Source organism: uncultured Zhongshania sp. (assembly GCF_963975605.1).
GTDB classification, from domain to species: domain Bacteria; phylum Pseudomonadota; class Gammaproteobacteria; order Pseudomonadales; family Spongiibacteraceae; genus Spongiibacter; species Spongiibacter aquimaris.
Genome location: NZ_CAXBHN010000004.1, coordinates 115,344 through 173,014, shown reverse-complemented (window position 1 = coordinate 173,014; position 57,671 = coordinate 115,344). Strand labels below are relative to the sequence as shown.

Genomic DNA, 57,671 nt, shown 5'->3' with positions numbered 1-57,671 from the left:
TTGCCGGCGCCGGATTTCCCGAGTTGCAGCGCGATCAAGAAGCGTTGGCGACATTGGCGTGGTTGCCGCGTAAAACCATCGATCAAGGTGGTTTACTCAAATATGTGCACGGTAAGGAATATCACGCGTTTAACCCCGACGTCGTAATGACGCTGCAAGAAGCGGTAAAAAGTGGTGATTACGCACAGTGGAAAAAATACGCGGAACTGGTTAACAACCGTCCGGTTGCGACTATTCGCGATTTGCTTGGCTTTAAAGATGATATTAAGCCAATACCGCTTGATGAAGTTGAGCCAATAGAAAGCTTGTTGCGTCGCTTTGACTCCGCGGGTATGTCATTGGGTGCCTTAAGCCCAGAGGCTCACGAGGCCTTGGCGACTGCCATGAACCGCTTGGGCGGTCGCTCAAACTCCGGTGAGGGCGGTGAAGACCCTGCTCGCTATGGCACTGAGCGGGTGTCAAAAATTAAGCAGGTTGCGTCGGGCCGTTTCGGGGTGACGCCACACTACTTGGTTAACGCCGAAGTACTGCAAATAAAAGTAGCGCAGGGCGCTAAGCCCGGTGAAGGCGGGCAGTTGCCCGGCGGTAAAGTGAATGCCTTGATCGCCAGATTGCGCTACTCGGTGCCTGGTGTGACCTTGATTTCGCCGCCGCCGCATCACGATATTTATTCGATTGAAGATTTAGCCCAGCTAATTTTCGATCTTAAGCAAGTTAATCCTTCAGCGCTGGTTTCGGTGAAACTGGTATCTGAGCCTGGTGTCGGTACTATCGCCGCTGGTGTGGCCAAGGCGTACGCAGACCTAATTACGATTTCTGGTTATGACGGTGGCACCGCTGCGAGCCCCATTACCTCGATTCGCTATGCCGGTTCACCGTGGGAGCTGGGGCTGTCTGAAGCGCAACAAACCCTGCGCGGCAACGGTTTGCGTGGCAAAGTGCGCGTACAAACAGACGGCGGTTTAAAAACCGGTCTAGATGTAGTGAAAGCGGCAATGTTGGGTGCTGAGAGTTTTGGTTTCGGTACAACACCAATGGTGGCGCTGGGCTGTAAATACCTGCGTATTTGTCATCTCAATAACTGTGCGACTGGTGTTGCGACCCAGGACGAGCGTCTGCGCGATGAGCATTTCATTGGCACCGTTGAAATGGTGATGAACTTCTTCACCTTTATCGCAACGGAAACCCGCGAGTGGATGGCGAGTATCGGCATTCGCACGATGGAAGAGCTCATTGGCCGCACTGATTTGCTCAAGCAGAAGGTTGGCGAAACCGAGAAGCAAGAACTGCTGGATTTATCGCCTATTCTATTTAAAGACCCAGCCGCAAAAGATCAGCCTGAATTTTGTCAGGTTGAGCTAAACGCCCCCTTTGATAAGGGCGAGAAAGCGGAGGCGATGGTCGCTGCGGCACTGCCCGCCATCGAGGCGATGTCTGGCGTGGATCTTGAGTTTGCGGTAACCAACTGTGACCGTTCCATTGGCGCTCGCTTGTCCGGTGAAATAGCTAAGCGCCATGGCAATCTTGGTATGGAAGGCGCACCGGTTACGCTTCGTATGAAGGGTACCGCAGGTCAGAGTTTCGGTGTCTGGAATGCTGGCGGCCTAAATATGTACCTTGAAGGCGATGCCAATGACTACGTCGGTAAGGGCATGGCCGGTGGTAAGTTAGTTATTTACCCGCCTAAGGGTAGTGTGTTTAACAGCCAGGATACCGCGATTATCGGCAATACCTGTCTTTACGGTGCCACCGGCGGCAAGCTATTTGCTGCAGGCATTGCAGGTGAGCGCTTTGGGGTTCGTAATTCCGGTGCTCACGCGGTTGTGGAAGGCGCGGGTGACCATTGCTGCGAATATATGACCGGCGGTATTGTCACTGTTTTGGGGCCTACTGGGGTCAATTTTGGTGCAGGTATGACCGGTGGTTTCGCCTATGTCTTAGATGAGGCAAATCGCTTCGTTGACCGGTATAACAGCGAGCTAGTCGAAATTTGCCGTATTAACTCCGAGTCAATGGAAGCATACCGAGCGCATTTGCGCGGCAACATCGTTGAATACGTTGCTGAAACAGGCTCCGCATGGGGGCAGCATATCCTCGACAATTTTGACGACTACATCGGTAAATTCTGGATGATCAAGCCGAAGGCGGCGAGCCTCAGCCGCTTGCTTGACTCCACCAGAAGACGTCCGGAATAAGCCCGCCGAGTAGCAATGAGGTAATTTGAAAATGGCAGAGCGTTTACAGAATTCATTCCAGTTTCTCGATGTGGGTCGTCAGGATCCAGGCAAGAAAGATCTTGTTCAGCGTCGTACCGCCTTCGTAGAAATTTACGAGCCGTATAAAGAAGAGGAAGTGAAGCACCAGTCACACCGCTGCTTGGGTTGTGGTAACCCTTATTGCGAGTGGAAATGTCCGGTGCACAACTACATTCCTAATTGGTTAAAGCTGGTTAGCGAGGGGAATTTGTTTGAGGCTGCTGAGCTTAGCCATCAAACTAATAGCCTGCCAGAAGTCTGTGGCCGAGTGTGTCCGCAGGATCGTTTGTGTGAAGGTGCATGCACCCTAAACGACGGTTTCGGCGCGGTAACCATCGGTTCTACAGAAAAGTATATTACTGATACAGCGTTAGCTATGGGCTGGCGCCCAGATATGTCTAAGCGGGTGTGGACAGATAAAAAAGTCGCGGTGATTGGTTCTGGGCCCGCCGGTATAGGCTGTGCCGACGTACTTGTGCGTGCTGGTGTTAAGCCGGTGGTATTTGACCGCTACCCAGAGATCGGTGGTTTGCTGACTTTCGGTATCCCCGAGTTCAAATTAGAAAAGTCGGTTATTCAGCGCCGCCGTAAAGTGCTGGAAGAGATGGGTGTTGAATTCCGTTGCAATGTTGATGTTGGCGTAGATATCACCATGGATTCATTGCTTGAGGAATACGATGCTGTATTTCTTGGTATGGGTACCTACAAATACATGAAGGGCGGATTCCCCGGCGAAGATCTACCGGGAGTCTACGATGCCTTGCCGTTCTTGGTTTCAAATGTAAACCGGAACATGGGCTGGGAAGAAAATGCCGCAGACTTTATAGACGTGAAAGGCAAGCGCGTTGTTGTGTTGGGCGGTGGCGATACCGCGATGGACTGCAACCGTACCTCTATTCGTCAAGGCGCAGAGAGCGTTGTGTGCGCTTATCGCCGCGACCAAGAAAACATGCCTGGCTCACGCAAAGAAGTACAAAACGCGGGTGAAGAAGGCGTCCAGTTTTTCTTCAATCGTCAGCCGATTGCCATTGTTGGCGATGGCAAGGTTGAAGGTATAAAAGTGGTGACAACACAGCTAGGCGATCCCGATGAAAATGGCCGTCGTCGCCCTGAGCCAATAGAAGGTAGTGAAGAAGTTATTCCCGCTGATGTTGTCCTAGTCGCATTTGGTTTTCAGCCTAATCCACCATCGTGGTTGAGTGACGCGGGTGTTGATATCAATAGCTGGGGCGGCATTGTTGCACCGGAAGAGCAGAGCTATAAATTCCAGACCAGCAATGCCAAAGTGTTTGCCGGTGGCGATATGGTGCGCGGCTCGGACTTGGTTGTTACCGCTGTATGGGAAGGTCGTCAGGCCGCCGAAGGGATTTTGGATTACTTACAAGTCTGATGTTGGAGGTCGGAGGTCGGACGCAAGACGCGTCAGGCATCTGACTTCAGGCGTCCGACTTAAGGCTTATTATGACTGAACTAAAAAACGATACCTTCCTTCGCGCGCTGCAACGACAGCCTGTCGATTACACCCCTGTGTGGATGATGCGCCAAGCGGGTCGTTACCTGCCTGAGTATCGTGCAACACGGGCGGTCGCGGGCGATTTTATGTCGCTTTGTATGAACCCTGAATTGGCTTGCGAGGTAACACTCCAACCACTGGCGCGTTATCCGCTAGACGCGGCTATATTATTTTCCGATATTTTAACAATTCCCGACGCCATGGGTTTGGGCTTGTATTTTGAAACCGGCGAAGGTCCGCGCTTTAAGAAAACCGTGCGCACCATGGCCGACGTCGAGGCATTGCCGATAGTCGATGGCGAAAAGCACCTGACATATGTCTGCGATGCGGTGCGTACAATCCGTCGTGAGTTAAATGGCCGGGTGCCACTTATTGGCTTTTCTGGCAGCCCGTGGACATTGGCGACTTATATGGTTGAAGGCGGTGGTTCCAAGGATCACGCCCGCGCTAAAGCCTTGGCGTTTGACCAGCCTGAGCTAATGCATGCCTTGCTAGATAAACTGGCGCAGAGCGTGACGGCGTATTTAAACGATCAGATTCGCGCTGGCGCGCAAGCTGTACAGATTTTTGATACCTGGGGCGGCGCATTAAGTCACAACGCTTACCAAGAATTTAGTTTGCGTTATATGAAGCGGATTATTGACGGTTTAATTAAGGAGAACGATGGCCGTGTTGTACCGGTTATTTTGTTCACTAAAAACGGCGGTCAGTGGTTAGAGCTAATGGCTGATGCTGGCGCCAGTGCACTAGGTTTAGATTGGACAACTGACATTGGTTTGGCGAAGGCGCGGGTCGGTGACCGAGTGGCGCTCCAAGGTAATATGGATCCCTCGATGTTGCGGACTTCTCCCAAGCGAATTCGCGAGGAAGTGGCGACTATTTTAGCGCGTTTTGGCAGTGGTCCAGGTCATATTTTTAACCTTGGTCATGGGATTACGCCAGAAGTAGACCCCGCGCATGCGGGTGCGTTTATAGAGTGCGTGCGTGAGCTATCTGCCCAGTACCATCAGAACTAATCTAACGCCGCTAAATCAAACTCAGCATCTAAAAAAAATAGCCCAGCGTTTTAACGCTGGGCTATTTTTTAACTGCGAGATTTCTCCCGCACCCTAAAAGTGTTCTCTATGGCATGACTTCAATAAAGTTGCGCCACTTGTTTTGCAGTCCGATAAACCAATTTGGGGAGCCGTTCCCCGTTCCAGAAAACTCCAGTTCTGGGTAGTACGCAGTGACGCGATTAAGAATGCCGTGGTCTTTTTCATCGATATCGATCAATAGTAAATGGCGTCCAGATGACAGCGCTTGATCAAAGCGTTTGAAATCATGATGGGGCTCTTGAATACCAAAGAGACCACCTTCCCAAGTAAAAAAGCCGAGCATGACAATGGATAGAAAAATAAACGGTACCCAGCCAACGCTTGTCGTCGCGCCGGAGTAATGGCCTACGGCAAGGACTAAAGCAGCGGCGGCTAAGCCAATTAGGGCTCCGCGCTCCATGGCCTGCACAACATCTTTACGTAAAACAGCCTCAACGCTGTTTAATTTGCGATTGCTGACCCCGGAGTCATCACGGCTCAGTATATGAATTTGTGGTTTAGAAATGCCGTTGCTGGCGAGGTCGTTTTCTACGGCGGTGAGCTTGTCGAGGCTATCCGTCAAAAAATAATAGCGTTTCATATTATGCTCCTAGCTGTGTCCGACGTTGCTAGTCTTGCTGATATGATTCAACGATGTGCAGCAAGCTAGTTCACTTACCCAGTGTAGCAGCCTAAGTTACTGCTGCCATGACCTCTTTGAGGCTGTATTATTGTATTTATTCCTAAGCAGCGTAGCTGTAATACCATAATCCTATAATGGTGTGGTCGAGATCCTGCTTCTCGAGGCGCCATGTAATGAGTACTGAAATGACAGTAGATAGTGACGTAGTCGAGCGAGAAGTGCGGCAGTGGTTGACCGAGGCCGTGGTGGGATTGGGTTTGTGCCCCTTTGCAGCTAAACCGCTGCAGGAAAAACGAGTCGCTATTGAGGTTAGTCGTGCCGCTACTGCGGAAGATTTAGTGAATGATTTACATCGGGCGCTGTGCCGGATTGAAGAGACCGCAGTGAGTGTTTTGGAAACCAGCTTACTCGTCGTGCCCGATATGCTGCAGGATTTTTACGATTACAATGATTTTCTAGATATAGCTGACGCAGTATTGCAGGAGGGCGATTGGGAGGGAGAAATTCAAATAGCGAGTTTCCATCCCGGCTATCAGTTTGGTGGCACTGAAAAAGCTGACCCTGAGAATTTCACCAACCGGTCACCTTATCCTATATTTCACCTACTTCGCGAAGATAGTCTTGAACACGCGATTGCTGCGCACTCAGACCCAGATGGCATCCCCGATAGAAACATCGCGCTGCTGCGTGAGATGGACGCAGCAGCGCTTAAATTACTTTTCCCCTACTGCTTTAAGTAGGGCGTAAAAAGTCTGCGTCGCTACCATTAGGCTGGCGGGAACTGACTCCAGATTTCTGTCACCGCACGTTCGATGGTGTTTGCGTTTACTTTAGGGTCGCGATCGTTTAGCTCGACAACCAGGGAGCCACGCCAAGTTAATTTGTTATCGGCGGGGTTTAGCAAGTCGATAATGATTTGAATATTTCGATTAATTTTATCTTTGCCCAGCGGCACGCCAACTGAGGTGCCGATCCCGAAATTGCCACCGAAACTACCAAACCCAAGTCCTAAGCGCGGGCTTCTGTCGATGGTTTCGGCAGCCTCAGCTACATAGTAACGCACCAGAAAATTTGCATTGGCAGGGGTGTCGGCTAGCTTGTATAAGCCGGCTTTTAGTTGGCGCTGAAGTGACTCTTTCACGTTATCGACAACGAAGGGTGATACGGTCTTATCTGCGCCACTGGTGTCTGCAATGATGTAGCGCTCATAGCGGCTGAAGTCGGCGCGGGGGTTGTAGTCCGTCACGACGTCGGTGCTGCTGCAACCGCTTAGCGCGAGTAGCAAAAGTGGGGCGAATAATGCGAGTAATCTCATGGTGGTTACCTTTTTTGTCGTTATAACCAATGTGGCCGAAATTGTTTGCCTAAGTCTGCACATGTCTTATTACGTGGACAGCTTAGCAAGTGATCATTAACAAAGCCCAATGCTTGTAAATTCGCGTAACAGATGGTGCTGCCAAAAAATTTAAAGCCGCGCTTTTTGAGATCTTTGCTGATTTGGTCAGATTCTTTGCTCGTCGCAGGAACTTCCGCCATGCTTTTCCATTTGTTTTGTATCGGCTTATCGTTAAAGTACGACCACATATAGCGGGCAAAGCTCCCGAACTCCTGTTGTATGGCTAAAAAATGACGCGCATTCGTGATGGTGCTCTCAATTTTCAGCCGGTTTCTGACAATGTCAGGATTGGCTTTTAAAATCTCGACCATCTGATCGTCAAAGGTGGCGACTTTGGTGGGGTTAAAATTGGCGAAGGCTTTGCGGTAGCCCTCGCGTTTTTTTAAAATCGTCAGCCAGCTTAAGCCGGCTTGCGCTGACTCAAGCACCAAGAACTCAAAGTGAATCCGGTCGTCATCGCTTGGCACCCCCCACTCTTCGTCATGGTACTTAACGTATTCTGGTGTGGCGGTGCACCATGGGCAAGTTTCCTTCACTGTGTACACTCCCATATAAAAATCTGGCAGACTTCATCGTCCATCAATTTGCAGGCTATGCCATAATAGCCGCACAATAGCAGATTAACGCGGGGAATTTTATGACAAAGTTAAAGCCGGTATTGGCAATAGTTCTAGCAGGTTTACTGGCATCTTGCGCTGAGTCGCCGACGGGACGGCGTCAGGTATTGCTATTTTCAGACGGAGAAATGTCGCAAATGGGCGGCACCGCGTTTGAAGAAATGAAAAAGAAAATGACCATCAATAGAGACGGTGCGACTAACAAGTACGTCAGTTGTATTGCTGATGCGATTACCGCGTCTCTGCCCGCTGAGTGGCGCGGAAGCTGGGAAGTAGTCGTCTTTGAAGAAAAGTCGGCTAACGCGTTTGCACTGCCAGGTAAGAAAATTGGTGTGCACACCGGCATATTCCAAGTAGCTAAAAATGCTGATCAGTTAGCTACGGTAATGGGCCACGAAGTGGGGCATGTGTTGGCGCATCACAGTGCTGAGCGTATGTCTGTTCAGAGTGTCGCTGGTACCGGTAGTCAGCTCATTGGCGTTCTGCTGGGCGAGGGGGCAGGAAAAGAAACTGTGATGGGTTTGCTCGGACTGGGCACGCAATACGGTTTAGTTCTTCCCTACGGGCGGGCGCAAGAGTCTGAGGCCGATATTGTCGGTTTAGACCTAATGGCCAAGTCGGGATTCAATCCACAAGCTAGCGTTGCCCTGTGGCAGAATATGAGTGCCGTGAGCGGGGGGCAGCCGCCTGAGTTTATGTCTACTCACCCATCTCACACATCGCGCATCAAGGATTTACAAAAGCAAATGGTGACGGCGACGCCGCTCTATGAAAAGGCTAAGGCAAACGGCATTAGGCCCGCTTGTAAGCGTTAAGTAGATTTGCAGTTAGACGATTTGCAGCAGCGACAATTCTGTTGGCACTGCTGCAAATGGCTCTGGTTTTTCGTAATTACTCGTCACAACAAGCGCGATGATTCATAGAAAGTGCCGGCGAAGGGCAATCGGGTTTGCCGATGACTTTTGCGGGTACGCCGGCTACGACGGTATGCGGGGGAACATCTCGTAACACCACACTGCCAGCCACGACCTGTGCGCCTTCTCCGATATGGATATTGCCAAGAATTTTCGCTCCCGCACTGAGCAACACGCCATCGGCTACTTTTGGGTGGCGATCACCTTCCTCTTTGCCCGTTCCCCCCAGTGTAACCGACTGCATGATTGACACATTGTTGCCGACCACGGCGGTTTCACCAATGACAATACCGGTTGCGTGATCCATTAAGATACCGCGTCCGATTTTTGCCGCTGGATGAATATCAACGCCGAACTCGCAGGAAATTCGGTTCTGGAAGAACAGTGCCAATGAGGTTCTGCCCTGATTCCAAAGCCAGTGGGCAATGCGATAGGACTGTAGCGCATGGAAGCCTTTAAAATACAGAAATGGCACAGACAGGCCTGAGCATGCAGAGTCGCGTTCAAATACTGCGCATATATCGGCGCGAATTGCGCGGCCAATATTGGGATCGGCGGCAAAGGCCTTTTCTATCACTTCACGTACCAATAGCGCAGAGGCAGCAGGGCTATTTAATATATGCGCAAGGTGGAAACTCAGCGCGGTTTCAAGGCTGTCGTGATTGAGAATGGTGGCGTGCAGAAAGCTCGCTAGAACGGGCTCGCGCTCAACCTCGCAGGCAGTTTCCTTGCGGATAGTCTGCCATACAGGATCTGGGTGAGGCGCTGTGTTGGTCGCGGGTTTGTTCATTGCTATTACAGTATTGGTGAATGTGACCCTAGTATAACGCCGCCGGCGGCTCAGATAACAGTGGGGTGCTAAACCAGGCTATATCAATGAGGTAATCGTGCAGCTGCAGTCCCACAAAGGCTGGCCGGCAAGATGGTATTTGCGTTCAAACGCGGTGATTGTTGCAGCGGGGTGGTAGGCGGTGGCTTTTGCTGCATTGCCGGTCATGGAGAGCGCCGCTGCAAACTCATCAACGTATAACTTCCAATTACTTCTCAGTGTAATGTTGCCACCAAGTTTTATCAGTGCGGGGAAAACTGCTGAGCCGTGCACGCGATATTGTAACTGCGCGCTTTTGGGCCAGGGGTTGGGGTACAGTAAAAAGTGTCTCTGTAGCTGCCAATTGGCATCCACTGCCAGGCGCCAGAAATCATCGACATCCGCACGGACGAGGAGATAGTTTTCCAGACCTTCGTGTTGATCTATCTGATGACGCTGCAGTCGTGCCGCCGATTTGTCGACGCCGATCACAAGTGAGTCTGGATATTGGCGGGCAATTTGGCGACTGCTTTCACCTGTACCGCAAAAAGAGTCGAGAATTAGCGGTCGGCTTCTGCCATCGAGCCATGCATTCGCGCGATTGAATGCATCTACATTATGTTGAGCATAGGGCTTCTTAAATAGGTGGTGTAGGTGTTTCGTCACCGTCGACGCCAAGTTCGGGTGAATACCGCGCTGATTACTTGTCACTTCTCTCGGGGGCGTATTGTCGCTGCGTTTTTTCATGAATTGGTAATATTGTATCGATTGCTCTGCGGGGCTGCCCTTGCGACACTAGCGCACCACAATAATGATGGCGAGCTAATGCGGCAGGACAGACGACCCTATTGGGTGAAGAAAATATATTTGCGCTTTCGCAGCTGGTATACCCAGCATTTTTTGAAGCCAGCTTGTGATTATCTTGGCGATTATCCCACTTTTATGAAGCCATGGTATATCTCCATTTCGGGACCGAATATCGAGATTGGTCGCTGCGCGACAATAGTTGGTGAACCTGACGGCCGAGTAAAAATTGGGGTGTGGGGCGCAGACGAGACAAGTGGCCGGATTAAAATTGGTGACTACGCCATGATTAGTCCGGGCACTCGTATTTCGGCCGCCAATGAAATTACTATTGGTGACAGTGTCATGATGGCAAACGGTGTCTATATTACCGATAGCGATTGGCATGAGCTGTATGATCGCGGTCGTCGCAGTGACAAAGTGACGCCGGTGCATATTGCTAACAATGTTTGGCTTGGTGATCACAGTACTGTTTTGAAGGGCGTTTCAATCGGTGAAAACAGTGTGGTAGCGGCGGGTGCGGTCGTCAGTAAAGATGTGCCGGCCAACGTCATTGTGGCTGGCAATCCCGCTGTTGTTGTGAAAGCCCTTGATCCAGAAATCGAAATGAAAACCCGCGCTGATTTTTTTGCTGATCCAGCAGGACTTGAGGTGTTTTTTGATGGCGTAGATAAAATGGTCTTACAAGAAAACGGGGTTTTAAATTGGTTGCGTACTCTAATCAAACCCAATAGCACTGATTAATCTATCGTTATAGAGAGATCACAAAATAGTTCGGCGTTTTTTTATTGGGTGCGACGATCGATTACGTATTAATAATTAGAAAAAATTATTTTAATAACATAAACCGAGGGGATGAAAAATGAGTATCGCATTTTGGTGTATTTTTGTTGCGGGTCTTATGCCAGGGCTTACCGCCTTGATTGCAAAATTAGGAAAAACGGAAATTGGTCAGTTCGACAATAATCATCCGCGGGAGTGGATGGCAAAACTAGATGGTCGACGCGCCCGTGCGGTGGCCGCGATGCAAAACGGTTTTGAAGGATTTCCCTTGTTTGCGGCGGCGGTTATTATCGCGCAATTTGGCGGTGCGGCTCAGGACAGTGTGAATCTGCTAGCGATGTCCTATATAGGTATTCGCGTCATTTTTACTATCTGCTACCTGCAAAATTGGGCGACCCTGCGCAGTTTAGTATGGTTTGCCGGTATTGGCGTGATTTTGACGCTATTTTGTATCACGCCGGCAGTGACCGCTTAGTGTGTTTTGCCGGCGCACGCTAGTGCGCCGGTATCAATGTTTGCGATTGGGATACAGCGGCGTGTCGCTAAATTCTAACATCGCGGGTTGCCCTTCCGAACCAATTATTACTTTCTTGCCATCCTGAGTAAATGTACCGGACTCAGCCTGACGCAGGCGATTATTAATTCGCGCATACGGGTTTTTATTTAGCGCGTCCAGCCAACTTTGATTTCGTTCCCGTTTGAAAAAATACGTGTTTCGCAAGGTGACTATCATGGCGATATCACCGCTGGGATTAATTTCCATCGCCGTTGGCGAGCCACCGCTAATACCGCCTTGGCGCTGCGCTTTGTGTTTTTCGATGCTTGGGATACTGCGTATCTCGCCAAGATAATTAAGGGGTATGAGCTTTCCTGATATCGCGTCTAATGAAAAGCGATACAGGCGCGGGTGCGCGTCGCGTTTGGTTAGAATGTAAACAAACCGCTCGGTGGCATCGACGGCCATTGCTTCGGCGTCGTGGGGGCCGTCTTCGTAGATCAGCGAATAACGACGTTTAATATTCGCGTGAATGATGGGTTTGCGCAGGTCTTTGGGTTCACTTACTAAATACACGTCAGCGAAGGGGCGAAGCATCATATTGTCGCCAATGTCGCCGATCAGTAGGTAGGAGCCGCTGCTGTCTTTAAAGCTGCTCATGTCCTCCCAGTCAAAGGCACTGCTGCCGTTGATCCTCAATTCGGTTTGCGTTTTGCCAGTACTATCAAACGAAAATAGGCGGCCTCTGTCACCGCTGTCATTGTGTGCCCAAAAATGATTCTTATAAATATTACTGGCGGCGACACCGCTCATTTCGGTCAGCCACTGATTATGAACCGCAAAACGTTGTCGACTCAGTGTGTCGGGCTCCGCTGCGTGCGCCGCCTGAATAAAATGCAGTACCGCGACTGCAGCGATTAGTAGCGCACGTAGTATCTGGCCGTGATGGGGCATGCATGTCCTTTTGGGTAGGGTTGCGGAATGCGGCGTGCAATTTGATAGCTAACGAGATTGTATCGCGTCGCGAGGACTTGGAGGCGTTGTTTTGCCTTTTGTTCCACCCAAATACAGTGGCTTATACTTATGAACGAGTTTTACGATCCGTTTAAATGACCTGAATATTAAGGGAGCTTTCGAGTTTCTCCTATAGACATGGTAGTGAACTCGCCTTCATTTATGCGGCCTTGTCGTTGCGCTTGCGCAATGAGTTTTACCGGTTCATCTATGGCTTCAGCGCTAAGCTGAAAGGTCCCCCAGTGCATGCCAATACTGCGTTTAGCCTGTATATCTTTGTGAATTTGAATAGCTTGCTCAGGGTCCACGTGTTGTTCTTTGAGAAAGCTACGTGGATGGTAGGCGCCAATTGGGATTAACGCTAAATCAACGCCGCCGAGGCGTTTCCCAATCTCAACAAACTGATGAGGGTTGTATCCGGTATCGCCCGCAAACCAAATACTTCGGTTGGCAATTTTCACATGCCAAGATGCCCACAAAGTGTCAAAGCGGTCGAATAAGCCGCGCCCAGACCAATGTTGTGAGGGGGTTGCGGTGACGATGACATTGGCATCTTCACGGCTTTCCCACCAATCAAATTCGTGGATGTGATCGGGTGGAATTCCCAATTTGGTAAACCAAGTGCCAAGTTTTGCGGGCACCAAATAATGGGGTGATTTCCCCAGCGCTTCTATCGTATTTGCATCAAGATGGTCATAGTGATTATGAGAGATAAGCACGTAATCGATAGCCGGTAAGTCATCGACGCCGATGGGCATAGGAACCAAACGGGGATAACCGCCAAGCGGAAGTGGTGACACGCGTGGCGATAGTATGGGGTCGGTCAGAATGGCAATGCCGCGATACTGGATTAAAAAACTCGCGTGCCCCAGCCAGGTAAGCTGAAACTCATCTGGCTCAGCTGAGCGAAGATCAGCGATGCGGTCGACGACGGGAACGCGATGGGCGTTGGCTTGGTTGTCGGCTATTTGTAGATCGGAAAAGTAGCGCAGCCGAATGATATCCCAAATGCTTTTATCAAATTCTAGCCAATAGGGGTTGTGAAATTTTTCACCATCGTAGTGGTCGCTGATTCTGGTGGCGTCGTTTGTATTACTACTTGACGATGTGCTGCTGCACGCCGTAAGACAGATAAGCACGTAGATAATTGCTAAAAAACGGTCGAGCTTGCGAAGTTGCATTGTTTGAAGTGCTGCGTCATGTGCCATGGTTTTAGTGCATAGCAAATGCCGGCCTCAGTTTAGAAACACATCTTCAATACGGTGATTGCGGGGCGGCAGATTCCATACCCCGCAATTTTTTTAGATTGCCGCGGCGAGTCGCGTGCCCTGGTCAATCGCGCGTTTGGCATCTAATTCCGTGGCCAAGTGCGCACCACCAATTAAATGGACCGGCGCGTTTAAGCCCACACTTAGCTCGGTAAGTGATTCTTGGCCCGCGCAAATAATGACATTATCGACGTCGAGAATACGTTCCTCGCTGCCGACACGGATATGTAGGCCAGCATCATCTATTTTTATATACTCGCAGCCCGGCACCATATTGACGCCTTTTTTCTGCAAGCCTGCACGGTGAATCCAGCCGGTGGTTTTGCCTAGGTCATTGCCAACCTTAGATACTTTGCGCTGTAGTAAATAAACCTCGCGCGGTGACTCACCGGGTTCGGCGGTTATACCTTCAATACCGCCGCGCGCTTGCAGGCTCATGTCCACACCCCATTCGCGCATAAAGGTGGGAATGTTGGTGCTCGAATCGCTGTTGTGAGTTAGGAATTCAGCAACGTCAAAACCGATACCACCAGCGCCAATGATGGCGACTTTTTTGCCAACGGCTTTACCGTCACGTATCACATCGAGGTAGCTCATGACTTTGGGGTGATCGATGCCGTCGATGGGCGGCGTGCGCGGCTTGATGCCGGTGGCCAATACCACCTCGTCAAAATCACCGTCATTTAATGTTTGTTGATTGACGGTGGTGCCGAGTTTAGTTTGTACGCCAGTGATCTGTAAGCGGCGGTCAAAATAGCGGATTGTTTCGTTAAACTCTTCTTTGCCTGGCACTTTCTTGGCGATATTAAACTGGCCGCCAATAGCAGTCGCCCCGTCAAATAAGGTCACCGTGTGACCCCGTTCAGCGGCGGTAGTGGCAAAGGCGAGTCCGGCGGGACCGGCGCCAACGACGGCAATATTTTTACGTTTCGTCGCTGCCGATATATTCAATTCAGTTTCATGGCAGGCGCGGGGGTTAACAAGGCAGCTGGTTAGCTGGCCGCTAAATATATGATCTAAGCAGGCTTGATTACAGCCTATGCAGGTGTTGATCTCATCCCCTCGTCCCGCAGCGGCCTTCACGATAAAGTCAGAGTCTGCAAGGAAGGGTCTTGCCATAGACACCATATCGGCATCACCGCGAGCCAGTACTTCCTCGGCAACTTCTGGGGTGTTGATACGGTTTGACGTAATAACCGGCACGCTTAAACTTGCGCGGAACTTGGCGGTTACCCACGTAAAGGCTGCGCGGGGAACCTTGGTCGCGATGGTGGGAACGCGCGCTTCGTGCCAGCCGATGCCGGTATTAATTAAGGTGGCGCCCGCTTTCTCAACGGCTTGTCCGAGGCTGAGTATTTCGTCGAAGCTACTGCCACCTTCAACCAAGTCAAGCATGGACAGGCGGTAGATAATAATAAAGTTTTCACCGGTTGCCTCGCGTACTCGGCGCACAATTTCTACCGGTAAGCGCATGCGATTCTCATAGTCGCCACCCCATTCGTCGTCGCGATGGTTGGTGCGTTTGGCTAGGAACTGATTGATGAAATAGCCTTCTGATCCCATGATTTCCACGCCGTCGTATCCCGCTTTTTGGGCGAGCACAGCCGCGAGCACAAAGTCCTGAATCTGCTCTTCAATTTGATCAACGGTCGCAGCTTCCGGAGTGAAGGCATTGATTGGCGCGCGGATTGCCGACGGTGCGATGGGATTCTCATTAAACGCATAGCGACCCGTGTGCAGAATCTGCATACAGATTTTGCCATCTTCAGCGTGAACAGCGTCAGTCACTATGCGGTGGCCGACGCAGTCTTCTTCAGTGCGGAGCATTTTGGTGTGCTCGTGTGTGGCTGCCCGCTTATTAGGGCCAAAACCGCCGGTCACAATTAGCGAAACGCCGCCGCGAGCGCGCTCGGCAAAAAAAGCCGCCATACGTTCAAAACCATTTTCCGCCTCTTCCAGGCCGGTGTGCATCGAGCCCATGATGACGCGGTTCTTGAGTACGGTGAAGCCGAGGTCTAAGGGCTTCAGCATATTGGGGTAGTTGCTCATAGTTGAATTCTCTTCGCTCTGGGTGTTGGGCTTAGTCGCGCTAGTGCTGAGATGGCATTTATCAAAAAACTCAAACTAGACGGTGTCAAGTTTGTCGAGATTACAGTTCAATATAGACAGTGTCAAGATTGCTTGGTAAATTGCGACTATGACAAGTCATCCTGAAAGCGCCTCCTGCCCAACTAGCGAAAAGCCATATCACCACGGTGATTTGCGGCGTCAAATTTTAGACGAAGCCGCTCGTCTGCTAAGAGAGGAGGGCGAGGCCGGCTTGTCTATGAGGAAATTGGCGCAAAACCTTGGTGTGTCTCGAACAGCGCCCTATCATCACTTCGCTGATAAGCAGGCCTTGCTGTGCGGCATAGCCGAAGAAGGATTTCGCCGCTTGCGCGAGGTCGTGCGCACGCCGCCTTATATCGAGGGAGCTGAGATCAGCGAGGCGGCCGTGCGCGTGTTTGTGCGGCGGTATGTGCAGTTCTCGATTGATAATGCGGAATATTATGAGCTGATGTTTGGTGCTCGCTTGTGGAAGTCACAGCAGCTAACCGAATCATTAACGGTTGAGGCCCACAATGCCTTCAAAGTCTATATCGAGCAGATTCGGGTTTGGCAGCAATCGATACGCAATCCAAATATTGATCCCCTTCGTTTTGCACAGGTCAGTTGGTCGACACTGCACGGCATGAGTCGACTCTTGATTGACGGTATTTACCTCGATGCGACCGCAATCAATGTGATGAGCGATACCGCCGCGAAAATGTTTTGGCAGCAGCTTTGCCCGCCGTCACAGGTAGTTAGCTAGTTGCTAAGGTTTGGCGATTAGTCCCTAGTTTCACCGCGCTTGTACTTGCCAAGCTTCCTCACATCGCCGACACTCGTGGGCGATTTATTTTCTCTTGCGGGCAACCATTGGCCGCTGTCTTAAGGAGTGTTCGTGTCAGCGATTATCAATGTTCAAAATTTGAGCAAGACTTACGATTCTGGATTTCAAGCACTACGCGACGTTTCACTAGAGATACAGCGCGGCGAAATTTTTGCCTTGCTCGGGCCAAATGGCGCCGGCAAAACCACCATGATCAGTATTATTTGCGGCATTGTGAACCCTAGTTCTGGCGTTATTACCGCCGACGGTCACGATATCATTCGCGATTTTCGCGCAGCGCGTAGCAAAATTGGTTTAGTGCCGCAGGAACTTTGTACAGACGGTTTTGAGAGTGTGATATCGACGGTCAATTTTAGTCGCGGATTATTTGGTCGCGCGCCGAATAAAGCATACATAGAACAAATTTTACGCCAGTTATCGCTGTGGGATAAACGCGATTCCCGCATTATGGAATTATCGGGTGGAATGAAGCGGCGGGTGATGATTGCCAAGGCCTTGTCGCATGAACCAGAAATACTATTTCTCGATGAGCCCACCGCTGGGGTAGATGTTGAGCTGCGCCGAGATATGTGGGAAATGGTTCGCGGTCTTCGCGCGCGCGGTGTCACCATTATTTTGACCACGCACTACATCGAAGAAGCGGAAGAAATGGCAGATCGCATCGGTGTTATTAGCCGTGGCGAGCTTATTCTTGTAGAAGAAAAAAGTGCCTTGATGGATAAACTGGGACAAAAACAATTGCGCCTGCAATTGCAAAAGCCGCTTCTGGCGTTACCCGCGGAATTGAAAGATTACCCCCTGTCGCTAACCGATGACGGTCTTGAGTTGATCTATCATTTTGATACCCAAGGCGATCAAACCGGTATTGCCGATCTATTTAGGCGTCTCGATGAGCACGGTATCGACTACAAAGATCTGCGCTCCAAGCAGCGCTCCCTAGAGGAAATATTTGTGAGCTTAGTAACAGAGCGAGCATCCGCAGACACGGAGGCCGCGCAATGAATTTTCATGCAATAAAGGCAATCTATAAATTTGAGTTGCATCGCACCTGGCGCACCATTATGCAAAGTATTGCATCGCCAGTGATATCAACCTCTCTGTATTTTGTGGTGTTCGGCTCCGCTATCGGCTCGCGTATGGTCGAGATCGATGGAGTGAGTTATGCGGCGTTTATCATTCCAGGTTTGGTGATGTTGGCCCTGCTGACAGAAAGTATTTCCAATGCCTCGTTTGGTATTTATTTCCCTAAATACAACGGCACTATTTATGAAATTTTGTCTGCGCCTATTTCGATGCGAGAAATTGTATTGGGCTATGTCGGCGCGGCGACCACCAAGTCGGTCATTGTCGGTAGTATTATATTGCTTACCGCAAATTTGTTTGTGGACTATCACGTTGCCCATCCATTTTGGATGGTGACGTTTTTAATTTTAACAGCGGCCACTTTTAGCTTGTTTGGCTTTATCATCGGCATTTGGGCTGATGGTTTTGAAAAACTGCAGGTAGTGCCCATGTTAATTGTCACGCCGTTGACGTTTCTCGGCGGTAGTTTTTACTCAATCAGTATGCTGCCGCCTTTGTGGCAGTCGATTACCTTAGCCAACCCAGTGGTATATTTGATCAGCGCCTTTCGCTGGAGTTTTTACGGCGTAGCTGACGTTAATGTCGGGGTTAGTGTGGCGATGATACTGGTGTTTCTCAGCCTCTGTTTGACTGGAATCTATTGGATATTCCGCACCGGCTATCGGCTTAAAAGTTAGCGGCGATGTCAAAACATATATCCGCAGTCCTGTTTGATTTAGACGGCACGCTGGTTGATTCTGGCTTAAATTTTCAAGCATTGCGCGCCAAATTGGGGTGGCCCACTAACGTAGATTTATTGGCGTATCTCGCTAATTTGGCATGCCCAAATGAGCGAGCTGCGGCAGAGCAGGTCATTCATGAATTTGAAATGGCTGGCGCAGCGAGCTCGGTGTGGATGCCTGGGGCAAAGGCTCTGCTGGAGTTATTGGTTGAGCGGGGCCTTGCAACGGGAATTGTCACGAGAAATACCCGAGCTGCTTTTGAGCTTTGCAAAAATCGTTTGGCGATTCCGGCGCTGGAGGTCATCAGTCGTGAAGATGCTCCCGCGAAACCAGACCCTGAAGGCTTATTGATGTTAGCGGCAAGGTTTTCAGTATCACCAGCGAATACCATTTACGTGGGTGATTACCTCTACGATTTACAGGCTGCGAAAGCGGCGGGGATGCGCAGTTGCTTATATGACCCCAAGGGAAGTGCGATATTTTCAGATCAGGCGGATATGACTATCCGCCATTTCGATGAGTTATCAGACCTTGTGCTTGCGGGTTATTAATACTCGATAACTATCTTGCCAAAATGCTTACCCGTTTCCTGGTAGCGAAACGCGGCCCCAAGTTGTTCTAAGCTAAAGCTGCGGTCAATAACGGGGCGAATGCCGGATATGTTAATGGATCTCACCATGGCATTTTGCATTTCGACACTGCCGACAGATAAACCGGTCATGCGCATTTGTTTGGTAAACAGTTTGGGTAACATCAATTCTGCGGTGAAACCACCGAGAATACCGATCAGTGAAATATGGCCACCGATGCGCGCCGCGTCAACGGAGTTGGCGAGGGTGGTGCCACCGCCGATATCCAATACATGGTCTACACCACCACCGGAAAGTTTGTTAATCGTCACTCCCCATTTGGGATCGGTTTTATAATTAATGACGACGTCTGCGCCCAGCGATTTAAGTTGTTCAAACTTGTCGTCGGTCGAGGTGGTAGCGTATACGTAGGCGCCCGCTGCTTTAGCTATTTGCAAAGCAAAAACCGACATGCCACCCGAGCCCTCTACCAGTACGGTGTCGCCTGCTTGTAGACCGCCTTCAACAATAAGAGCGCGCCATGCGGTTAATGCCGCGCAGGGCAGTGTAGCGGCTTCTGCGTAACTGTAATCTTTGGGAATGGCCGTAACGGAGTCTTGTGATAGGCATGATTTTTCTACGGCGCAGCCGTCGACGGTGTCGCCTAAAAGGGCTAGTGTCTTAGCTTTATTGGCGTTACCTTCTACCCAATTGGGGAAAAACGCTGACATGACTTTGTCGCCGACTTGCCACTTTGTCACGCCGTCGCCGACTGCAAGAATGTCACCAGCGCCGTCGGAAAGTGGGATGCGCCCGTCGACCACGGGCAGGCTGCCATTGGCGACAAGATAGTCATGGTAGTTTAGTGAGCTCGCTCGCCACTGAACGAGAATTTCGCCGTTGCCAGGTGCTGGATCGGCCGTTTCAGAGACAGCCAAGTTATCTAGAGAGGCTGGTTTATTTACCGTGATAACGCGCATTAATTTCTCCGAACGTATTGTTACTTAGGGCATCGCTCGATCATAACAAACTTAATGTCGCTGTGGGCGCAAGTGTAATAAACCCGTGTTCTAAAACACCAGACTGCAAAGTAGCGATGTAGCTGATGTATCCTATGATCAATTTTAAAGGCCGTGGTTCACGTATGATGTTAGAGATGGTGATATGAGTTTGCTCGAGGACTTTTGCGGGCATTTGCGAATGGAGCGCATAGCCGATAAGGAATTTATCGGCCACAGCCGTTATTCAGCGACAGAAAATCATGTTTTTGGTGGTCAGGTTATGGGGCAGGCGCTATCCGCCGCTTGCCAACTGGTTGAGGGGCGTGAGTGCCATTCCTTGAGTGCGCAGTTTTTGCGCGCGGGGAGCTTGCAAGAGCCTATTTATTACACCGTTGCGACGTTGCGAGACGGTCGTAATTTCAGTGTGAGACGAGTGTCTGCCGTGCAGTCAGGTCGAGAATTACTGACCTTGGATGCCTCTTTTCACCTCGACGCGCAGGGCTTTGATCAGCAACCGATAATGCCCGCTGTTGCTGAGCCAGAGTCACTCCCCACGATGGCGTCCTACCGTGAAAAATTCGAGCAGCTCAGCTTGAATGGTCTATACCATTTTTTGGTAACGAATAATGTTTTTGACTTCCGCTGCGTTGATCAGCCTTCTTATATAGAGCTTAATAACCGTCCAGCGGTGCAGCGTATGTGGATGAGAGCGAAGCATACCTTGCCTACTGAACAAGCCTTGCAGCGCTCGATACTGGCTTTTATCTGTGATAACAATTTTATTCGTACGGCATCACTGCCTTTTCGGGAGCAAATTTCGTCGCAGCCATCGCAAATGGCCACGCTAAATCATTCGATGTGGATACATCGCCCTGTTAATTTAAACAATTGGCATCTTTACGATACTCATAGTGTAAACAGCTTTGGCGAGCGCTCATTGGTGATTGGTCATATGTATGCGCAAAGCGGCGAGCTGGTAGCAACCATGGTGCAGGAGGGCCTGTTGCGATTGATTGATGACGACGCGGGTGCTGCATTTAGTGAGAATGCGTAATGTCACTGTGCGATTTGGTGGCGAGGTTTTGCAAGACACAATCCGGCAGGGTAATCTCAGCGTATTCATGCCATGGCGGCGGCAAACATAGTGGGGTGTTTTATGGCGGCAGCGTATGTACCTGATTGAAGCTTCGGGTTGGCTGGCTAATGCGGATAAGCACCCATCGCCAAATTATAATCAACGTCCAAATAGTGCTGAAATTAGCTTGCTAGTGATTCACAATATCAGCCTGCCTGCGGGTCACTTTGGCGGGGCTCATGTGCATGAACTATTCACTAATTGTCTAGATTGCAGTGCTCACAACAGCTTTGCCGGTCTGCAGGGATTGACGGTCTCCGCGCACTTGTTTATTGAGCGCGATGGTAAAATAAACCAGTTTGTGTCGTTTAACGATCGCGCTTGGCATGCCGGTGTGTCGCAGTTTGAAGGGCGGGATAATTGCAATGATTTCAGTATTGGTATCGAGCTGGAAGGTAGCGATGATATCCCTTACACCGATGAGCAATATCGACAGCTAATTGCGGTAACGCAAAGCCTACAAAGCTACTATCCGGCTATCCTCACAGCACGTATAGTTGGCCACTGTGATATAGCGCCGGGCCGGAAAACTGACCCTGGCTCGGCCTTTGATTGGGCCTATTATAAAAACGCATTGGGATAAATCATGGAATTCTTTGCCATTCTAATCGCTTGGGCGGCTGTGCAGTTTTGGGGTAGCGGTGGCGTTATCCAAGAAGATCAGTGGTTTACGCGCTACCGCGCAATGACATCTGACATTGTCAGCTCCACTCTTCGGTTGCTAGTGCTGGTAGCCTTGCCAGTGTTGTCGGTGTTTGCCGTGCTGTGGTTGCTCGGTCCTTTGCTGTTCGGTCTACCGGTATTTTTGCTTAGCGTCGCACTATTGCTCTACAGCTTGGGCCGTGGGGATTTTCAGATACAACTAAAGCTTTATCTGAATAGCTGGCAGCGCGGAGACTTAGAAGGCGCCTACCAGCATGGTCGTGGTTTTAGCACAGAGCTGTGCGAAACCGGTGCGGAGGATGCGCTGCAGCTGCATTTAAGTGTGCGTAAAGCGATGTTCTATCAAGGCTTCGAGCGCTGGTTTGCGGTGGTATTTTGGTTTGTTTTGGCAGGTCCGGCGGCGGCGTTGGCGTACCGCCTACTGTTTCTGTTGGCGAATGATGATCAGCTAAGGCAGGAAGATCGCGATCGGGCGGCGGTTGCCTTATTTTATTTGGAATGGCTGCCGGTTCGCTTACTGGGTTTTGCCTTTGCCATTATTGGTAACTTTGATACGTGTATATCCGCGTGGCGCGAGCATGTTGAAAGCCAACAGCCCTCTGCGGAAATTCTTGATGACGTCGGCATGAAAGCACTGCCGGTCTATTTGCCGGAAGGACAGGTAGACGGCGAGCAATTTGTAAAATTAGCGACGGAAGAATTATTAGCGGTGCAGCATTTGTTATCACGTAGCTTGCTAGTGTGGGTTTGTGTGGTAGCGGTAGTGCAATTGATTTAGGGATGAGTCCCTTACTTATTATTTGAGGAATGCGGTTTGCGAATAGGCGTTGATCTTGGCGGAACAAAAATAGAAGGCGTACTACTAGATGATAATGGCCATCAGATCGCGCGCGAGCGGGTCGCTACCCCTGCACATAGTTATGAGCAGGTCGTTGAGTCTATTGCCGAATTGGTTGAGGGCTTGCAGCGCAAAGCAGGCGGTCGAGCCACCGTTGGCTTGGGTGGGCCGGGCGCGGTGTCTGCCCTCACCGGCTTAATTAAAAATAGTAATACCCTCGCCATAAGCGGTCGTGCGCTGCCAGCCGATTTGGGCAAACGACTTGGCTGCGAAGTGCGCTTTAGTAACGACGCCAATTGCTTTGCCTTGTCGGAGGCGGTTGACGGTGCTGGCGCAGAATACCTTTCCGTGTTTGGCGTTATTATTGGCACTGGCACCGGTGGCGGCGTTGTCATTGATAAAAAAGTGCTGGCTGGTGTGAACAGTATTGCTGGCGAGTGGGGTCACAACCCGATGCCCGGTGTGAGCGAAGAGCGTCTTTGTTACTGTGGTCGCATAAACTGTATAGAAACTTATCTGTGTGGTGCTGGTTTGGCGAAGAGCTATCTTGTTGCGGGCGGGGAGGCGATTAAGGCGCCTGAGATTGCCCGTCGTGCGGCCGCTGGAGAGGGCTTGGCAGAAACCGTGCTCGACACTTATTGTCGGCAGTTAGCTCAGGCACTCGCCGGGGTTATTAATTTGTTAGACCCTGCGGCCATTGTGCTGGGTGGCGGGGTCTCTAATATCGATATTATTTATCAGAAAGTACCGCAGTATTGGCAGGGCTTTGTTTTTAGCGACCGTTGTGAAACCCAGTTGCTAAAAGCAAAATACGGAGATAGTAGCGGTGTTAGGGGCGCAGCGTGGCTTTGGTAATTATTTATTGGGGTAATTATTGCGTGAAGTGATGAATAGCTTCCCGTTTTTGTCGATGTCGCGACAAAAACGGGAAGGTCGATATTTGACTGGCCTAACGCTTATCCGCTTGCAGCCACAGCACTTCCTGCCCGCCATTGCGACGTGCCAGCAGTCTGGCCATCACGAATAAAAAATCAGACAGCCGGTTTAAGTATTGGCGGCCCGTAGCATTAACCTCATCGGTTTTATTCAGCGCGACCAAGCAGCGCTCGGCGCGACGGCAGACAGATCTAGCCATATGGCAGAGCGCTGCAGTTTTGCTGCCACCGGGAAGTATAAAATTTTTGAGTGGCGGTAGGTCTTCATTCAACTCGTCTAAACTCGTCTCAAGCTCGCCAATACGCTCGGCGCTAATCATGGTGTATCCAGGTACCGCTAGCTCGCCGCCCAGATCAAATAAATCGTGTTGGATACGTGCGAGAAGTGCCATATAGGCATCGTCGCTGGGGAGTTCGGCCATTAAAAGCCCGATCACGGAGTTAAGCTCATCGACTGTGCCGATACTTTCCATGCGGTGGTGATCTTTATCGATACGCGAGCCATCGCCGAGTCCGGTGGTACCGTCATCGCCGGTGCGAGTATAAATCTTCGATAATCGATGTCCCATATTTCCCTCTGTTGCGACCAGTCTTGTAGAATAAGCCGTTTACTATACGTCAGATCACCTTTTGGTGGCAGTATTGGCGGCCATATAGCGGGGGCATTGCGGTGTTGGAACTGTATATTGGTGGCGCGCGGTCGGGTAAAAGTCGCTTGGCGGAGCAACGCATAAGTGGTGGTGCAGACGATGCTCAGCGTATCTACATCGCAACTGCCACGGCCGGCGATGAGGAAATGACAGCGCGAATTGCTCACCATCAGTATCAGCGACGCAACGATGGCTGGCAGACGATTGAAGCGCCCGAGGAGCTTGCGGCGGCAATCCGGCGTCACGCGACGCCAAGTACCGCTATTCTAGTTGATTGCTTAACGCTTTGGTTGAGCAACTGGCTAATGAAAGATGATCTGAAGAGTTGGCAAACTGAGCGCGATGAGTTTTATCAGGTTTTACGTCGCGCAGAGGGCCGCATAGTATTGGTTAGCAACGAGGTAGGGCAGGGTATCGTGCCACTGGGCACATTGAGTCGGCAGTTTGTCGATGAATCGGGGCGCTTGCATCAGGACTTGGCCGCGATGGCAGATCGAGTTGTGTTGGTAACGGCGGGTTTAGAGCAGGTTCTGAAGGGATAAAATATGTCACATTGGTATGAGGAGTCGGCGCCTGAAGCTGACGAAGAATTTCGCGCTTCGGCGCAAGCGCGCCAAGCGAGCTTAACGAAACCGATAGGTGCATTGGGAAGATTGGAAGACGTCGCTATTCAACTGTCGTCTATTCAGCGCACCTTGGAGCCCCACGTAAACAAGGCGTTAATTGCCGTATTTGCCGGAGACCACGGCGTGACTACCGAGGACGTATCTGCCTATCCGCAATCGGTTACCTCTGAAATGGTACGCAACTTTGCCAGCGGTGGTGCCGCGATTAGTGTACTTGCCAAGGCGTTGGGTGCTGATTTTAAAGTCATAAATGTAGGTACTGTGTACGCACTGGAAGACTTGCCGAATGTCCTGGATATGCGCGTTGGGGCAGGCACCCAAAATATGTGTGTCACCGAAGCCATGACCATGGAACAGTGTGAAGAAGCCATGGCGGTCGGCCGCGATATTATCGATCAAGCTGGCGATATCGATATTTTTATCGGTGGTGAGATGGGGATTGGCAACAGCACGTCGGCAGCGGCTTTGGCGGTTGCGCACACGCGATTATCAGCGACGGCAATGGTCGGTCGCGGCACCGGAATAAGCGACCAAATGTTGGCTAAAAAATCGGCGGTGGTAACCCGCGCCATGTCACGCCATTTGCCCCATATGAAAAATGGCATGGAAGTATTGCGTCGTATCGGTGGCTATGAAATTAGCGCCTTGGCCGGTGCATATATTCACGCCGCGCAAAAGGGCATCGCAGTCTTGGTCGACGGTTATATTTGCACGGCGGCGGCCATGTCGGCAGTGCGTATTAATCCTTCAATTCGGCCTTGGTTGTTTTTCTCCCACTGCTCAGCGGAGCCAGGACACAGCCGCCTTTTAAATAAAATGGAAGCAGAGCCGCTGTTGCAATTAGACATGCGCCTTGGTGAAGGCAGTGGCGCCGCTTTGGCCTTACCGATTATGCAAGCGGCCTGTCGACTGCAAATTGAAATGGCGAGTTTTGAACAAGCCGGTGTGAGTCGTGGCAATAATTAATTTGGGACTATCGCAATGGCTAAGGTAACCACAACACGTATCGATCTGCTTCGCCACGGCGCCTGCGAGGGTGGCGAAATTTTTCGGGGTAGCACCGACGTGGCACTGAGCGAACTTGGCTGGCAGCAAATGCGAGATAAAGTGGTGAGCATGGGTGACACCCGCTGGGACAATATTTTAAGTTCACCACTTAAGCGCTGCCACCGCTTTGCGGAAATGCTGGCAACAGAGCGCGATACACCAATGACCGTGCGCGACGAACTTCGCGAAATGCACTTTGGCGACTGGGAAGGTTTAGCGCACGACGTAGCTCGCCAACGGTTCCCCCAGGAGTGGGCAGATTTTTGGGAATCACCGGCTGAGGCAAGCCCACCTAACGGTGAACCTATGCCTGATTTTTGTCAACGCATCACAGCCGAGTTAGATGCCATTGCAGAGCATCACCAAGGCCAATCTTTGTTACTGGTTGCGCACGGCGCTGTTATACGCGTCATGATTTGCCATTGGTTGGGCATGCCGATGGGTGCGATGACACGATTGGGTGTTCCCTATGCAGGACTCACACGCTTTACGGTGTATCACCAAGAAGGTAAAACACCGTGGGTGCAGTTGGGTAGTCACTACTAAAGAAAAACTTGCAGCTGCGTTGTTTTTGGCGCTGTGAATTATCGCAGTTAACAGGTTTTTCTGTTTTCTAACTATTCTAAAATCGCACTAAGTTGTTTGCTTAGTTTGGCGTGAGAAGTTTAAGTAAACGCGCCTAGCTCACCCAGTATCGCCAAATTAATAAGCGTAATTTTTGCCGAGCGCAGATCTCTGGCGGTGCTGTTTTCCTAGCGGTATTGGCATTCTAATGGATACTTAGCGCGTGATCTTTGTGCGCTGCAAACTAGTCCGCAAAAACCTAAGTTAGCCCAAACTGATGCGTTGTCGAAAGAGATGGGGCTCTAAGTGATGGCGGCGAAGTAATCGATAAAATTCTGTGCGATTGCGTTTTGCCATGTGGGCGGCCTGCGTCACATTGCCACTGGTGATGCGCAAAATTTCTGTGAGGTACTCGCGCTCGAAGTATTCTCGGGCTTCCATAAACGAGCGAATGTCGCCGAAATCCTCTTTGAGCGCGCGTTTAACCAAGCTAGCTGGAATGATTTCTGTGTGCGACAGCACGAGGGTCTGCTCAACGACGTTGCGCAATTGGCGGATATTTCCGGGCCACGATGCGGAGGCTAGTATCCCCATGGCGTCAGTGGAAAAGTGTTTGCGGGCGCGATGTTTCGGCGTTAGCTGCTCGATAAAATGCTGTGCCAGTAGCGGTATATCGTCGCGACGCTCACGCAAAGGTGGCAACTCCAGTTGTACAACATTTAGGCGGTAGTAAAGGTCTTCGCGAAACTGTTTGTCGACAATGGATTGTTTCAGGTCGCGGTGGGTGGCCGAGACTACCCTTACATTTACAGAACGGCTCTGCGTAGACCCAACCGGTCGGACTTCTTTTTCTTGCAATACCCGCAGTAGTTTGACCTGAAACTGCAGAGGCATATCGCCAATTTCGTCTAGGAATAGAGTGCCATCTTCAGCTGCTTGAATCAGCCCTTCGTGTTCGTGGGTGGCGCCGGTGAAGGCGCCTTTGCGGTGGCCGAAAAGTTCTGATTCCAACAGCTCAGCGGGTACCGAGCCGCAATTTAAGGCAATAAAAGGGAAATCCTTGCGATCACTGGCCTGATGAATCGCCTTGGCCAGTAGTTCTTTGCCGGTGCCGCTCTCGCTTTGAATAAGGATGCTGGCGTCACTCCTTGCAACGAGCTCAGTCTGCTTTAGCGTTTCAAGGACGGCGCGATTTTGGGTGACGATCTCGTGGCCAAATGAAAGCTCGTTTCCCTCGTTTTGCTGTGGCGAGCCGGAGGTTGCGAGCGCACTGTCTATGTCGGCTAGCAGCTCAGCGCTGTCAAAGGGCTTGGTAAGGTAGCTAAACGCACCTTGTTTGGTCGCTTCGACGGCGTGGGAAATTGTGCCGTGGGCGGTGATAATGATGATGGGAAGGGTGGGTTGATTAAACTTTAGTTTTTCGAACAGTGTCATTCCGTCCATGTTCGCCATACGCAAATCGGTAATGACTAACTGTGGCTGGAAGGTGGGCGCGTAGGCTAGTGCGTGCTCGCCACTTTCGGCACTTTCAATTTCGTGACCAGCAGCTTGTAGCCGCTTAGTTAGCAAGGTCCGAATGTCCTCGTTGTCGTCAACTATCATTATTCGTGCCACGGTAATCCTCCAATAGAAGCGGTTAGCGCTGGTTGGCACCGTTAGTGTTGCCGAACCGGTTCTCAATAAACAACAGCTTTTCCAGCTTTTGTTCGAGCTCGTGATGGTCTGCAACCAGCTGCTTTCTAGCGGCGATGGTATTCAACAGGAGTTGGCCTAAATCGTAGTAGGCTTCGTTTTGATATACGAAACTGTTGACGCCAGCTGTGGAGCGATTGCGCATGAGTTTTCGCAAAAGTGCCTCTGCACTGTTTTGCTTTGCCATATCGGTCGTCGATTGCATTAGGGCCAAGGCCAGACGCAAGGTGTTGTAATTATCGTCTTGATTTCGATATTCCGCTGTCGCCGCACTCTGCTCTTTGCCTAGCTGGCCAGGACCGAGCTCGCCGAGGTGGCGAGCGTAAGCGAGCAAGCCCGATTCCGAGCGGCTAAAGTATTTAGCACTGGTGCTTTTGGTGCCGTTGTTCAGCGCGATTGTGCTGCAGGCTGATAGGCCGCCCATCATCAAAATAAAAAGCACCAATAGTTTGGCACCCTTAGGGTGCCGCGGCCTCCATTGGTAGGGTAAGCCGAAAAAGTGCCCCAATCTGACTTTCCGCAACTTCAATATCTCCTCCGTGGGATTTGGCATAAAGTTTTGCAATCGAGAGGCCCAGTCCGCTGCCCTCCTCGGAAGGTCGGTGTGGGACGCTAATTTTATAGAAGGCATCGAAAATACGGTCGTGCTCGTGTACAGCAATACCTGGACCTTCATTTTCCACTTCGACAACGGCGTTATTGCGATCTTTATATGCCTTTATCGAAATGCCTCCTCCCGGCGTGGTAAATTTCACCGCGTTGGAGATCAAATTGTCTAATACGGTATTGATCTGCGTTGTGTCTTCAAAAATTACCAGCGGTTCCAGTTCTGTTGTGACACGCAATGCTTTGGCACGAATCTGTAGTGTATGTTCCGTAGTGATCGCAAAAATTTGCTCGTCGAGTCGAGCTCGCTGCTGATGTTTTGGTTGAAATGGCTGCATATTTGCGCTGAATTCCAGCAAACCTTCGATCTGTCGCTGCAAATGCCCACAATTTCGTTGCAAGATCTCAATTATTTCTCGCTGCTCTTTGTTTAGCACCCCGGCAACATCATCAGATAGCAGGCAGGCGCCTTCGCGGATACTCGACAGCGGAGTTTTTAGCTCATGAGACACGTGCTGGAGAAAATGCTGCTTCTGGGATTCTAAGAGGTTTAACTGTTCCCGCAGCCATTCTAAACGAGCGCCTAACTCGCGAATGTCGCGTGGGCCTTTAAGACTAATCTTTTGTTTGAGATTACCGACCCCAAGCTGGTGGATACTGCGATCGAGTGCTCTGGCGTAATTAAAAATGCGTGGTATTACCATCAGTGCGAGAAACAGTGCGACCACAATGGCGGCAGCGGCCTCCACGAGCAATGCTGCTCGCGCTGTTGCGCCGGCTTGTTTCATTGCATTCACTTTGGTTTCGACGGTCATACTGCTGGTTTGAATCAGGGTGTCTGTGATTTTGCGCAGATCAGTGAAATTTTCGATGGCAGCGCTAGTCTCCGGAGATCCCGCTGGCAGACCGGATAGCGCGCTGTGAATACTTTGCTCTTTGTTCAATAAGTAGCTAATCGGGGATATTTGACCGGTCTCGATGTCGAGCTTATACAGCTGTTTAATGGTGTAAATCAGTTCCGCTCTGAGGCGTTCATAGGTTGCCAGCAAGCGCTCGTCGCCCATCACTTGATAAACGCGGGCGCTGCGCTCCATATCACGCAAGGTGTTTGCTAAGGTCAGGCTGTGCCGGACACCTTCGGTAGACAGCAGAATTGCCTTCTGACTCTCTTTCATGGCGTTGTCCACATACACAGACGCTACGATCAGTGCCAGTACCAGCGGCATAACAATAACAGCAAAGCTGAGGCCCACCTGCTGAGCAACAGTGCGAGGCACCAGAAAGCGGAGGTTTTTGACATTGAGCTTTCTGCGAAAAGCTATCAAGGACCGCTTTAGTGCCCACGAGCGGCGCTTTTTAGACCCTTTTTGACTTTTTTCTGGAGGGTGAAAATTAATCATTGATCGATGCGCCCCGTCGCTCTCTTGCCCCATTATTCGCGTAATCACTCACGGGGCCTTATCACCGAGTACCTTAATCGACACCGAAATTGATAAAACGATCCAAGCGGCCGTGGTGGCGTGTTTCAGAGGTTTTGTTGTAAGTAATGAATGACATCGGCAGGCGGCGATGCGGGCGAGAATTGGGCGCCGCCGTGGACAATCGCCTGACTCCACGCCCATATTGCGGTGCCTAAGTAGTAGAGTTGACCGCGCGCACCGCTGTTATTGATCGCCTCGATCGCCGCATTCAGGTAGTCAAGCTGCGATATCGACTCAGTTGCTACCTGGCGACATGCTTTGCCGTTACACCCAGCGAACTCGTGTACTGAAGCCGCTGCCGGAACGCCAAATTTGTAGTACACCTGCGCTTCATTGGCCCATTGCGCCAGTTGCGCAGTTTGGGTCTGAACTTGTTGGCGGTAGTTCGCGACACCGGTCTGCTGTCCCAGTGGTGTTGCAGCCAGATCGTACAGCGGGGCGATCATATAGGCGTTGCCCTGAGTGTGCATAATGTCTTGCAGGTTCTCTGCGCCAGGGGTGCCGGGTTGAAGGTGCCGGGCAGCGGCAAATACCGAGAAATAGCGGCCGGTCGGGTGATCTTCATTGGCGCAGTCTTTGCCAGCGTCAGTAGCCGCTGCGAAATTATTTGCGATGCGCTTGTAAAAAAAGTACTGGCCGTTTTGCTTGTTTACATTGAAGGGCTCCAGGTCAAACTGTACGCCGTCGATATCCGGGTCGCTGCACACGCGCTCGGTGATTTTGTCGGCAAATGCCTCGGCAGCACTTTGGGACAGTTCGTTAAATCCGCGCAGGCTCCCGGCGTAGTGGGCGTTAACGACTCCGTCAATCACCGCTTCGACGGTGGTGGGGTGCTGTTCACTGGCGTCAATATCCTGATGATATCGGCTTAGGGTTTCGCTGCGTGGCGCACCTGGTTTACGCTCGCCAGCGCCGCTGGCTTCGCTGAGAATCATTTTCGAGATCGGGCAATATGCAGTCCCTTGGCCGGGGCAATACAATTCCATGCTGCCAAAATAGCTGTAGATACTGCTTATTTTGCTATCGCTCTTGGCTAGGCTGTTATAGTCGTTGATATCTTTTGCGAACAGTCCCGGCTTGAATGTTCGCTCTTTGCCGGGACGATTCAGAACATCGTAAACCCAAGCCGAATTGGCTTTTGGCGGGCTCGCGGTTGCTACCTGACAGGCGCCAGCACTGACTAATAGTGCGGCTCCGATGGCGGAACGAACGAGTGTGCGGCGGCGCACGTCGTTAGAAGATATGTTAGGCAACATTTTGTACCGCACCTGCAATTTCATCGGCCCAAAATTTTGACAGCTCCGCGCTTTGGGCCTCGACCATTACCCTAATAAGCGGTTCGGTGCCCGATGCTCTTAACAGCACACGCCCCATTGGTGTATCGGTATGCGTCGCTAAGGCACCTTCGGCTTTTTTAACGGCGTCCGTCACCGCTGCGTGATCAAGCGCTGATATTGTTTTGTTAATCACGCCGACATTGAGTAGCGTTTGCGGGAAAGCGGTCCATTCGGAACACAGCTCGTGCAAGCTCTTTTCCTGCCCCACTACTGCCTCAAGAACTTGTAGTGCAGCGATGATACCGTCGCCGGTCGATATTTTGTCTCTGCATATAATATGGCCTGACGGCTCGCCGCCGAGCTGCCACTCTCTCGCTTTCATTTTCTCCATCACATAGCGGTCACCCACCTTGGCGCGGCAAAAGGGGATGCCAATGTCGGAGAAGGCTTTTTCCAAGCCAATATTGCTCATGTAGGTGCCAACAACCCCACCGCTCATCAGATCTCGCGACGCCTTATGTTTTGCGATCACGTATAACAAGTGGTCGCCGTCGCGCACCGCGCCAGTATGATCAACAAAAATAATACGATCACCATCCCCATCGACCGCGAGCCCGAGGTCGGCGCCTTCCGCGAGCACGGTATCGGCAAGTTGAGTGACATCGGTTGCACCGCAGCGCTCATTGATGTTCAGTCCGTTGGGGTCGACGCCAATTGTCGTAACACTTGCGCCTAGTTCACTAATCACCGCGGGCAGAGATTTATAGGCGGCGCCATGCGCGGCATCAACAACTATTTTAAGGCCCGATAGCGTTAGATTATTTCCAAAGGTGGATTTGCAAAATTCGATATAGCGCCCCGTTGCGTCATCCATACGATAAGCTTTACCTAGTTTTTCTGGTGCGACGCCGGTTACTGTTTTGCCAAGCATCTCTTCGATTTCGGCTTGCACCGCGTCTGAAAGTTTTTCACCTTTAGCACAAAAAAACTTAATGCCATTATCGTAATAGGGATTGTGAGACGCGCTAATGACCACGCCGGCCGATGCGCGGTAGGTATTTGTTAAATAGGCGATAGCTGGTGTTGGCAGCGGGCCGGTTAGTAAGACATCTACTCCCGCTGCAGATAAGCCCGCCTGAATCGCCGATTCGAGCATATAACCGGAGTTGCGAGTATCTTTTCCCACCACTACTCGCTTGGCTCCGTTTTTAGATAAGACGCAACCTGCCGCCCACCCCAAATGCAATGCAAAATCTGGCGTGATCGGATACTCCCCAACTTTGCCACGCACGCCATCTGTTCCAAATATTGCCATCGTTGTCACCTTTGTTTTTTGTTGGTCATACACTCAGTTTTTTGGCTGGGCTAACCCAATTTTTGATATTTCGTTGACGGCCACGCGCCAGCGCTAAACTATCTTCTTGCACATCTTCGGTAAGCACTGATCCGGCGCCGACCGTTACCCGTCGACTAATTTTTACCGGCGCAACTAAAGCGCAATTCGAGCCGATAAACGCACCGTCGCCAATCTCGGTAATATGTTTATTCACGCCGTCGTAGTTGCAAGTAATGGCTCCTGCGCCGACGTTGACACGCTCGCCGATGATTGCGTCACCCACGTAACTCAAATGATTTATTTTTGACCCGACGCCCACAGATACTTTTTTAGTTTCAACAAAATTTCCTACTTTTACGCGGTTCGCAAGACGTGTTCCGGGGCGCAGTCGAGCAAACGGACCTACGGTGCAGGCCTCGTCCATGATGCTGTCTTCTACGATAGAGTTAGCTTCTATTCTGCATTGACGACCGATATGGCTATTTTTAATTAAGCAATTTGGACCGATTGAAACACCGGCTTCAATAACCACGCGACCTTCAAAAATACAGTTCACATCAATGCTGACGTCTTGTGAAACTTGCAAATCACCCCGCACGTCAAACCGCGCGGGATCTATAATCCCAACGCCGGCATCTAAAAATTGATGGGCTGAATTAAGTTGGTAGTCTCGCTCTAAAGTCGCCAGCTGTAGGCGACTATTTACACCGCGAGTCTCAATACTATTTGTCGGGTGCGCCGCTTGAATGGGTATACCGTCTGCTTCAGCCATCGCCACAATATCGGTTAAATAATATTCTCCCTGCGCATTGTTGGCTGATAAGCGCGGTAGCCATTGTTGTAATAACGATGTTGGCGCGGCCAATACCCCAGTATTAATTTCAGTGATTTGCTTTTGCTGCTCCGAGGCATCCTTGTCTTCCACGATAGCTTTAATAAATCCATTGTCTCGAATAATACGGCCATAGCCGGCGGGCTCGCTGAGGAATTCGGTCAAGATTGCCAGTGACCCGTCAGCGGCCAAATTCGCCATTTTTTGAATGGTTTCAGGCTTAAGCAAAGGCACATCGCCGTAAGTGATAACTACGACATCACAGTTGGAAACATGTGTTAAGGCCTGCGCCACAGCATGTCCAGTACCGAGCTGTTCGTCCTGAAAAGCAAGCTGCAAATCAATATCGTGCAGCGCTGGAATGATTTGTTCGCGGCCAAAGCCCAGTACGAGGTGCACTGTCTTTGCGCCGCTAGTTTTAGCGGCCTCAGTTGCCCACTTCAGCATCGGCTTACCCGCTATTGGGTGCAGAACTTTAGGGGTTATAGATTTCATTCGGCTGCCTTTGCCGGCCGCCAATACAACTACATCAAACATAAATAGCCCATTGGGTAGATTATGGTTTGCGATAAATCCGCTCATATATCACTCGACTGTGACGGATTTGGCTAAATTGCGGGGCTGATCGACATTGGTTCCCCGCGCAACTGCGACATGATAGGCAAGCAGTTGCAGGGGAATTGAGTAGATCAGTGGTGCAATCAAGGAGTCGACTTTGGGCAGGGTAATTACCGTGCAGTGATCGTCACTTTTTAGACCGCAATTGGGATCGGCAAAAATAGTTAAACGTCCGTCACGGGCGCGCACTTCTTCTAAATTACTGCGCATTTTTCCCAGCACGCTATCGTTGGGAACCAGTGCGATGACCGGCATTTGTGGATCTACCAGGGCCAGTGGCCCATGCTTTAGCTCGCCTGCTGGGTAGGCCTCGGCGTGAATGTAGGAGATTTCTTTGAGCTTGAGTGCGCCCTCCATAGCAACGGGGTACATGGCTCCGCGGCCGAGGAATAGCGCGTGATCGAATTGCGCTAAATGCTGAGAGTGATCGCGGATTGTGTCGTCAAGCTGCAGCACCTCATCGATTGCTTTGGTCAGGGTGTGCAGCGCCGCAACTAAGCCCGCCTCGTCGCGTGGGTCGGACATCTTTCGACGCGCCAAGACAATAGCCAAACACTTGAGTGCCGCTAATTGGGTGGTGAAAGATTTAGTCGACGCGACCCCAATCTCTGGGCCGGCTCGGGTCATAAAGCTTAATTCGGACTCCCGTGTCAGGGAGCTGTCGGCGACGTTGCAGATTGACAGGGCGGCGGCGTATCCCTTGCTGCGGGCAAAGCGAACGGCGGCGAGTGTGTCAGCGGTTTCGCCGGATTGTGAAAGTGCAATGCAAAGTGTTTTTGCGGGCACTATGGGGTCTCGATAGCGGTATTCGCTCGCCTGCTCCACTCGACAGGGTAGTTTGGCCATCCCCTCAATAAGGTAGGAGCCGATGAGCCCCGCGTGATAGCTCGTGCCGCAGGCGATAATCTGTACGTTTTCAATATCCGCCAGCAAGGCTTCCGCGCTGTCGCCAAATGCCGTCCCCAAAATGTGTTCTTCGCCAAGCGCTGGCGCAAGGGCATCGGATACGGCGCGGCTTTGCTCAAAAATCTCCTTGAGCATATAGTGCGGGTAGCGGCCTTTGCCAACATCGTGACGTGAGTACTCTGATCGTTGTGCTTGGCGAGTGACATACTGGCCGCTGCTGTCGGTGACGGCGACGGCCGAACTAGTGATTTCCGCAACATCGCCTTCTTCTAAGTAGATTAATTGGCGAGTAACTGCCAATAGCGCATTGGCGTCGGACGCGACAAAATTTTCATCTTTGCCTATTCCGATTACCAGCGGACTGCCACTGCGTGCCACCACAATTTTTTCAGGGTCGCCGGTGGACATGGCGGCGATAGAAAACGCCCCCTGCAGCTCGGCGCAGGTAGTTCGTACAGCGCGTAATAGTGACGAGCTATGTTGCAGGTGAAAGTGAATACGGTGGGCGATCACTTCGGTGTCGGTCTCTGACTCAAACACGTAGCCGTGCTCAATCAGCGTCGCCTTCAAGCTTTCATGATTCTCAATAATGCCGTTGTGAACTACAGCGACCATACCTGTCGAGACATGGGGGTGCGCGTTAAGCTCATCGGGTCTGCCGTGGGTGGCCCAGCGCGTATGGCCTATCCCCATTGTGCCGGACATGCCGGTAGCGGCCAGGCGGCTAGCGAGTGCCTCAACTTTGCCTACGGTGCGTTCTTTAATTAAGCCATCGCAGCCAAGCGTGGCTACGCCTGCAGAGTCATAGCCTCGGTACTCAAGGCTGCGCAAGCCGTCTATGAGGAGGGGAACGATATCGCGCTGGGCGATTGCTGCCATTAGTCCACACATATTTATCTTAAGCTCCGTATCTTTAATCGCAATGCTGGCATCTTGTGCTTATCACAACATCGCCAGCGTCTTGATTGTCGAAAAGGCAAATCCTGTGCCATGGTCGCAACCGCGCATGTTTGCTCGGTGTTGCGGTGGTGGGATTGATTTGGGCTGCGCTTGCAATCTAATTTCTGTTGTTACAACACAACACGTTAGCTGCGTTCCTGATGGATTTAATACTCGCTTACTTGCTTTAAATTTCCTGAGAGTGAGATTCCTAGTGGGCGCGAAGCAATCGCAACTTGCCTTGTTTTTTTAGCGACACAATATCTCGGTGAAGGCTGGGATGGCGAATAGTCGCATCCAGATCTGGGCTGGGAACGTGAACCACGGCGTCATTGGCGACGCCCACCAATAGGTTTTGGAGTTCGCGACGCGCGGCCAGCTCTGAGGTTAAGAAGCTCAGGATTATCGATAGTTTGCGCTCTTCTAGCTGAGATACTTGATTGCCTTTATTATTATTTTTAAATTCCCGTTCTCGTCTCTGACCACGTTGTTGCTTGAAGGTAACACTGACGGTTTCAATCGCGGCGATAGCGCGATTCAGTTGGCGCTCGGCGCGAACCTTTTGGTGTATTAGTTCAAGGCCGTAATCACGATTTACAAATGCGTGCATAAATATTCGAACAACTACGTGATGTTGCTGTAGGCTTTTCTCGTGACGAGTTATCTTATTTGTCAGTTCGTTTAGTTTTTGCTTCGCGAGCAAATAATTTCTTTGCAGCCGCGCTTGGAGCGCAGGGTCGGCATTGGAGATGACGGGAAAATCGTATTTTTCTACGGGTGCTCCCTCTCTTGCACTTTCGTTAGCACTTCCGCTTTTACTTCTGTTTGTACTGCCTTTGTATTGATTTGATGTCCTGGCTTTTGAGCCGCGCATTTGATGGTGGATAGTTGCGCTGCGAAATTCTAGGCTGCGAATTTCCATCGCTATTGCCTGACGAAGCTCCCCAATGCTAACTGGATAACCGGAGTCATGACTGTTGACAAGTGCGTTCGCGCCGCCGGTGTTTGTTGGTTTATTCACAAATTTTAAATCCTATTTTTATAGAACAAAACACGCGTCTCTTCCTACTGGTAGAACCTCGCGGGGAACTGCGGAATTACGCTGTATAAAATGTAGCTACTGTCGCTATGCAATTTTCGGGCTAGAAAAAAGTTCAATTTTTGTGAATTAGTGAGACGTGTAGCGTAAATATACCGACATTGCGGCTAATTGAGATTTGTATTTTCGGTCGGGATTGGCATTTTGTCGCTGCACAGCGACGCCCTAAAACCCTTTGTTTTAGGCGGTATGCAGGTTTCGGGTGGATGGCCTGTTGCCTGTGAGCAACATAAAAATAATAAAAAAACCTCCAGTTTTCCAGTCGCGCTAAAGAGATTTCACACAGTCCTCGTCGCGCGGTGGTTTCAGCGCGATGGCATACAACTTGCCACCAGAGCGAATGCCGGTGAAGCGATACTGACTTGTCATGAGGGAATTCGGTGTATTTCGCGACGCTGTTGCGCAAGGTGCCGCGCAGGGGTTGGCGTGGTGTTTATAAGCATAAATTTTTAACAAAAAGTAAGGAGTACTTGGTGGAAAACCAAATGCAAAATATCTTGAGGCTAACAAATATTCGACATTCTGTGGGTGGTGGAAGCGCCACGTCGCTTCTGCCGAAGGCCCTGCTTGCGTTTGCTCTCAGCTCTGCCTGTACTCTGCATGCACAGCCTAACGATGTGTCTACACAGTCGGCCGAACAAGGTGTGGATACCGCAACTGAGCAAGATGTGTTTCGCGCAGATGCGGCGAAAGCGGCGGGTATTTCCAGTCAGCAAATGGCCAATCAACCCGGCGCGATGTGGCTGGTATTTCTCAGTGAGCTGAAACGCGTAGCCCAGAAATCGCCTGAGATTGAAGCTGGTTCGGTAAGGCTTGAGGCGGAGCGCGAAAACTCCCATGCGGAGAGGGGGGATTTGGGTTTGTCTTTAAGTGCATCTCACACCCGCTATCCTGGCGGCGGAGGAGCGCAAAATAGCGGTTCGTTCACTAGTCTTGAAGAGTATTCAGAGGCGCGTCTGTCATTGGACTTAATGCATCTTCTGGCGCGACGTGGTGCCAAAATAGATAGCGCGGAGGCGACCGCACAGCAAGTTGAATACGAGTTGGAGCTCGCCGCGGTAGCGTCCTCCTCACGGTTGTTGGAGGACACTGTCACCGTGTGGTCTTTGAAATTTCGTCGGGAAGCCTTGAAGAATGCATTGGTCAAAATTGACAGTGCAAATCGTAAGCTGAAGATTTCTGAAGACGCGGGAATGCCAGAGATAACTAAGGCGACTCCGAGTAATGTAGCCGAGGCGATCATACTTAAAAGTTCGATTAGTAATAATTTAAAAGCAATCTCTCCACTTATTCCGGACGTTCCGAATCTGCCTCCCTATTTTTTATCGCTGCCGTCAACACCGCCAGACGCCGATCGTATTTATCAAATTGCGCTAAAAAACCCTGGCACAAAAAGCCTTCAGTCAAAGGCCCGCGCATTTCAGCATCAAGCGCGAAGCTTGCGTGGCAACGGTTTTGAATTTTCAGTGCACGGTGGCTATGTAGTGCAGGAAGTCGGTGATATCGGCGCGACAGAAGAGGGGACCCAGTATGGTGCGACAATGGTTTTACCCTTGGGTAGTCGCGATAGTCATAAACGTAAAGCCGCTGAATTACAGGCACGCGCTGCCCAATTTGACGCACAGGCAGCCATTCGCAGCTCGCAGGACTCGCTGGTCGATCTGCGCGATGAATGGTCGCGGTCGCTGGCTGTTCTTAATCAGGCGCAAGAAGACCTGCGTCAGCAAGCTCGTTTGCTAGAGACAATGGAGCGCCGTGCCGCGTCGCCTCAGTCTGGTCGGGCACCAGAACCGTGGGAGGTGGAAATTCAGTCGGCAAAATTCTGGGTCAGTGTTGCAAAAACATGGGAGCAGCGGGCTGAGTGGATGAAAAATGTACTGACGTGGGGCTTGATTGATCCGGAATATATCATCCAAGAAGCTATGCCGACCAATCCCGAAATCAGTCATTCACTTTGCGCACCTCTATCGTCGTGCGGTAGCAGTGAAATTTGAATTCATGCTAATTCGATAAGGTTTTGACATGGTAAAAGTTCTGGAAGGTAAAGGTAGTGGCGCCAAAAAAAGCGCGCTTAAACAATATGAAGTCTTGGAACTCTGGGAGTTTGAGCGCGGCACCGATGAGGCATTCGCGGTGCGATCAGTACTGGGCGAGCCGCTGGAGGATAAAGACGGAGTGCCGCTGGCGCAATTGCCGCTGGTGATCATTGGTTATGATCAGCAGAAAATCCTGTCGTATTTGCGCGAGCAGCGGGCGCAACCGCAATCGGCATTGCGGCCCATCGCCATTGTGGGGATCAACGCCGATTATCTCGAACCCGAGATCGATCGACTTGCCGATATCGTTTTGCCTCCTCGTCCGGGATTGGAGGAGTTGCAAGATACAGCGGTGATGCTAGAAACCTTGGCGATGCATTTGCGCCAACTAAAATTGGCCCCGCAGGATACCGCAATGACGATGATGCAGTTTCTGTATTCCCGCCGTCGTGCCATCGAGCCTATCGTCGATGCGCGCAGTAATATTGCCTACCGATTTTCGCTTGCGGAATCACTGCTGAATATGCCGACCTACGATACCCGCGACATCTTGCAAGATCTTGCCGAACGCGGATTACTGGAGTCGCAGCATATCGACAAATTATTTACCTGCCCAGATTGTGAAAGTTTTCGGGTCGCGGTGAAAGAGTTATGCCCCGAGTGCCATACTACTAATCTGACCACCGAAGAATCCATTCACCATTTTCGCTGCGGCCATGTCGCGCCAGAGTCAGCGTTTGTAGTTGACGGTCAGCGGCAGTGTCCTAAATGTCACGGCGGTATTCGGCACATCGGGGTGGAATACAATCGCCCAGGTCGTTTTACGGTGTGTGGCGAGTGTCATTTTTGGGCCTCTGAGCCGGTGTTGGCAGCGTGGTGTGCAGACTGCAATAGTTACCACTCTCCGGCAGAACTCCACTCGGTAAAAATTTGTGCTTACAGTATTTCATCTACGGGTGCCAATGTGGCCGCCCGCGGTAACTGGAATCCGGCGGCGGCAATAGCCGGTCCCGATTCTGAGAGCGTCGGCTTGTCAGCAATGTATGCAGAGGAGCTGGCTAAGCGGGTGATGGATATCGCAGCTAAAAATGGTCGTTCGATGACGGTGCTACGTGCCGTTATTGTCGATTCCGGGCTGACAGAAAGTACACTCGATAGCGGTATTTTTGGTGAGATACGCAGTGTCATGCGGGAGATGCTTCGCGACCAAGACGTTATCGTTAACACCGGTGACAATGAGTTTTTAATTTTGATGCCGGAAGACGGCGCGGACTTCCTCGATAGTGAAGAGCTTGAAGCCTATGCGGCGCAGCGTCTCGGTGTGACGTTAATGATTACCGGAATTGACGGAAGGCAAGCGTATTCTATGGCGGCAATGCGATGACAAACCTGCGCACTGAAAGCTTCGTCTCGCGGGAGCGCTGACATGTACGATGTGATAGCGAGCATCACTGCGTTTATGAGTCGCAGTATTCAAATATTTATGAGTATGCCGCCAGCGGATTTATTTCTTATGCTCTGGCCGTTTTTACTGCTGTCGATACCTCGCTACCTGTTGACGGAATTGGTGGTGTTGTTTCAGGCCGCGATGCCTGAGTCCCGCGCCAAAGTTGCGTTTCGCCGTCAGCTTGAGCTGCAGCCGCCATTGGTGTCGGTATTGTTGCCGGGTTTCAATGAGTGTGAAACGCTGGAAACTACGGTGTTAGCACTGCGTGAGCAAAGCTACCCAAATTTCGAAATTATTGTCGTCAGCGACGGCTCGACTGACGGCATGGATGCCGTGGGTCGGCGGCTCGCGGCTAAGGGTTGGATTCGGTTTTTTAATCATCGTATGCGGGGTGGGAAATCGTCGGCGTCTAACTTCGCCCTTCAGGCGGCGCGCGGCGAATATGTTGTTATCTGCGATGCAGATTCAACTTTTGATAGTGATTCGATTTGGCACTTGCTAGTTGAGTTTTACCGGCCGAAGGTGTTTGCGGTCGCTGGTAATTTGAGGGTGCGCAACGCCCCGTCGAATTTACTGACGCGTTTACAGGCACTGCAATATATTTTAAGTATTGGCGTGGGCCGCCGCGCTTCCGCCATGCTCGGGATTTTATTCATCGTTTCTGGTGCGTTCGGCGCTCTGCGCCGCTCGGCACTGCTTGCGACGGGTGGCTGGGACACTGGCCCCGGTGAGGATGGCGACGTCACTATTAAAACTCGTTTAGCGGGTGGCGATGTTGCCTTTGCGCCCAAGGCCATGTGCATGACTGACGCGCCAGATGCGTGGTGGACTTATTATCGTCAGCAGCTGCGCTGGAATCGCAGTATGGTTCGCTTTCAGATTCGTAAGTACGGTTGGCTGTTTAATCCATTGCGGCAAAAATTTTCTGTTAGAAATTTGTTACCGATGCTGGATGATGTTGTGTTTCAGTTGGTGCTGACGGTCACAATTCCGTTCTATCTGGTCTGGCTGCACAGCGAGCACCAGAGTATCTTCTGGCCGCTAATGTTCTTCGTCACGCTTCTCTACACAGCTATTAACTACCTTCATTACCTGGTCGCACTGGCGTTGAGCGAGCGCCCGAAGCTGGAATTGGCGCTGTTTCCCTATGTGCCTTTGTACGGATTTTTCATGGGCTTCTACCTGAGGACGGTGCGTCTATTAGCGTACTTAGACGAATTCTTTTTTCGCACTTCCTATCGTGAGCCCTACGTACCTCCCGACGTTCAAAAACAATCTAGGATCTATGACCCATGGTAAATAATTCATCGCAATACGATATTTCCCGGGATAAACAAGGTCGCGGTAATTTGCCATCGCGTCCTAATCAGCAACTCGCAAAAACGGCCAGCCCTGCCAGCAGTGTAGAGGCTCGGCCCTGGCGTCAGTGGCATAGTGCGGCGCGCCCGGTGCAATCGCCGCCGCTGGAAGTGGCAGTGGCGAAGAAGCCCCAGTGGGGCCGTTGGATATACTTTGTCATTATTCTCGGTCTGCTTGCGGCAATGCTAAATTTTGGATTTCAGCAGATATTTTGGTTTCAGGCTGACGGCATTATCAGCGGCAAGCAGTACACCGTATCGGCTACCGATACCGTATCAATTCAAGACATATTGGTTAGTCCTTCTGATCAGGTTGAAGAGGGGCAGCTGCTGGCGAAGCTGAGTTCTCCTGCGCTGATTCAGTCGCTGGCTAAGAACGAAGCGGAAATCGCTCGTATCCAAAGTGATCTTGCGCAGGACAGTGTGCGCAATGATGGCAGCATCTCTCAATTACACGCAGAGCTGACGTCGCTGCAGGCGGAAAAGGATTTTCTCGAATCTCAGTACTATCAAGAGACCTTGCAGATAGAGGCCCTGACTGAGCTCGTGCACGCTGGAGCGTCGCAGCGAGGGAACTTGAATACCCTGCAGAATCAGCACAATAAAACGTGGTCAGATTACGTCCGTGTCAAAGCTGCGATGGAATCGGCGCGCAGTCAGATAAGCAGTTTGCGCAACAATAAAAAGGAAGCGGCTGAGCCAGTGTTGTCAGACCGCCTCGCCGCCTTAAAGTCCCTGCACGGCAGTATTCAGGATCAACTGAGTAGCTTGGACTTGCGCGCGCCCATCAGCGGCACGGTTGCTCGTGTGCCAGTCGCAAAGGGTGACGTTCTGCGCGCCGGTGAGACTGCGGTCGAGATGGTCGACAAAAATAAGTTAAGTGCTTATATGTATTTTCCGCCCGCCGCCGAGGGCCGGGTAAGTAAGGGCATGGTGTTTGAGGCCGCCAAGGCGGATGGCTCAACAATAAAGCTGCTGGTTGACAAGGTTTATCCGTCTACGGAATCGGTGCCGGCGCAGTTCCGTGATCAGTACGACCTTGATTCAGCTGCGGTAATGGTGGAAGCAAGTCTCTTGGATGGTCAGAGCTTTGAGCTTGGTATTACCTCGGGCACACCCATTGCGGCGCGTATACCGCGCTGGTCATTGCCGTTCTCAGCCGATGTGTTTGGCGGTGGTGCGAAAGTCGCAGCGACGTCGCCCTAGCCCTAAGTTAGCAAAAATAAGAACGATACGTAAAAGGGGCGCCAATCCGACGCCCCTTTTTTTATGGGGCCGGCAATTGCGTTGCAGAACGCTGGAAGGGGTCGACCCTGTCCCAGTGCGCGACACCGCGCGAATATACCGGGAAAACCAATATCCGCAATACAAGGGCTGGAAGGGGTAAGTTGCTTGGTCGTGGGAGAGGGCATTGCGCTGGGTTAAGGCATCAGCTATGTGCTTGGTTAAGAAGGTTGCATGGTTAGGTATTGAGCGTCGCTTCCCAGCATTTCGGTATCCGGCATCTGGGTATTTGTTGCTTAAGTGTTGAGCGCTATTGGTAGGTAGTTAATGGCAGGTAGTTAGCGGCGGTATTGGCGTGGCAATACCGCCGCTAAGGTTTGCAGGTTAGGTTTTACACGCCGGTTAGTATTGCGGTTTTTCTGGCTTTGGTGTCGGCGGTTTTTTGCAGGCAGAGATTCATCACTGACAAGGCTTTTTCTAAGCGCGCCTCGGTTTCGTAGTAGGGGACGCCGAATCGAAGCAGTTGTCTAGGCTGCCCGCTCTTGCTCAGATCTTTAATGCATTTGCAGTGCACACCGCGTTCATTCATGGCCTGATATAAAGGATAGGGATCGTATTGTTCAAACTGCACAGTTAACACGCCCGACTCCCCAATAACGCCGTCGCCGGTGCTCAGAAAGCTGTGATCTATTTGGCGACTTTCTAGCTCGGCGTGAACTCCTTTGCGGAATTTGCTGGCAAGGTGGCGGCTGCGTTGGCGTGTGCGTGTTCGGCCAACTTGCTGGTGCAATTGCAGCGCGGTGGCAACACCCGCTAACGCAGCAAAGTCCTGACCGCCCGCGGGAGAGAATCCAGCGGCGGCGGGGTCGCTGAGTAATGGGTCGCCGGCGAAATAAAGTCCGCCAAGGCGTTTTTGGAAGTCTGCTGTGGTCCACATTAAGCCGGTGCCGCGGGGGCCGAATAACCATTTGTGGCAGCTGCCAAACACAATATCCACACCGGAAAAGGGTGGAGATAGCAGACCGAGAGATTGCGACACGTCCGCGATAAAGTCACAGTCAGGGCATTTTTGTTTGCTTATTTTGGCCCAGTCTTCAATGGGAAATACTTGACCGCTGTCGTATGCGATATGAGAAAAGAAACAGATGTCGGGCTGAAATTCATCGATAAAATCGCTAAAGCTTTGTTTGCACTGCAGAGCCTCTGTCGGCAAATATTGCACTGCAAATTCCGGCAGGCTCTCAAAGGCGCCGAGACCGCCGATATGTTCGTGAGCAGTCGCTAGAACTTTGATTGGCCGCCCTAAGGCTGCCGCACGTCGCGCGAACGATAGCGCCAATAGATTTGAGCATTGCGAGGCGCTACCCGTGATATGCATGCGGTGCTCTGGGCTTGGCCAGAGTTCGCGGGCAAGATCCACCGCTCGGTAGAGGGCGTTGCGACCATTGCCATATTGCAGCAGGGGGTAGGCCATTACATCGGCTGATTGAAAATGGGTGATGCTGTCCAGCACGTCCTGCGAGGGGCTGCCCAAAGTACCTGGATTGAGATTGATATTGCGGTAGGGAAAATGTACTGCGCGAAAGTTTTCCCACACCAGATCATCTTCCAATCGGTCTGGTGAGGGGGTTCTGCCGCCCGGTAAATTAACGACGGTATTGCGGGGCGCATCTTGTTTACGCCATTGGGTTTGCGGTGCAAAAAACGCGGTATTGATTCGGCTTTTAAAGCGTTTCATAAGCTTGAGAGTCGTTGCGACAACTGATGTCAAACTTTCATGCTGACCCATTTGCTCTACGTGGTGACGCTCGACTCTGAACGCCAGCTTTTCGGGCTCCTGCTCGCTGCGAGGATCGTACACACCGCGTTCTAGCTTGACGTCTAGCCCAGCTTGCTTACCCAGATCTTTGATACAGTCGGCCAGCTCATTGATGCTGAATGAGTCTTCGGTGAGGTGATTGATGACTCGATGCTCCCCTAGCGCAGGCGGCTCCTTCCAGAGCGAGGCCAGGGATGTGATCGAGTCGTTTAATGACATTAGGCCCGTGCGCTGATGGCCGCTGCCGTAAACCGTTAGCGGGGTATTGCTCACCGCTTGCGCCAAGAATCGATTTACCACCGTGCCGAAAAACTCGTCATAGTCGAGTCGGGTGTGCAGCTCATCGTGCTCGCCAATATCCGGTGTCCACACCCCAAATATAGTTGACTGCATAATGTCGGTGATACGCAGGCCCCAGCTTCGGCAGGCGATGGAGATATAGTTAGTGTCGTTGATCTTTGATGCATGATAGAAATCGTCTGACTGGCGCGGGTAAGGCACGTCTCGGGTTGCGGTTTTACCTTTGTAAGTGGGACGAAAATAGCCCTCAGCAATATCTAAACCAGATTTGGCGTACTCGCCAAACGTGCCCAGCTTTATAAGGTGGCAATCCGCTGCGAACTCGCGAATAGCCCACAGCAAGCGCATATTGCCTTCTTCATTATTACGCAGGGTGAATAGTGCATTCTCGCTGCTGTGCATAGAGTATGGCGCGGAGCATTGCTGAGCGAGGTGGTAAACGGCGATTGGATTCACTTCGCGGATCAATGTCGGTAGGGCGTCGCTATTTACCTCCATGGTTCTAAATTCGATATTATTTACGCCGTAAATCCGCCGAGCGGCCGTTAGGCGCTCAGTGGGGCTGGCGATGGGAACCAAGCTTTCCGAGCCGACGTCTGTGACCATTTTTCGACGCAGTAAATTGTCGACTGAAATGATCAGTTGGTCGGGATTACGGCGCGCTAAGCGCAGTGTAAGCGGCCAACCTAGATAGCCGTCACCACCTAGAACAATGATGGGTCGATTCTTATGTGCTTGCATTTTACCCCCTTGTAATGATTCGGAGCGGGTAGTTCACCGCCATTGTGTAGACGGTGGTTGGCATCCGCTCTTCTGCTTTTTAAAGGAGTTATGGCAAGAGCTGTGCCACTAGGAAAATATGTTTATATTCAATGAATTATGTTGTTTTGATTTATTTTTGTAGATGTCTTGCGGCGAAACCGTAGCTAAACAGCGACGGCAATACGCCGCTATAGGTCAGCGGGGACTTGCTGAACGCGGGCAAGAAGTCTGTTGTCTACCTTTACAAGGAGTTGCTATCGATCTGTCTTGCGTTGCCGATAGGCGACGGCCAGCCGAGCCATAGCGGAATGGTGATATAGCAAACGGCATCGTTGCGCGCGCAGGGTGCGGATACGTGGGGTGTTACATAGACGTATTAGTTGTACGAAGCTTGAAGGCGTAAAAACTTAAAACCATTAATGGAATGTTAGTCGTGACCGGGTTAAATGCTTCTATTAACAGTATTTTGCTTTGGCTGTATTAAATACAGACACTAACATACTGAAAAACTATTTATCGGCATCAAACTTTTCTCTACAAGATCGTATTTCATTGTGATTTCTCTCAGCCCAACTTACCAATTCTATTAGTGGAATCGTAGCTGTGTTACCCATTTTCGTAAGCGTATATTCCACTCGTGGCGGAACCTCAGGGTAAACCTGACGATTTATATAGCCGTCACGCTCTAATTGTCTAAGTGATATTGTCAGCATGCGGCGCGATATATTCTCGATTCTTCGTTGTAGCGATGAAAACCTTTCAGGCCCATCCAATAGTGCAAATAAAATAAGCATTGGCCATTTGCTTGTTAGTTTGGATAAAACATCGCGGACTGAACAGTTTTCGTTATCAGGAAAAATACTATTTTGCGTTCCATTTTGTTGCGGTTTCATAGCGTATTCTCAACGAGTCTCCCAGTTATAGTTAGGTAACAAAAAAGTGCCTTATTGACACGTTAACATAGACGATAAACAATAGTTACTTAAAGTAACTATAGGGATGGGGTGAGATAATGGCACGTATAGATATACCCGCAGGTGATGACCCGGAGAGTATCCGCTTGCTAGGGTTGCAGCCTAGTATGGGTAACGCAATGGCCGTGTTGGCCGATGCAATATACTCAAAGTCAAGTTTGAACGTTCGAGTACGTGAAGCAATAAGGATGCGAGTCGCTCAAATTAACCAATGCCAAATATGCCTTCAATTTCGTTTTCCAGAACTGTTATCCGCCGGCATTGATGAGGAGTTTTACGAGGCCGTTACTAACTGGCAACAAAGCGAAATATTAAACGCTAGCGAAAAACTTGGTATTGAATATGCAGAATTATTTATTCAAGATCATTTACGAATCGATGATGCTTTTTTTACAAAGCTTAAAAATAAATTTTCAGAAATAGAAATATTTGAAATGACTACAACAATTGCAGGATTATTGGCAAGTGGTAGACTTATGCAGGTACTTCAAATTGAGCAAAGTTGTGCTATCTGAGGCATTTAACGCCGGCAGCAACCGACCATTTGTAGTGGAGCGAAGCGAAACGAAAAATGGGTCGGATTGCCTGCCCTTGTTAAGAATTTTTGCACTATACTTGGAGCCCTTTTGCTTGGAGGTATGAATCCCAAGAAGCCACTATATCTTTTGCGAGTTTTACCCCGTCAATGTTGTTAGCGGCTGACTTGACAGTTATTTTTGCCTCCAATCCATCAACCGGGCCACTGAACGACAGCTCAAGCATGTTTGTTGATATATCTCCAGTTCGAGTGCTGGACAATTTTCCATGTTTAGTTCCATTTGCCAAATCCGCAGCAAGCGACAAATTTTGATCGTTGGTTATATGGTTTTCGATGTCGGATACAACAGGCGCTGAGGTTCCATCGTTTTTCAGCCAATCTTTCAGGTGGTAAGCGTCTTGATAGAAGTGCATAAATGAGTCTTCAATTTCACCGGCATCAAAGACGTTAGTTTTTGGCCTAACACCTGGGAGATTATTAAAAGACCTCAACATTCTCTTATATTGATAAATCCAGTCTCTCCCAAACGTACCGCTACCTGATGCTGCTGCGTTCATAGGGGTTCCTCGGATGCTGAAAAATTCTTAACAGTTTTGTTATGACGACTTGCGCCTTATATCACTTTGGCCCCCTTATCAAGGAGCGGGCTTTTACGGTGACTGAAAGTTTCTAGGGAATTCAATGATGTAGCGGCCTCGCTATTCGCGAGCGTCGGCCAAACGAAGACTAATTCCCTTTATTTCTGCCAAGTATCCCTTTCCCTTGATCATATCTCGTTTTTTATTAATTTCAATGAGTTATGTAATTCGCCAAGTAGATAGTGGGAGCGGCGCTACTGTTCAAACGGCTTGATGATGTTAACGCCTTGACCGAGCGCTCCGGTATTGGGTGCCTGACCTGGCGTTCTCGCGCGGCTCATCTCACGAGTTATTTATTCTTTTGTCGCTGGACTACCCGCTGCGTGAAATATCTCTGGAGCGGCAATCGCGCGACTGCCAACGATAAACCACTTGCCGTCGCGGCGTTCAAATTGGTATTCAGCGTGGTGTACCTGGCTTTCCCCGGCGGTGAATTTGCCAAAGCTACTTTTGTATTGCAGATAGGCTACGTTGAAGGGTTCCAGTCTACGCAGACTCACAACCGTATCGAAGTCTTCAGGGAATCGCAGTCTGACATCAGCGGTCGCTATACCCGTGGTTTCAGTGCTTTCGAGGGTTTTTACGGTGATGTCTTCGACCGAGAAAATTGGCGGTTTTGCCATTCCTTCGAGGTTGTCGCGCAGTAAATTTTTGACCAGATAATCCGTAAACGGAATTGGCTTGCTGCTGCAGGCCGCTAATAGGACGCATGTCACTAGAATACAAAGCTTTTTCATTGCTGGGGTGTTTCTCCCTCGATGTTGATGAATTGTTATTGAAATGTATTTGTAACACCGAAAAGTTATCATACTGTTACTTTTTGATGACAGTAGCAGTGAGCTCTACGTGAAACGACGACATTTTCTACGCGCCATGACCACCGCGTCTATTGCGGTACCAATTCTGACAGCCTGTGGTGGTAGCAGCAACTCTGGATCTCGCGGGTCGTCGTCTAATCCCCCAGTAGCGGATACCGAGGTGTCATTTATTCATGGCGTTGCCAGCGGCGACCCTTTAGACGATCGGGTGATTCTGTGGACCCGCGTTACGCCAGAGCCTGAATTTGCTGGCGCTATCAATGTGTTGTGCGAAGTGGCAGAAGACCCGGAGTTCGACATGATCGTGCTGTCAGAAGTCTTTACGACAAATGCCGAGCGCGATTACACGGTTAAGTTTGATGCGGCGGGTTTGTTATCCGAGCAGCGCTATTGGTATCGCTTCTCCGTTGGCAGTCAGCAGTCGCCGGTAGGTCGCGCGCAAACGCTACCCATGCCGGGTCAATACGCAGAGCGTCTGCGTTATGCAGTGTGTTCTTGTAGCAGTTATCCCCATGGTTATTTTTCTGTATACCGTATGATCGCCAATCGCTCTGATCTCGATTTTGTTCTGCATTTGGGCGATTACATATACGAGTACGGTGACGGTGAATACGGCGATAATCCGGCACGCTTGCTAGATCCTCCTCACGAGATTTTGGTGTTGGATGATTATCGTCGTCGCTACGCCCATTATCGTAAAGATGCCGACTTGCAGGCAGCGCATTTAATCCATCCTTTTATTACGATTTGGGATGATCATGAGTCTGCCAATGATTCTTATAAAGACGGTGCAGAAAATCATAGCGAAGGTGAAGGCGAGTGGTTGGCGCGTAAAACGCAGGCAATTCAGGCCTACTTTGAATGGATGCCCATTCGCCCGCCAACGGAGAGCGAAGACAGTATTTATCGTGCCTTTCGCTACGGCGACTTAGCGGATTTTATTATGCTGGATACCCGCCTGGAGGGGCGCGTAAAACAGTTGGAGAACCCGGTTGATCCGGCGCGTAGTGATGCGCGTGATTTACTCGGTCAAACTCAGAAGGAGTGGTTCAAAAATAAGCTAGCGACCGCGCAGGGGCAGTGGAAGTTTGTTGGCCAGCAAGTCATGTTTGCCCAATTACAGTTACTGGAAATTCAGCGTTTATTGCCAGGTGTGCCGACCAATGATTTTAGTCCTTTGGTTGCAGTGAATATGGATCAGTGGGACGGCTACCCGGTGGAGCGTGAAGAGATTCTCGACTTTGTTGAAGACAACGCTATCAGTAATATGGTCGTACTCACCGGTGATATTCATACCAGTTGGGCGAGCGAGCTTTACAAAAGTAGCGCGGTGCTGACCGGCGGTGTGCTTGATGAGCCCTTGGGAGTTGAGTTTGTGGCGCCCAGCGTAACGTCGCCGGGTTTCCCTGATGGTGCAGCGGAGTTGGTTTCTGCGGTATTGCCGGTGGTTAACCCCCATATGAAATATACCGACTTGAAGAATCACGGTTTTATTTTGATGGACGTTACCCATCAGCGTGCACAGGCTGAGTTCTATTACGCGGAGAATATAGATTCGGCCGAGCAATCTGGTGTTGAATCTAGCAAGGTGAAGCGCTTGGCGGTGAACAGCGGTAGCAGCCGGCTCGTCGAAGACACGCCGGTGTCATATCCCAAAGTGTGACCGAGCGAATAGCGATTAACATGGCGCCACTTATACACTAACGGCGCATATAAGTAGTTGAGAGAAAAGTAATGAACTATCGAGATAAATTACTAGCCACGCCCCTGCTAATTGCCTTGATCATGACCTTGGCTGCTTGCGGTGGTTCGTCTTCAAGTCGATCAGCACCAGTAGACGATGGGGTAGTGGATGAAACTCCCGATGAAACCCCCGATGAGGCCGCCGAACCGGTGGTGCGAATAGTTCTACTCGGCGATAGCGGCAGCGGCAGTGCTGGCGCTTATGCGGTGGGCGAGGCCGTTGCCAAGGTGTGCGCGGCTAAGGGCTGTGATTTAGTGCTGGGGCTCGGTGACAATATTTACGAATCGGGTGTGAGTTCTGAGCTTGATCCGCAGTTTGAAGAAAAGTTTGAACTGCCGTTTGCTCCCATCGATCTGCCTTTTTATATGGTGTTGGGAAACCATGACAACAGTGGTTTCTTTGGTGGCGATGGAGCTAATAACTCCAATGGTGATTTCCAGGTCGATTATCACTACCGCGATGCCTTGCACCCAGAGCAGCCTCGGCAGACGTCGCGCTGGAAAATGCCGGCGCGTTATTACCGGTTTACCCAAGGCGGTGATGCGTCCGCGCCATTAGTGGAATTGTTCGGTGTCGATTCAAATCAAATTGCGGGCGGCTTTCCTGACAGCGATGAAAACTACTCGTATAACAACTACGGCTTGGTTCAGGCGCAGTGGTTGAAGGCCGCTATGGCCAGCAGCAAAGCAAAATGGAGAATAGCCTTTGCCCACCATCCTTACCTTTCTAATGGTAGCCACGGCAATGCAGGTAACTACGACGGCATTCCCGGTTTTATTGCACCGGTGTTGGCGGGTAGCCGCTATAAGTCATTTTTAGAAGAAACCCTATGCGATAAAGCGGATTTCTTTTTCGCTGGCCACGACCACGATTTACAGTGGTTATTGCCTGTCGAATCTTGCGGAAAAACCGGCTTTATTGTCTCTGGTGCGGCCAGTAAAACCCGAAGCTTGGAAAACCGTGACGACAATGCCGTTTACTATGAAAAGGGCGACAGCTACGGTTTCGTTTGGGTCGAGATTAAGGGCGACAAAATGGTCGGTGAAGTCTACCAGGTTGACCCTGACGACGCGGCCCTCGGCTTGGGTTCGCTAAGCGCTCCCCAGCCTGCGTTTCGCCGTGAGCAAAACCAGCAAGTTGCGATGGGTTTGCCGGAGACCGACGGTTTTACCAACCCCTTAGATGGCGCCTCAGAGTTTGATATTAACGATCAAGAGGGCAATCTCGATCCGGTGCAAAGCCAGTTTGCCGATGGCTTTGCAAGTTTGGCTGGGGCGATTCCAGAGGAAAATTTAGCGGGGCTAGTCGCGGCGGTAGGTGAGTCAGGCAATGCACTGCTGGAAGTAGTCGATTCGCTGCTAAGCGGCTTGCAGGGCGCGGCGACTGAGCAGAACCCCGAGTTGGCCCTGGCCGGTGGTGAGCGGGCGAGCCAGGCTTTGCTGTATGCATTGCAAAGTTTACAGGATGCGATTCCCGACGCTGGCAGCGAGGGTTTACCCGCGCCATTTGATCAGCTTGCCGCCGCACTGGAGCAGTTTACCGGTGAAACGGGTAGCGATGACGATCCCGCTAGTGCAGATCTGCGCGGCCTCACAGATCCTTTGACCAGGCTGGCGGCAAACATACAGGGCATCGTTGATAGCATCGAGGAAGAGGGCGGTAGCGTGCCGGTGGTGGGCGGATCGCTAAGCTTACTGTCGGAGCTATTATTTGATGTTACACGCGTGATTGATGCAACGGGCAATGTGAGTACCAGCGAGTTGGGTCAAGTTGTGGTCTCTACCATCGACGATTTATTAGCGAATCTACTTCTGAAAGTTATTCCAATTGAAGAATTCGCTCCCGCAGAAGTAAGTGATGCAATTGGCCTCGGTCCAAAGTTCATTAGCGCCGCGTTGCTGGCTGTTGTTCGCGAAGTGACTTATGACCTAGATACGTTATTGTTGCCATCTTTACTGCAGGGCTTGGGTACTTTGCCGCTGTCGGCCTTGGAAGGTTTATTTGGTAGCTTGGCGGGTGGTTTGGAGGGTATCGGCGGCTGAAGCCGACCTGTCGGTTAAAGCTTTTCCGCGAGCTTTTGACCGGCTAACAGCGACACCAAGTTAGCAAAGAGGATGCTTGCGTTCTCTTTGCTTTGCCCTTTTTGGGCGGCGTCTATACGGGTGGCAAGCTGCAGAAGTTTGCCGAGCTGGGCGCTTTTCAAACGGCGCAGGGTATTTTTGTAGAGACTTTTGCGCTTGTCCCAAACCCGAGCGCCATCTAATACGCGATCTATGCCGCCACCCTGTTCTAATTGCTGCGCGCACTGATACAGGGTGCGAATTTCCCGTGTTACCGCGCCGAGCATGGCGATGTCTTCGCCCCCTTCAGCCTGCAAGCTATTAAGCATTTGCAGAGCGTTACCAGCATTGCCAGCCAGTGCGGTGTCGATTAGTTTAAACACATCGTAGCGCGCGCTACTCGCCACCGCATTGGCGACGACGTCGGCGGTGATGCTGCGCTCGCCCGCCAGTATTTTGAGTTTAGAAATTTCTTGGTCAGCGGCCAGTAAATTGCCTTCAACCCGATCAGCTAACAGTTGCACTGCGTCGCTGTCGGCGTTGAGGCCGATCTTGCGCATGCGCTGCATGATCCAGTTATCCAGGTGTTGGCGCTCTATTGGCCACACTTGAATGACTGCGCCGGCCGCGTCGAGCGCTTTTACCCATTTGCTGTTCATGCTGCGGCTGTCGAGTTTGCCGCAACTGACTAGCAAAATATTACTGCCGTCGGCATGCCCCAGGTATTCCTGCAGGGCCGCCGAGCTTTTTTGGTCCATTTTGCTATCGCCAATTCGCAGCTCAATGAGTTTGCGGTCGCCAAATAAAGACATGGATTGGCCGGAGTCTAGCAGTTGAGCCCAGTCGAAGCTGCGATCAACATTGAGTACTTCGCGTTCGCTAATACCTTCTTTGCGACAGTGCTGGCGAATGGTGTCGCAACACTCTTGGGTAATAAGTAGCTCGTCGCCAGTGATCAAATAGGCAGGCAGCAATTGCTTGCTGAGGTGTCCGGTGAGTTGTTCCGAACGAATCCGCATTAGGGTTGGTCTTGGAGTTGATGAGACCAGAATTCGACCTGGCGAGCGAGACGAATACTCAACTGCTCGCGCATTTCGGCGCGCACTATAGTGGACTCGGTTTCTTCGCCGACGGGGTTGTCGGGGTCATTCACAATCAGGCGACGTTGCTGCAGTGTGTGTGGGCCGCGCAGATTCGTGCCGTCGGGGCTTTGCAGTTCAATACTGGCCGATTCAAACAGCGCATACTCGGCGTCGCGGGCCTCGCGATCAAGGGCGACACTGCGCTTTTCTTCGTCTAATAATTTAACAATAACTATTAATTTTGCGTCTTTGCGGCGCTTGCTAACTGCGACATCGTTTATGGCGAATTGGCGTTTAAGCGACGAGCTGAGCTCTTGGCTTTCGCGATCACTGGCAACGTAAATTGGCTGTAGCGTGGCGTCGATACTGCTGTCACCGCGCAGAGCAAAGCCACAGCCAGCCAGTATTAAGCAGGCTGCAGCGATAAACGAAAAACGTGTCAGCTTAGTTAGCAACGATATTCACCAGTTTTTTGGGGACCAAAATTTCTTTGCGGATGGTTAAGTCCGTCAGAAAGCGCTGCACATTCTCTTGCTCACGGGCTAGTTTTTTAATGCTCTCGCCATCTGCATCGGCCGCGACTTCAATGGTAGCACGCAGTTTACCATTGACCTGCACCGCCATTTCAATGGTGTTACGCACCAGGGCAGACTCATCTACCTGCGGCCAAGGCGCATCGATAACCGCATCGCTGTGGCCCAGGTTCAGCCAAAGTTGGTGGCTGATATGCGGCACAATGGGGGCGAGCAGGCGCACAGTGGCTTCAATGGCTTCGCGCTCAACGGCCAGGCATTGTTCGCTTTGGCGCTGGAAGCGGCTGACATCATTTACCAGTTCCATTACTGCTGCAATTGCGGTGTTGAAGGTCAGGCGGCGGCCGAAATCATCGCTGACTTTGGCGATGGTTTCATGAGTTTTGCGGCGTAAATCCTGCTGCGGGCCACTCAGATTTTCTGGTGTTAGCGCTGGCGCTGAACCGGCTTCTAGGTGGGTTGCGGCTAGTTTCCACAGGCGCTTTAAGAACCGGTGCGAACCTTCTACTGCGCTGTCAGACCACTCAAGGCTTTGCTCTGGTGGCGCGGCAAACATAATAAATAGGCGCACCGTGTCGGCACCGTATTGCTCAATTAAGGCTTGCGGGTCAACGGTGTTGCCCTTGGATTTGGACATTTTGCTGCCGTCTTTCAAGACCATGCCTTGGCAGAGTAGCTGCTTAAACGGCTCGTCAGAATCCAGCAGGCCTTCGTCGCGCATTAATTTGTGAAAGAAGCGCGCGTATAAAAGATGAAGAATGGCGTGTTCAATACCGCCGACATACTGGTCTACTGGCAGCCAGTAGTTCGCGCGGTCGCGATCAAGCATGCCGTCTTCAAAGTCGGGACAGGTAAAACGCGCGTAGTACCAGCTGGACTCCATAAAGGTGTCGAAGGTATCGGTTTCGCGCTCGACCGCGACGCCGTCGAGTTCGTCTTTGCGCCACTCCGGGTCGGCCTTGATGGGCGACTGCACGCCGTCCATTTCCACGTCTTCTGGTAACAGGATCGGGAGCTTGTGAGCCGGCACGGCAATTTCGCCGCCGTCGGGTAAATTAAAGATCGGGATTGGCGCGCCCCAGTAACGCTGGCGGGAAACACCCCAGTCGCGAAGGCGGTAATTGGTCGTGACTTTACCTTTACCCTGCGCGACGAGTTCATCAGAAATCGCTTTAAACGCCGCGTCAAAATTTAGTCCGTCGAAGGCAGCTGAATTAACCAATATACCTTTGTCGGTGAAGGCGCCGTCTTCCAAATTGACGGTGTCGCCATTTTCGGGGGCGATAACTTGGTTGATAGCGAGGTCGTATTTTTTCGCGAACTCGTAATCGCGCTGATCGTGGCCGGGTACCGCCATGACCGCGCCGGTGCCGTAATCCATCAGCACATAGTTAGCGATCCAAACCTGCACAGCGTCACCGGTTATCGGGTGGCGAGCGTCAAGGCCGGTGAACATGCCTTTCTTTTCCATGGTCGCCATGTCGGCCTCGGCGACCGAGCTATTGCGGCACTCGTCGATGAAGGCGGCCAGCGCGGGATTACTTTTGGCGAGCTCCAGGGCAATGGGGTGTTCTGCTGCTAGGCTCACGTAGGTAACACCCATAAGGGTATCTGGACGGGTTGTGTAGACTTCAAAACCGCCCATGCCCGCGACAGGAGCGTCCAGATCAAAGCGCATTTGCACGCCCTGTGAACGGCCAATCCAATTGCGCTGCATGGTCTTAACTTGCTCTGGCCAGCCGTCGAGCTGATCCAAATCATTCACTAATTGATCTGCGTAGCTGGTGATTTTAATAAACCACTGGGGGATTTCTTTGCGCTGAACCTGGGTGTCGCAGCGCCAGCAGCAGCCGTCGATAACCTGCTCATTGGCCAACACGGTTTCGTCGACGGGGCACCAGTTCACCGCCGAGGTCTTTTTGTAGACCATGCCTTTTTCGTAAAGACGGGTGAAGAACCACTGTTCCCAGCGATAGTAATCGGACTTGCAAGTGGCAAACTCGCGCTGCCAGTCATAGGCAAAACCAAGTTGCTTAAGCTGGTCGCGCATATAGGCGATGTTTTCAACCGTCCACTTAGCCGGTGCGGTTTTGTTTTTGACCGCCGCGTTTTCAGCCGGTAAACCAAAGGCATCCCAGCCCATAGGCTGCAACACGTTCTTGCCCAGCATGCGCTGGTAGCGCGAGATGACATCGGCAATGCTGTAGTTGCGCACATGACCCATATGCAATTTGCCGCTGGGGTAGGGGAACATCGCCAGGCAGTAATATTTTTCGCGGCTGGTATCTTCAACGGCGGCGAAGCTGTTTTGCTCCTGCCAGAATTGTTGAGCGCAGGTTTCGATGTCGCGTGGGGCGTATTGGTGGTCCATTGGCGGTGTCAGGTCTCTGTACAGCGGGTGTATAAGTTAAGGGCGCTTATTCTAACAGCTAAGCGGGCTATGAATAAGTGTCTATTTTCGCGCCTGCGGCGCCAACATAGCGGTGGAAGCCATACTCCCATTGATTCGCGGGTGAATTGGCTGTTTTATTCGGTTTGAGTTAAAAATCGAGGCTTGCCGAATTAGTGATTAGCTATATCTTCTTGCGCTTTCTTGGGGGGAGCATTCTTTAGTAACTCGTCATACCCGACACCGATCGGGTATCCGGATGAGCGAAGCGATTGTCTTTGCTTAGATACTGGTCTTTGGTTTGTTTTATCAGTTTACTGGGAGCCCTTGTTTCGCCCAGCTGGGCGACCCACTTTCTTTTTGCTTGCCCAAAAAGAAAGTGGGCAAAGAAAAAGGGCACCCTGCATCACCGTCGATGGCAAAAAGACGCCATCGATCCCTTGTGCGCTTCGCAAGAAACGGCGCGAGAAAAACTCGCCTGCGGCTCAAACAGTTTCTCGCTCTAATCCGTTACTTGCTGCAGTGCTCAGCGGCGCTGAAGGGAAGTTGGTGTAGGCTGAGAGTCTCTTTGTGAAACGGCATTCTATGTCTAATACCAATACGTGACGCCGCATTAAGTCCCGCTTTTGAACTCACTGAGCATCGCATAAATTCAATGGGATGTTTTGAGCGAGGACTGTCTGAGCCGAAGGCGAGTTCCGCAGCGATCCCATTGGATTTTGAGAAGCACAGGGTACCCGAAGGGTGAGTGATTGCGGGCGGATTTCTTGCTTACTTCTTTTTCCGAGAAAAGACAATTTGCTTTTTAATT

General features: G+C 51.1%; 50 protein-coding genes (1 of these 50 only partly in view). 25 read left to right on the top strand and 25 right to left on the bottom strand.

Going from position 1 to position 57,671, the window contains the following annotated elements; translation table 11 throughout:
• From gltB to hemE, 3 genes are all read left to right on the top strand, one after another.
• Nucleotides 1-2,195, top strand: the final stretch of a protein-coding gene (gene gltB, locus AAC007_RS06300; RefSeq protein ID WP_339675328.1) for a glutamate synthase large subunit. Its footprint begins 2,254 nt before the window's first position; only the last 2,195 of its 4,449 coding nucleotides appear in the window; its start codon lies beyond the left edge, outside the window; its stop codon occupies nt 2,193-2,195.
• A 31-nt stretch (nt 2,196-2,226) separates the two neighbouring features.
• On the top strand, nt 2,227-3,645 hold the full coding sequence (locus AAC007_RS06295) for an FAD-dependent oxidoreductase (RefSeq protein ID WP_296434903.1): 1,419 nt from the start codon (nt 2,227-2,229) through the stop codon (nt 3,643-3,645).
• Between the two features lie 71 nt (nt 3,646-3,716).
• Complete coding sequence (gene hemE, locus AAC007_RS06290) at nt 3,717-4,784, top strand: uroporphyrinogen decarboxylase (RefSeq protein ID WP_339675324.1); 1,068 nt, start codon at nt 3,717-3,719, stop codon at nt 4,782-4,784.
• Between the two features lie 106 nt (nt 4,785-4,890).
• Here the strand turns inward: hemE and AAC007_RS06285 are convergent, their stop codons facing one another.
• Nucleotides 4,891-5,445, bottom strand: a complete 555-nt coding sequence (locus tag AAC007_RS06285) for an NAD/FAD-utilizing enzyme (RefSeq protein ID WP_296434907.1) — start codon at nt 5,443-5,445, stop codon at nt 4,891-4,893.
• Nucleotides 5,446-5,660: 215 nt separating this feature from the next.
• Here AAC007_RS06285 and AAC007_RS06280 point away from each other — a divergent pair, with 215 nt between their 5' ends.
• Nucleotides 5,661-6,227, top strand: coding sequence for a DUF1415 domain-containing protein (locus tag AAC007_RS06280; protein WP_296434909.1), 567 nt, complete (start codon nt 5,661-5,663; stop codon nt 6,225-6,227).
• 26 nt (nt 6,228-6,253) lie between these two features.
• Here the strand turns inward: AAC007_RS06280 and AAC007_RS06275 are convergent, their stop codons facing one another.
• Both AAC007_RS06275 and AAC007_RS06270 read right to left on the bottom strand, forming a co-directional pair.
• Nucleotides 6,254-6,802, bottom strand: a complete 549-nt coding sequence (locus AAC007_RS06275) for a DUF4136 domain-containing protein (protein WP_295873936.1) — start codon at nt 6,800-6,802, stop codon at nt 6,254-6,256.
• A gap of 20 nt (nt 6,803-6,822) precedes the next feature.
• Nucleotides 6,823-7,434 (bottom strand): DNA-3-methyladenine glycosylase I, encoded by a 612-nt coding sequence (locus tag AAC007_RS06270; RefSeq protein ID WP_339675321.1) that lies wholly within the window; start codon nt 7,432-7,434, stop codon nt 6,823-6,825.
• Between the two features lie 86 nt (nt 7,435-7,520).
• Here AAC007_RS06270 and AAC007_RS06265 point away from each other — a divergent pair, with 86 nt between their 5' ends.
• Entirely contained in the window at nt 7,521-8,315 is a 795-nt protein-coding gene (locus AAC007_RS06265) for a M48 family metallopeptidase (RefSeq protein ID WP_296434914.1), read from the top strand.
• Between the two features lie 76 nt (nt 8,316-8,391).
• Here the strand turns inward: AAC007_RS06265 and cysE are convergent, their stop codons facing one another.
• A complete protein-coding gene (cysE, locus tag AAC007_RS06260) occupies nt 8,392-9,204 on the bottom strand; it encodes a serine O-acetyltransferase (RefSeq protein WP_295873929.1) in 813 nt (270 codons plus the stop codon).
• A gap of 78 nt (nt 9,205-9,282) precedes the next feature.
• A complete protein-coding gene (locus AAC007_RS06255; RefSeq protein ID WP_339675317.1) occupies nt 9,283-9,969 on the bottom strand; it encodes an SAM-dependent methyltransferase in 687 nt (228 codons plus the stop codon).
• Nucleotides 9,970-10,047: 78 nt separating this feature from the next.
• Between AAC007_RS06255 and AAC007_RS06250 the strand changes: the two genes are divergently transcribed.
• Together AAC007_RS06250 and AAC007_RS06245 are read left to right on the top strand one after the other, a co-directional pair.
• Entirely contained in the window at nt 10,048-10,770 is a 723-nt protein-coding gene (locus AAC007_RS06250) for an acyltransferase (RefSeq protein WP_339675315.1), read from the top strand.
• A 118-nt stretch (nt 10,771-10,888) separates the two neighbouring features.
• Complete coding sequence (locus AAC007_RS06245) at nt 10,889-11,284, top strand: MAPEG family protein (RefSeq protein WP_339675313.1); 396 nt, start codon at nt 10,889-10,891, stop codon at nt 11,282-11,284.
• A 33-nt stretch (nt 11,285-11,317) separates the two neighbouring features.
• Here AAC007_RS06245 and AAC007_RS06240 read toward each other — a convergent pair whose 3' ends face one another.
• The 3 genes from AAC007_RS06240 to AAC007_RS06230 all read right to left on the bottom strand — a co-directional run bounded on the left by AAC007_RS06240 (nt 11,318) and on the right by AAC007_RS06230 (nt 15,636).
• Nucleotides 11,318-12,259 carry a hypothetical protein gene (locus tag AAC007_RS06240; RefSeq protein ID WP_339675310.1) on the bottom strand — a complete coding sequence of 314 codons (942 nt, stop codon included), beginning with the start codon at nt 12,257-12,259 and terminating at the stop codon, nt 11,318-11,320.
• Nucleotides 12,260-12,426: 167 nt separating this feature from the next.
• Nucleotides 12,427-13,527 carry an MBL fold metallo-hydrolase gene (locus AAC007_RS06235; protein ID WP_339675308.1) on the bottom strand — a complete coding sequence of 367 codons (1,101 nt, stop codon included), beginning with the start codon at nt 13,525-13,527 and terminating at the stop codon, nt 12,427-12,429.
• 93 nt (nt 13,528-13,620) lie between these two features.
• Nucleotides 13,621-15,636 carry an NADPH-dependent 2,4-dienoyl-CoA reductase gene (locus AAC007_RS06230; protein ID WP_339675305.1) on the bottom strand — a complete coding sequence of 672 codons (2,016 nt, stop codon included), beginning with the start codon at nt 15,634-15,636 and terminating at the stop codon, nt 13,621-13,623.
• Nucleotides 15,637-15,784: 148 nt separating this feature from the next.
• Here AAC007_RS06230 and AAC007_RS06225 point away from each other — a divergent pair, with 148 nt between their 5' ends.
• From AAC007_RS06225 to AAC007_RS06210, 4 genes are all read left to right on the top strand, one after another.
• Entirely contained in the window at nt 15,785-16,438 is a 654-nt protein-coding gene (locus AAC007_RS06225; protein ID WP_295873908.1) for a TetR/AcrR family transcriptional regulator, read from the top strand.
• A gap of 132 nt (nt 16,439-16,570) precedes the next feature.
• The gene (locus AAC007_RS06220; protein ID WP_339675303.1) at nt 16,571-17,521 is read left to right on the top strand and encodes an ABC transporter ATP-binding protein; all 951 of its coding nucleotides are present in this window, start codon (nt 16,571-16,573) and stop codon (nt 17,519-17,521) included.
• Nucleotides 17,518-18,279, top strand: a complete 762-nt coding sequence (locus AAC007_RS06215) for an ABC transporter permease (protein WP_339675301.1) — start codon at nt 17,518-17,520, stop codon at nt 18,277-18,279. Before AAC007_RS06220 ends, AAC007_RS06215 begins: the two co-directional genes overlap by 4 nt.
• 5 nt (nt 18,280-18,284) lie before the next feature.
• Nucleotides 18,285-18,875, top strand: coding sequence for an HAD family hydrolase (locus AAC007_RS06210; RefSeq protein WP_339675299.1), 591 nt, complete (start codon nt 18,285-18,287; stop codon nt 18,873-18,875).
• On the opposite strand, the gene AAC007_RS06205 is transcribed toward AAC007_RS06210, so the two are convergent.
• Nucleotides 18,872-19,873: an NAD(P)-dependent alcohol dehydrogenase gene (locus tag AAC007_RS06205; protein WP_339675297.1), complete on the bottom strand. Its 1,002-nt coding sequence runs from the start codon at nt 19,871-19,873 to the stop codon at nt 18,872-18,874. The genes AAC007_RS06210 and AAC007_RS06205 overlap by 4 nt on opposite strands.
• Before the next feature lie 184 nt (nt 19,874-20,057).
• Between AAC007_RS06205 and AAC007_RS06200 the strand changes: the two genes are divergently transcribed.
• The 4 genes from AAC007_RS06200 to AAC007_RS06185 all read left to right on the top strand — a co-directional run bounded on the left by AAC007_RS06200 (nt 20,058) and on the right by AAC007_RS06185 (nt 23,385).
• Nucleotides 20,058-20,948 (top strand): acyl-CoA thioesterase domain-containing protein, encoded by an 891-nt coding sequence (locus tag AAC007_RS06200; RefSeq protein ID WP_339675294.1) that lies wholly within the window; start codon nt 20,058-20,060, stop codon nt 20,946-20,948.
• A gap of 115 nt (nt 20,949-21,063) precedes the next feature.
• A complete protein-coding gene (gene ampD, locus AAC007_RS06195; protein ID WP_296434930.1) occupies nt 21,064-21,612 on the top strand; it encodes a 1,6-anhydro-N-acetylmuramyl-L-alanine amidase AmpD in 549 nt (182 codons plus the stop codon).
• A gap of 3 nt (nt 21,613-21,615) precedes the next feature.
• On the top strand, nt 21,616-22,470 hold the full coding sequence (gene ampE / locus AAC007_RS06190; RefSeq protein WP_339675291.1) for a regulatory signaling modulator protein AmpE: 855 nt from the start codon (nt 21,616-21,618) through the stop codon (nt 22,468-22,470).
• Nucleotides 22,471-22,506: 36 nt separating this feature from the next.
• Nucleotides 22,507-23,385 carry an ROK family protein gene (locus AAC007_RS06185; RefSeq protein ID WP_339675289.1) on the top strand — a complete coding sequence of 293 codons (879 nt, stop codon included), beginning with the start codon at nt 22,507-22,509 and terminating at the stop codon, nt 23,383-23,385.
• Nucleotides 23,386-23,479: 94 nt separating this feature from the next.
• Here the strand turns inward: AAC007_RS06185 and AAC007_RS06180 are convergent, their stop codons facing one another.
• Nucleotides 23,480-24,034 carry a cob(I)yrinic acid a,c-diamide adenosyltransferase gene (locus tag AAC007_RS06180; protein WP_219042514.1) on the bottom strand — a complete coding sequence of 185 codons (555 nt, stop codon included), beginning with the start codon at nt 24,032-24,034 and terminating at the stop codon, nt 23,480-23,482.
• 101 nt (nt 24,035-24,135) lie between these two features.
• Between AAC007_RS06180 and cobU the strand changes: the two genes are divergently transcribed.
• Genes cobU through cobC form a run of 3 tightly spaced genes read left to right on the top strand, consistent with a single transcriptional unit; the run spans nt 24,136 to nt 26,334 of the window.
• Entirely contained in the window at nt 24,136-24,657 is a 522-nt protein-coding gene (gene cobU, locus AAC007_RS06175) for a bifunctional adenosylcobinamide kinase/adenosylcobinamide-phosphate guanylyltransferase (RefSeq protein ID WP_295873885.1), read from the top strand.
• Between the two features lie 3 nt (nt 24,658-24,660).
• Nucleotides 24,661-25,707, top strand: a complete 1,047-nt coding sequence (gene cobT, locus AAC007_RS06170) for a nicotinate-nucleotide--dimethylbenzimidazole phosphoribosyltransferase (RefSeq protein ID WP_296434938.1) — start codon at nt 24,661-24,663, stop codon at nt 25,705-25,707.
• A gap of 15 nt (nt 25,708-25,722) precedes the next feature.
• The gene (gene cobC / locus AAC007_RS06165; protein WP_339675286.1) at nt 25,723-26,334 is read left to right on the top strand and encodes an alpha-ribazole phosphatase; all 612 of its coding nucleotides are present in this window, start codon (nt 25,723-25,725) and stop codon (nt 26,332-26,334) included.
• Between the two features lie 282 nt (nt 26,335-26,616).
• Here the strand turns inward: cobC and AAC007_RS06160 are convergent, their stop codons facing one another.
• The 8 genes from AAC007_RS06160 to AAC007_RS06125 form a co-directional block, all read right to left on the bottom strand.
• The gene (locus AAC007_RS06160; RefSeq protein ID WP_339675283.1) at nt 26,617-27,966 is read right to left on the bottom strand and encodes a sigma 54-interacting transcriptional regulator; all 1,350 of its coding nucleotides are present in this window, start codon (nt 27,964-27,966) and stop codon (nt 26,617-26,619) included.
• Nucleotides 27,967-27,988: 22 nt separating this feature from the next.
• Nucleotides 27,989-28,489, bottom strand: a complete 501-nt coding sequence (locus AAC007_RS06155) for a hypothetical protein (protein WP_295873879.1) — start codon at nt 28,487-28,489, stop codon at nt 27,989-27,991.
• Nucleotides 28,490-28,502: 13 nt separating this feature from the next.
• Complete coding sequence (locus AAC007_RS06150) at nt 28,503-30,050, bottom strand: HAMP domain-containing sensor histidine kinase (RefSeq protein ID WP_339675281.1); 1,548 nt, start codon at nt 30,048-30,050, stop codon at nt 28,503-28,505.
• A 125-nt stretch (nt 30,051-30,175) separates the two neighbouring features.
• Complete coding sequence (locus tag AAC007_RS06145; RefSeq protein ID WP_295873876.1) at nt 30,176-31,387, bottom strand: hypothetical protein; 1,212 nt, start codon at nt 31,385-31,387, stop codon at nt 30,176-30,178.
• A complete protein-coding gene (gene glmM / locus AAC007_RS06140; RefSeq protein WP_295873873.1) occupies nt 31,377-32,723 on the bottom strand; it encodes a phosphoglucosamine mutase in 1,347 nt (448 codons plus the stop codon). Before glmM ends, AAC007_RS06145 begins: the two co-directional genes overlap by 11 nt.
• A 25-nt stretch (nt 32,724-32,748) precedes the next feature.
• A complete protein-coding gene (gene glmU / locus AAC007_RS06135; protein ID WP_339675277.1) occupies nt 32,749-34,113 on the bottom strand; it encodes a bifunctional UDP-N-acetylglucosamine diphosphorylase/glucosamine-1-phosphate N-acetyltransferase GlmU in 1,365 nt (454 codons plus the stop codon).
• A 48-nt stretch (nt 34,114-34,161) separates the two neighbouring features.
• Nucleotides 34,162-35,991, bottom strand: coding sequence for a glutamine--fructose-6-phosphate transaminase (isomerizing) (glmS, locus tag AAC007_RS06130; protein ID WP_295873871.1), 1,830 nt, complete (start codon nt 35,989-35,991; stop codon nt 34,162-34,164).
• Nucleotides 35,992-36,250: 259 nt separating this feature from the next.
• Entirely contained in the window at nt 36,251-37,060 is an 810-nt protein-coding gene (locus AAC007_RS06125; protein WP_339675275.1) for a hypothetical protein, read from the bottom strand.
• Between the two features lie 563 nt (nt 37,061-37,623).
• On the opposite strand from AAC007_RS06125, the gene AAC007_RS06120 reads away from it, so the two are divergent.
• From AAC007_RS06120 to AAC007_RS06105, 4 genes are read left to right on the top strand one after another with little or no spacing between them, the layout of a single operon-like run.
• A complete protein-coding gene (locus AAC007_RS06120; RefSeq protein ID WP_339675273.1) occupies nt 37,624-39,132 on the top strand; it encodes a TolC family protein in 1,509 nt (502 codons plus the stop codon).
• A 28-nt stretch (nt 39,133-39,160) separates the two neighbouring features.
• Complete coding sequence (locus AAC007_RS06115) at nt 39,161-40,558, top strand: hypothetical protein (RefSeq protein WP_295873868.1); 1,398 nt, start codon at nt 39,161-39,163, stop codon at nt 40,556-40,558.
• 42 nt (nt 40,559-40,600) lie between these two features.
• Entirely contained in the window at nt 40,601-41,920 is a 1,320-nt protein-coding gene (locus tag AAC007_RS06110; protein ID WP_295873867.1) for a glycosyltransferase, read from the top strand.
• On the top strand, nt 41,914-43,185 hold the full coding sequence (locus AAC007_RS06105; protein ID WP_295873865.1) for an HlyD family efflux transporter periplasmic adaptor subunit: 1,272 nt from the start codon (nt 41,914-41,916) through the stop codon (nt 43,183-43,185). The genes AAC007_RS06110 and AAC007_RS06105 overlap by 7 nt, the downstream gene beginning before the upstream one ends.
• 409 nt (nt 43,186-43,594) lie before the next feature.
• Here AAC007_RS06105 and AAC007_RS06100 read toward each other — a convergent pair whose 3' ends face one another.
• Together AAC007_RS06100 and AAC007_RS06095 are read right to left on the bottom strand one after the other, a co-directional pair.
• Nucleotides 43,595-46,063: an aminotransferase class V-fold PLP-dependent enzyme gene (locus AAC007_RS06100; protein ID WP_339675267.1), complete on the bottom strand. Its 2,469-nt coding sequence runs from the start codon at nt 46,061-46,063 to the stop codon at nt 43,595-43,597.
• 530 nt (nt 46,064-46,593) lie between these two features.
• The gene (locus AAC007_RS06095) at nt 46,594-46,977 is read right to left on the bottom strand and encodes a helix-turn-helix domain-containing protein (protein ID WP_339675264.1); all 384 of its coding nucleotides are present in this window, start codon (nt 46,975-46,977) and stop codon (nt 46,594-46,596) included.
• Nucleotides 46,978-47,096: 119 nt separating this feature from the next.
• Between AAC007_RS06095 and AAC007_RS06090 the strand changes: the two genes are divergently transcribed.
• Nucleotides 47,097-47,573 carry a carboxymuconolactone decarboxylase family protein gene (locus AAC007_RS06090; RefSeq protein WP_339675263.1) on the top strand — a complete coding sequence of 159 codons (477 nt, stop codon included), beginning with the start codon at nt 47,097-47,099 and terminating at the stop codon, nt 47,571-47,573.
• A gap of 94 nt (nt 47,574-47,667) precedes the next feature.
• On the opposite strand, the gene AAC007_RS06085 is transcribed toward AAC007_RS06090, so the two are convergent.
• Both AAC007_RS06085 and AAC007_RS06080 read right to left on the bottom strand, forming a co-directional pair.
• Nucleotides 47,668-48,153, bottom strand: a complete 486-nt coding sequence (locus AAC007_RS06085) for a hypothetical protein (RefSeq protein ID WP_339675261.1) — start codon at nt 48,151-48,153, stop codon at nt 47,668-47,670.
• A 374-nt stretch (nt 48,154-48,527) separates the two neighbouring features.
• On the bottom strand, nt 48,528-48,971 hold the full coding sequence (locus AAC007_RS06080; RefSeq protein ID WP_339675259.1) for a hypothetical protein: 444 nt from the start codon (nt 48,969-48,971) through the stop codon (nt 48,528-48,530).
• 109 nt (nt 48,972-49,080) lie between these two features.
• On the opposite strand from AAC007_RS06080, the gene AAC007_RS06075 reads away from it, so the two are divergent.
• Complete coding sequence (locus AAC007_RS06075; RefSeq protein WP_339675257.1) at nt 49,081-50,715, top strand: alkaline phosphatase D family protein; 1,635 nt, start codon at nt 49,081-49,083, stop codon at nt 50,713-50,715.
• Nucleotides 50,716-50,786: 71 nt separating this feature from the next.
• Complete coding sequence (locus AAC007_RS06070) at nt 50,787-52,838, top strand: metallophosphoesterase (RefSeq protein WP_339675255.1); 2,052 nt, start codon at nt 50,787-50,789, stop codon at nt 52,836-52,838.
• 14 nt (nt 52,839-52,852) lie between these two features.
• Here AAC007_RS06070 and holA read toward each other — a convergent pair whose 3' ends face one another.
• From holA to leuS, 3 genes are read right to left on the bottom strand one after another with little or no spacing between them, the layout of a single operon-like run.
• Nucleotides 52,853-53,875 carry a DNA polymerase III subunit delta gene (gene holA, locus AAC007_RS06065; RefSeq protein ID WP_295873847.1) on the bottom strand — a complete coding sequence of 341 codons (1,023 nt, stop codon included), beginning with the start codon at nt 53,873-53,875 and terminating at the stop codon, nt 52,853-52,855.
• Nucleotides 53,875-54,393, bottom strand: a complete 519-nt coding sequence (gene lptE, locus AAC007_RS06060) for an LPS assembly lipoprotein LptE (protein ID WP_295873845.1) — start codon at nt 54,391-54,393, stop codon at nt 53,875-53,877. Before lptE ends, holA begins: the two co-directional genes overlap by 1 nt.
• Nucleotides 54,383-56,842: a leucine--tRNA ligase gene (gene leuS / locus AAC007_RS06055; RefSeq protein ID WP_339675251.1), complete on the bottom strand. Its 2,460-nt coding sequence runs from the start codon at nt 56,840-56,842 to the stop codon at nt 54,383-54,385. Before leuS ends, lptE begins: the two co-directional genes overlap by 11 nt.
• Between the last annotated feature and the right edge of the window lie 829 nt (nt 56,843-57,671).

Bases quoted from the DNA above. Each gene is read 5' to 3' on its own strand.
- AAC007_RS06295 (WP_296434903.1), top strand. From the start codon at position 2,227: ATGGCAGAGCGTTTACAGAATTCATTCCAGTTTCTCGATGTGGGTCGT.
- hemE (WP_339675324.1), top strand. From the start codon at position 3,717: ATGACTGAACTAAAAAACGATACCTTCCTTCGCGCGCTGCAACGACAG.
- AAC007_RS06285 (WP_296434907.1), bottom strand. From the start codon at position 5,445: ATGAAACGCTATTATTTTTTGACGGATAGCCTCGACAAGCTCACCGCC.
- AAC007_RS06280 (WP_296434909.1), top strand. From the start codon at position 5,661: ATGAGTACTGAAATGACAGTAGATAGTGACGTAGTCGAGCGAGAAGTG.
- AAC007_RS06275 (WP_295873936.1), bottom strand. From the start codon at position 6,802: ATGAGATTACTCGCATTATTCGCCCCACTTTTGCTACTCGCGCTAAGC.
- AAC007_RS06270 (WP_339675321.1), bottom strand. From the start codon at position 7,434: ATGGGAGTGTACACAGTGAAGGAAACTTGCCCATGGTGCACCGCCACA.
- AAC007_RS06265 (WP_296434914.1), top strand. From the start codon at position 7,521: ATGACAAAGTTAAAGCCGGTATTGGCAATAGTTCTAGCAGGTTTACTG.
- cysE (WP_295873929.1), bottom strand. From the start codon at position 9,204: ATGAACAAACCCGCGACCAACACAGCGCCTCACCCAGATCCTGTATGG.
- AAC007_RS06255 (WP_339675317.1), bottom strand. From the start codon at position 9,969: ATGAAAAAACGCAGCGACAATACGCCCCCGAGAGAAGTGACAAGTAAT.
- AAC007_RS06250 (WP_339675315.1), top strand. From the start codon at position 10,048: ATGCGGCAGGACAGACGACCCTATTGGGTGAAGAAAATATATTTGCGC.
- AAC007_RS06245 (WP_339675313.1), top strand. From the start codon at position 10,889: ATGAGTATCGCATTTTGGTGTATTTTTGTTGCGGGTCTTATGCCAGGG.
- AAC007_RS06240 (WP_339675310.1), bottom strand. From the start codon at position 12,259: ATGCCCCATCACGGCCAGATACTACGTGCGCTACTAATCGCTGCAGTC.
- AAC007_RS06235 (WP_339675308.1), bottom strand. From the start codon at position 13,527: ATGGCACATGACGCAGCACTTCAAACAATGCAACTTCGCAAGCTCGAC.
- AAC007_RS06230 (WP_339675305.1), bottom strand. From the start codon at position 15,636: ATGAGCAACTACCCCAATATGCTGAAGCCCTTAGACCTCGGCTTCACC.
- AAC007_RS06225 (WP_295873908.1), top strand. From the start codon at position 15,785: ATGACAAGTCATCCTGAAAGCGCCTCCTGCCCAACTAGCGAAAAGCCA.
- AAC007_RS06215 (WP_339675301.1), top strand. From the start codon at position 17,518: ATGAATTTTCATGCAATAAAGGCAATCTATAAATTTGAGTTGCATCGC.
- AAC007_RS06210 (WP_339675299.1), top strand. From the start codon at position 18,285: ATGTCAAAACATATATCCGCAGTCCTGTTTGATTTAGACGGCACGCTG.
- AAC007_RS06205 (WP_339675297.1), bottom strand. From the start codon at position 19,873: ATGCGCGTTATCACGGTAAATAAACCAGCCTCTCTAGATAACTTGGCT.
- AAC007_RS06200 (WP_339675294.1), top strand. From the start codon at position 20,058: ATGAGTTTGCTCGAGGACTTTTGCGGGCATTTGCGAATGGAGCGCATA.
- ampD (WP_296434930.1), top strand. From the start codon at position 21,064: ATGTACCTGATTGAAGCTTCGGGTTGGCTGGCTAATGCGGATAAGCAC.
- ampE (WP_339675291.1), top strand. From the start codon at position 21,616: ATGGAATTCTTTGCCATTCTAATCGCTTGGGCGGCTGTGCAGTTTTGG.
- AAC007_RS06180 (WP_219042514.1), bottom strand. From the start codon at position 24,034: ATGGGACATCGATTATCGAAGATTTATACTCGCACCGGCGATGACGGT.
- cobT (WP_296434938.1), top strand. From the start codon at position 24,661: ATGTCACATTGGTATGAGGAGTCGGCGCCTGAAGCTGACGAAGAATTT.
- cobC (WP_339675286.1), top strand. From the start codon at position 25,723: ATGGCTAAGGTAACCACAACACGTATCGATCTGCTTCGCCACGGCGCC.
- AAC007_RS06150 (WP_339675281.1), bottom strand. From the start codon at position 30,050: ATGATTAATTTTCACCCTCCAGAAAAAAGTCAAAAAGGGTCTAAAAAG.
- AAC007_RS06145 (WP_295873876.1), bottom strand. From the start codon at position 31,387: ATGTTGCCTAACATATCTTCTAACGACGTGCGCCGCCGCACACTCGTT.
- glmM (WP_295873873.1), bottom strand. From the start codon at position 32,723: ATGGCAATATTTGGAACAGATGGCGTGCGTGGCAAAGTTGGGGAGTAT.
- glmU (WP_339675277.1), bottom strand. From the start codon at position 34,113: ATGTTTGATGTAGTTGTATTGGCGGCCGGCAAAGGCAGCCGAATGAAA.
- glmS (WP_295873871.1), bottom strand. From the start codon at position 35,991: ATGTGTGGACTAATGGCAGCAATCGCCCAGCGCGATATCGTTCCCCTC.
- AAC007_RS06120 (WP_339675273.1), top strand. From the start codon at position 37,624: ATGCAAAATATCTTGAGGCTAACAAATATTCGACATTCTGTGGGTGGT.
- AAC007_RS06115 (WP_295873868.1), top strand. From the start codon at position 39,161: ATGGTAAAAGTTCTGGAAGGTAAAGGTAGTGGCGCCAAAAAAAGCGCG.
- AAC007_RS06110 (WP_295873867.1), top strand. From the start codon at position 40,601: ATGTACGATGTGATAGCGAGCATCACTGCGTTTATGAGTCGCAGTATT.
- AAC007_RS06105 (WP_295873865.1), top strand. From the start codon at position 41,914: ATGGTAAATAATTCATCGCAATACGATATTTCCCGGGATAAACAAGGT.
- AAC007_RS06100 (WP_339675267.1), bottom strand. From the start codon at position 46,063: ATGCAAGCACATAAGAATCGACCCATCATTGTTCTAGGTGGTGACGGC.
- AAC007_RS06095 (WP_339675264.1), bottom strand. From the start codon at position 46,977: ATGAAACCGCAACAAAATGGAACGCAAAATAGTATTTTTCCTGATAAC.
- AAC007_RS06090 (WP_339675263.1), top strand. From the start codon at position 47,097: ATGGCACGTATAGATATACCCGCAGGTGATGACCCGGAGAGTATCCGC.
- AAC007_RS06085 (WP_339675261.1), bottom strand. From the start codon at position 48,153: ATGAACGCAGCAGCATCAGGTAGCGGTACGTTTGGGAGAGACTGGATT.
- AAC007_RS06080 (WP_339675259.1), bottom strand. From the start codon at position 48,971: ATGAAAAAGCTTTGTATTCTAGTGACATGCGTCCTATTAGCGGCCTGC.
- AAC007_RS06070 (WP_339675255.1), top strand. From the start codon at position 50,787: ATGAACTATCGAGATAAATTACTAGCCACGCCCCTGCTAATTGCCTTG.
- holA (WP_295873847.1), bottom strand. From the start codon at position 53,875: ATGCGGATTCGTTCGGAACAACTCACCGGACACCTCAGCAAGCAATTG.
- leuS (WP_339675251.1), bottom strand. From the start codon at position 56,842: ATGGACCACCAATACGCCCCACGCGACATCGAAACCTGCGCTCAACAA.